Source organism: Brumimicrobium glaciale (assembly GCF_004152935.1).
GTDB classification, from domain to species: Bacteria; Bacteroidota; Bacteroidia; order Flavobacteriales_D; family Crocinitomicaceae; genus Brumimicrobium; species Brumimicrobium glaciale.
Window position 1 is genome coordinate 461,373 of the sequence record NZ_SETE01000003.1, and the last position, 57,671, is coordinate 519,043.

Here is a 57,671-nt window from a genome sequence, read left to right on the forward strand (position 1 = left end):
ATTCCATAGATTAGGATTTACCTTTGCTTGGTAGTTTCCTAATTCCTTTTGGAATAATTCTTTTATTTCGTCTTTATCGTTCAATATTATATTTTTTTAAAGTTTTTCGAAGTACAGATTTAGCACGTGAATATTGTGATTTAGAAGTACTTTCTGATATTTTTAATGCTTCAGCAATCTCTTTATGACTGTACCCTTCAATAGCAAACATGTTAAAAACAACACGGTAACCATCTGGTAATTGCTGAATAATTTCCATTAATATTTCAGCTTCTAATATTCCTATTGCATCACTTTTTTGAACAATCTCAAAATTTGAATCATCTAAATGTAAATCATTTATATTCTTCTTGTTTTTTCTTAATTGATCTAAAGCCGTGTTAACAATAATTCGTCTAATCCATCCTTCCAAAGAACCCTTATGCTCAAATCGATGAAGATTCTTGTATACCTTGATAAATCCATCTTGAAGAACATCTTCAGATCTTTCTTTATCCTTTATATATCGCATTGCAACCCCTAACATTAACGGGGAAAAACGATCAAATAACTCACGTTGAGCTTCACCGTTTCCAGAAACACATTTCTGTACAAGAGTTTCATCATCCATTTTTTTACTTCGAATTAAAGACTACAATATTACATAAAAGGTTGCAGCAAAAAATAAACCTGTTATTTTTGGGGAACTTAAAAAAAATAATGAAACACTACACATTTATATTATTGCTCTTTTTTATGATCACACATTTCTTTGGAAAAACACAAGAATTAAGTGAAGGCTATTGGAAAGGTGAACTTAAACTACAGGAAAATAACATTTTATCTTTTATTTTTACAGTAGACAAAAATCAAAGAATTACAATTCAAAATGCAGAAGAACGTATTTTATTGAAGGAATCTATCAAAGAAAATGACAGTCTTCAGTATTATTTTTCAAGTTTTCCTAACTATTTAATTTTTAAAATTAATTCTAAAAAACGAATATCTGGATTTTTTGTTAATCCTGATCGAAAAATAAATCAGGCTAGATTAGCATTTAATGCTAAATATTATGGAGACAATGAACCAACTTATTTAGGCAAAAATGATACTCTTTTAGATGCCAAATGGGAGGTTTATTTTAATTCAAATTCTGAAGATAAATTTCCTTCTATCGGAAAATTTAAGCAAGAAAAAAGTAAATTAACTGGAACTTTTTTAACAGAATCAGGCGATTTTAGATTCTTGAGTGGAAGCTTTAAAAAAAATAAATTAATACTTTTTAGCTTCGACGGTGCACATGTTTTCTTATTCACCGCAACATTAAAAAATGATACTTTAAAAGGTGAATTTTTCTCTGGAAGTCATTATCAAACAAATTGGATAGGATACAAGAATGAAGCCTTCGAATTAGAAAATCCTGATTCATTAACTTACATGGTAAAAGATACTTTTGCTTTTAATTTTAAAACTACAAATGATGATGAATATACTTACCCAAATGAAGCATTAAAAAATAAAGTAGTCATTATTCAAATTCTAGGTACTTGGTGTCCAAATTGTTTGGATGAAACAGTATTTTACAAAGAACTGTACAAAGAATACAATCATTTAGGATTAGAAATTATCGCAATTGCTTATGAAACTCCAGAATCATTTGATGGAAAAGTTAAACGCATCAATCGTTACATTGAAAATAAAGAAATTGAATATCCAATTTTAGTCGGTGGAAACGCATCTAAAAAAGAATGTTCTGAAGATTTTCACATGCTAAATGACATCACTTCTTTTCCAACTTCAATATTTATAAATAAAGAAGGCAAAGTAATTAAAATTCATACCGGATTTAATGGCCCTGGAACTGGAAAAATTTATACTGATTATAAAAAGAAAACTAAAAATTTGATTGAACGTTTGCTGAAAGAATAGGTTTTTAATTGATGATTTTATAAATAGATTACCAAGATAGATTGTTAATTACTATCAAGTTGAAAAGGTGAGTTCATCATCTTTGATCGAATTAATCAGTGATAGGATAACCTCTACATTTTAAAAATTATCTTTATAAATGCTCTGCCCTGCGTTGTACAGAGCTTGTCGAAGTAAGCTTTCTGTAGTATGCATAACGAAGTATTTGAAGTTTTCTTGCAAAGAATAAATAGGGTAAAATTCTGCTTATAAGAATTAACAATTTGATAAAATACTTATCGAAATGTTTTTCAGAAAGTTGATAAATAATTGAAGTACTACAAAAGCTGAAACCTCTAATTTCAAGCAAAGCTGACAAATAATTTACCTTCAATTTGCGATATCAAATAGAACAAGTACATAATTGTTAATTATCAATTATTAATTCCCTTCTCTTTCCCCTCAAAAATGTAACTAACACCCACTCTAAAAGAGTTAGCAATTAAACTTGCATTTATTGAATGAGCTGTTCTTGATGAAGTTATATTGTGATTTATAGAATAATTTATAGTGCCCATATTTGAATAAATCATCCATCTATTTTTAATAAAATAAGTCAATCCTGGAGAAATACCTATGCTTCCATTAAGACTTGTCGAATTACCGCTTGATTCTACACCTGCAAAACCTGTCTTAAATTTATCGAATCCATAACCTAAATTAACATTAGCACCCAGAGTGAAAAATAATTTATCTACAATAGAATAAAAACGAGTGACTCCAAAATTAAGACTGATTCCGTTACTTATTGATTCATTAAAACTTTGATTGCTTGATTCATTATAATCTTTTCTGTATGAATAGCCTAAGCCTCCGGATATTAGAAATTTTTCAGAAATAAATTTTCCTAAACTTGGTGCAATTGAAAAACTTAAACTTTGTCTTTTATTTAAACCAACTGGAGCATTAGTTAAGTTAAATCCTAATGATCCACCAAGAATATAATCACCTTGTGTAGGTTGAGCAAAAGAAGAAAATACTAAAGAAATTGAAAAAATAGTAGTTAATAGTATAGCTTTCATAATGTTATTTTAATGCAAGATTAAGCAAAAAAATGATTTCCTTGACTAAACTAAAAATTTAATCGTTAAACATTTATAATTAACACTTTATCTTTAAACCAAATTTATTTTATTTACCAATTTATCTTTATAAGAACCACCAATTGGAATCAATTTTTTATCATTTTCTAATTGAAGATTTGGATATTCGATCACTGAAATTTTATCTAAACGAACAATGAAAGAACGGTGAACACGAATAAAATCTGTGTCTCCTAATTTTCGATCAATATCCTTCATTGTGGAATGAATCGTATATCTTTTATCAAGCGTATTGATGACTACGTAATCTTTTAAAGCTTCAACAAAAAAGATATCCTTGGTATTGAGTTTTACTAATTTTGAATTTGATTTAACGAAAATAAAATCCTGTGTACTTTTATTTTCAACAATTGAATAGAGTAAATCACGCTCTTTTTCAACCTCCTTTTCTTTTTGATGTTTGTATAAAGCCATTTCAATAGAAGTATGTAAATCTATTTCTTTAAATGGTTTTATGATGTATCCATAAGGCTCCGTAATTTTTGCTTTCGCTAAAGTAGCCTCATCAGCATAAGCAGTTAGAAAGATAACAGGAATGCCATGTTCTCGCTTAATAACTTCGGCTGCTTCTATACCATTCATGTCTCCTTTAAGCATGATATCCATCAAAACAATACTCGGACGCTCTTCAGCGGCAAGCGTAATGGCTTTTTCTCCAGTTGCAGAAGCGCCAGAAATAATATATCCTAACCTTTTTAAACTATGTTGGATGTCTTTCGAAACTATCGACTCATCCTCAACGACTAAAACTTTAATTTTTGACATACTATTCTATTGTTTTTTTAAGACAGATTTAAATATACAAATTCTATTTTTATAAATATCAATTCAATGAATAATAAGTACTTTTTTTAATCTGTATATATATTCAAAACCTTTGTATAGCAGTTGATTGAAGGTTTATTAAGTGAATTAAAAAGAAGATAGGAATTTTTTCTTGATTTTCAAAACGAATATTTTTTTCTTAAAGAGTATATAATTAGAATAAAGAAAAATTTTTTAAAAATCTATTTACTATTATTATAGTACTGTTAATACGGTGCATTACTTTTTTGTGTTTTACTTGTTTACTAAGTTGTAAACATAATATCCATAGTTATACACATGATAAGTTTGTTTAATCTATTATTAAATAAGGATTTATAGACTTGTTAACAATACTGTTTATTCTAGTAAATTGTATAAATAGTTTTCATTTTCTAAAAATATTGACTCATTTCACGTGTTCATAATTAAATGTAAAAACTAACAACTTACTATTGTTTTTGTCGATTGTGTTTTGGTTTGGAATAATATTTAGATTTAACTAGTAAAAGTTGTTGAAAGTAGTTAACAAAGAATTATCATATTGTTAATAACTGTGTCGATAACTCCATTTTAAGAACCTAGCATAATCAAGGGGTAAAGAATTCTAAAAAAAGTCATTGTTAATAAGTAGCACCGATTGTTAATTACGTAATATTGTAAAAAACTCTTGATTATGACAAATTCTAAAATTATACCCATTGGAGCGGATCATGCTGGTTTTCAGCTGAAAGAAGCAATTATAAAGCATTTCACAGAACGTGGATACAAATTTAAGGATTATGGTGCATATTCCGAGGAAAGTATAGATTATCCTGATTATGGTCATCCAGTTGCTAATCATGTCCAAGAAAATGAAGGAACGTTAGGTATTGTTATTTGTGGAAGTGGAAACGGAATCAATATGACCGTGAACAAGCACCAAGGTATTAGAAGTGCATTAACATGGACAGAAGAATTGGCAGAATTAGCAAGACAACATAACGACGCAAATATAATAGCACTTCCAGCAAGATTCATCTCAGTGGAAAATGGAATTAAAATGGTAGAGAAATTTTTAACTACAGATTTTGAAGGCGGAAGGCATCAGAAGAGAGTGAATAAAATTGCTTGTGGTGGTTTCTAAAAACGATTTGTAAGAACGATTTGCAAATCGTTCTTACAAAAACGATACTTTTTTGGGATAGGTACGGACGATTTATTTTGGGATAGTAGGGACGATTTGCAAATCGTCCCTACACTAACTCTAAATCAACTTGTTTTTTCAACATATCAACTCCAATTACTTTAACCTTTACTTGGTCTCCGAAATTGAAAACGGATTCTTTTCTTCTTCCAACAATTTGAAAACTATCATTATCAAAACGATAACTATCATTTGGTAAAGACTGTATCGTAATCATTCCTTCACAGTAATTATCATTCATTCTTACAAACATTCCAAAATCAGCTAAACCAGAAATTGTTCCTTCAAATTCCTCACCTACTTTATCTTGTAGATATTTTGCTTGGAAGAATTTATTAGATTCTCTTTCCGAATCAATTGCTTTTCTTTCTTGTGCTGAAATATGCTCAGAAATTTCATTGAGTCTATTACCGTAGTTTTTCTGTTTGTTATCCAATTTATCTTGAAGCAAACGGTGAACAACTAAATCGGCATATCTTCTAATTGGCGAAGTGAAATGCGTGTAATAATCAAACGCCAATCCGTAGTGACCTATATTATTGGTTTGGTAAACGGCTTTTGCCATAGAACGAATTGCCATTGTTTGAATCAATCCATATTCTGGTGTATCTTTTATTTTTTCTAGTAAACCATTGATCTTTTGAGCTACATTTTCAACGTTTTCAAATTCTAAATCGTAATCAAATTTTTCAATGAAAACAGAGAATGTCTTTAACTTTTCCAATGATGGCTTATCGTGACAACGGTAAATGAATTGATTGTTTGAACCTTTATCTCCTGGTAATTTCCCAACAAAAAGTGCAACTCTTTTATTGGCCAAAAGCATGAATTCTTCAATTAACTTATTGGCATCTTTTGATACTTTTTTAACTACTCCATTCGGTGTTCCTTCATCATCAAAAACAAAACTAACCTCTTCAGATTCTATGGATAATGCGCCATGCTTCATTCTGTCCTTACGAATCGTTTTAGCAATCTTGTCCATCGCTAAAATTTCTTCTTTTAAAGTATCGCTTTTTCCTTCGATAACTTGTTGTGCATCTTCATAAGCAAAACGATAATCTGAATGAATAACAGTTTTTCCAAACCATTCCTTTAATACATTCCCTTTTTCGTCGAGTTCAAAAACAGCAGAAAAAGCGTATTTATCTTCATTAGGACGCAGTGAACAAGCAATATTTGACAATTGTTCAGGAAGCATTGGAATAACACGGTCTTCTAAATAAACAGAATTACCACGTTTTACCGCTTCCTCATCCATTGCAGTTCCTGGTTGCACGTATTGACTTACATCAGCAATGTGAACACCTACTTCAATATTTCCATTTTCTAAAACTTCATAAGATAAAGCATCATCAAAATCTTTGGCATCAAAAGGGTCAATTGTAAAAGTTAATTTTCCACGTAAATCTTTACGTTTCTTTACTTCTTCTGGATCCAATTCAATTCCAACTTTTTCTGCTTCTTCAATAACTTCTTGCGGAAATTTGATTTCAAATTCATTTTTGAATAAAATAGAATACATTTCTGCATCGTTATCTCCGGGTTGACCTATAACCTCAAGCACTTCACCATAAGGACTATCAACACCTTTTGGCCATGAAGTCATTTTTGCAATAACTTTTTGACCTGTTTTAGCGCCTTTAAGCTTTTCTAAAGGAATATAGAGATCAACATTGATTTTATTGTTGTCTAGAATTAAAAATGCAAATTTGGTTTTTACATCTAAAGTTCCAACAAATTGCGTAGTTTTTCTAGTGATAATTCGGGTAATTTTACCTTCTGTCTTATTCTTTTTCTGTCGTGTTACCTCTACTTCCACTTCATCTCCATGAAATGCTTTGTTGATGTTTTCAGGTGAAACATATATATCACCATCTCTATCTTTTATAATAATGTAAGCAGCTCCCCTAGTTGTTGAGTCAACAGTACCTACAAATTGATTTGTGAAATTATCATTAATAATGAAATAACCTTTTTGAAATTCATTAAGGAAACTTTCATTTTTTAAATCATTTAATATTGACAAAACTAGCTTACGCATGTTTTTATCCGTAATCTGTAGAATTGCACTTATTTCCTTTGTGTTATATTTTTGATCTGGTTGGCGTTCAAATATCTTTCGTATTGCTGACTCTAATCCTTTTTTTCTGATTTTTTTTCCTGACATGTATTGTATTTTACCTCAAATATAAATGAATTTAACGTTTATAAGTGACTTCTCTTATTATGTAAAAGTTAAGACTTAATTATAATTAGAACAATTGCATTCTTTTAGGGTTCTGTATAGTTGTGAATAATTCGTATTTTTGTTTAAAACCTTTTGAAAATGAATGAAAAAATAGAAAAATTATTAAACGACCAAATAGAAAAAGAATATTCTTCAAGTCAACTTTATTTATCGATGGCTTCTTGGTCTGAAAATCAAGGATTCAATGGAACTGCATCGTTTTTATATGCACACAGTGATGAAGAACGTGAACACATGTTGAAATTGGTAAAGTTTATCAATGAACGTGGTGGAAAAGCTGTTATTCCTGCAATCTATAAACCAGATGTAAGTTTTGATTCTATGGAATCTATCTTTAAATCTTTATTGCACCATGAAGTTTTAGTTACAGAAAGTATCAATAATATTGTTGATGCATGTTTAACTGAAAAAGATTATACAACACACAATTTTATTCAATGGTATGTTTCAGAGCAATTAGAAGAAGAAGCTTTGGCGCGTAATATTCTTGATAAATTAAACATGATTGGAACAGACAAAGGAGGTCTTTATTTATTTGATAGAGATATGCTAAGCTCTAGTGTTTCGGCAGCTACTCCAAACTAGTCATTGTTATTAGACGTCAAATACTGCATTATGCTATATTTTATAGTCTTCTTACTAAGACTTAAAATGTGCAGTTTTATACACTGACTAAATGAACAACAAATTACTTTTTAAATATTTTTTACTGTATGTGATTTTTTTGAGCCCTTATTTATCCCTTAGGGCTCAGGATCACATACAGTTTAAAAACTATACCATAAATGATGGTCTTTCTCAAAGTTCTGTTTCCTGTATAATACAAGATAAATTAGGCGCTTTATGGTTAGGAACGCAAGATGGAATTAATAGATTTAATGGAAAAGATTTTGAAGTTTTTTCAGGTGATAAGGGATATGATATTTCGAATGAATACATAAACACAAGTTTTACGGATAGAAATGGGAACATGTGGTTTGGTACCTATAATGGACTGACCAAATACAATCCGCGTTCAGTAAAATTTTCATCTTATCAAATTAAGGAATATCAAAGACTAGAAATTAATTCTATTACAGAAGATGCAAAAGGAAATATTTGGATAGGGACAGCATTTGGACGTATTTTTAATTTTGATACACAAACCAATAAATTTACACTTATTGATGATAACACTTTTAGTTCTAAAATTATTGATATTCGTTTTAAAAGGAATACCCTTATTTTTGTAAGTGAATTTGAAGGTGTTTTATTAACAGATACTCATTTTAAGAACAGAAAACTAGTTCAACCTAAAGCTAAAAACGAAAGTGAATTCACTATTAATGGATTTATAGAGTCACCAAATCATGAAATCGTTATTGCTACAAATGAAGGTGTTTTATTTTTAGATGATACCTACAGTTTTTTCTCTCCGTTAAACGAATTATTTTCTTCATTAAAAGATATTAATGTTGTAGATGCAATTTATCTTTCTAATGATAGAATACTTGTGGCTTCTGAAAATTCTGGTTTATTTCAAGTTAGAAAAAACAAAAATGACAGCATAAATGTAATCAATTATTCAGCTGATATTTTTCAAAAAGGAGCTATCGTATCAAACAAATTAACCAGTTTATTTAAAGATAATCAAGGGGTTATTTGGATAACTTCTCAAAGAGGATTAAGTAGTTTTAATCCAGAGTTCGTTGGTTTTAAAGGAGTTGGAATTTCTGTAGACTTAAATAAAGGACTGCCTTCACAGAATGTTTGGGGTTTTGCGGAATCAGCAAATCAAAAATACCTTTATATCGCTGCAGATCATGGAGTTTCCGCCTTTGATCGAACAAATCACAAATATTATCATTATTACAGAGGAGTTAATAACAACGAAAATTTAACCACATTAACAATCAAAGTTATTTCGGATAATGAACTTTTGGTTGGGTGTTTAGATGGACTTTTTATTCTTTCAATTGATAAAAACGATCCAAGTAAATATAGCTTTACTAAAATGAAGCATAGCTCAGATGTTCCACGTGAATTTGATATGAGTTATTCTATAGTTTCATATAAGAATGATCATCAGTTCTTGATTGGAACACGTGCAGGAGTTGCACTTTTTGATTATAAAAAACGAACGTTTAACTATTTGTTTAATGACGAAGAAAAGAAAAATACGATTGGTCCAGGTCCATGCAGGCTAATATTTAAGAAAGACAATAACTATTATGCTGCTCCATCTTCGGGTGGATTATTTTTAATTCAATCAAAAGACAATATACTTACAGCTTCTGTTCAGCATGAATTTTCATTATTAAACGCTATTACTAAGGATTATTTTTCAGACTTTTTTCAATCCAATGAAAATGAATTTTGGTTTGGAACTATGGGCGATGGACTTTTTAAAGTCAATTTATCTACAAAAGAAATTATTCAATTCAATAAGACGAAAGGTTTACCCAATAATGTAATTTATGGTATTGAAGCAATTGAGAAAAACCCAGAATACATTTGGCTTTCTACCAATAAAGGAGTGATTGCTTTGAACGTTAAAACAGAAGAATTTTATACGTTTTCTGAAAAAGATGGTTTAATGAGTAATGAATTAAACTCAGGCGCTAGTTTTGTTTCTAAAAATGGAGAAATATACTTTGGAGGAATTCAAGGTTTTAATTATGTGAAACCTTCTGAAGCCTTTCAAGTAAATAAAAACATTAGGGTTTATTTTTCTGGAATTGAATTAGAAAATGAAGCTCTTTTCCCTGAAGAAAATGGGATTCTAACACAAAGTATTGCTTTTACAGATCACATTAAAATTCCATACAATCAAAGAAGTTTAAAATTGCGCTTTTTTGCCAATGATTTGAGTAATCCTGATCGTATAGAATATAAGTACGTGATGTCTGGAGATGATGAGGTAGAAGAAGAATTAGGTGCTTCAAATGAATTGCGTTTTACAAGTATTGCTCCTGGCGTTTACCAACTTTATATTTATGCAAGAAGCACAAATGGGAGTTGGACAAAATATCCTGCAAAATTAACTATTGAAGTAGAAAGACCTTTCTGGTTGAAGTGGTGGTTTTTTACAATTATTATTGTTTTTGTTGGACTATTTGTTCTTTATAGAGTAAGAAAAAGTATAGATAAAGAACGAAGACAGCAGGTGCGATTAGAAATGAAAATTGCTGAACGCACACGTGAATTGCGTAAAATGAATGAACAAGTTTTACAACAAAAAGAGCGATTAGTTTTACAGACTGAGGAATTAGAAAGAGAAAAGGATAAATCTGAGCGTTTATTGAATAATATTTTGCCAAAGGAAACAGCAAGTCAATTGAAGAAAGATGGACGCTCTGCTGCAAGAGATTTTAGTAAGGTTTCAATCATGTTTACGGATTTTGTAGGCTTTTCCAAAATAGCCGAAAACATGGATGCTAAAGATTTAGTTTCTATTCTAGATAAGCATTTTAGAAAGTTTGATGACATTATTGAAAAAAACGATTTAGAGAAAATAAAGACCATTGGTGATGCTTACATGTGTGCCGGTGGAGTTCCTATCAGAAACAAAACCAATCCCATTAATACTACACTTGCTGCTGTTCAAATTAAGTATTACATGCTTGATTTTAAAGAACAACAAATAAAAGAAGGTAAACCTTATTGGAAGCTGCGTATTGGAATAAATACGGGTGCTGTTTCTGCAGGAGTAATTGGAACAAAGCGTTATGCTTATGATGTATGGGGAAATGCTGTAAATAGAGCGCAACGAATGGAGCAAGTGTGCGAACCTGAGAAAATAGCAGTTTCTGAGGATACTTTTGATCATATTGAGCCCTATTTTGAATGTAACAAAGTCGGAAAAATTGAAACCAAAAGTGGAGTAAAAATAATGATGTATGAAGTGATTTCCATTAAACCGGAATTATCAATCGATGGATTAGGAATAGAGCCCAATAAATCATTTCATAAGTTGGTTAATTTACATTTTTTCAGTAAAATTAATTACTACAAAGCCGAACGTTTTATCTTGGCTAAATTGAAAAAAGAATTAAGTCCAAAACTACATTATCATTCTTTCGATCACTCAAAAGATGTAACCCGTCAAGCTGAAAGAATTGCAATTGGAGAAGGAATTACGGATGAGGATTTATTTTTACTAAAATCTGCGGCCTCCTATCACGATGCTGGTTTCGTGGAACAATATGAAAGAAATGAACCTATTGGGGCAAGAATGGCAGCCGAAATTCTTCCAAAATTTGGGTACACCGAAGCACACATTGAAAGAATCAAAGAATTAATTTTTGTTACTCAAGTGCCGCATAAACCAAAAAACAATTTGGAAGAAATTATATGTGATGCAGATTTGGATTATTTAGGAAGAGAAGATTTCCACGAAATAGCAGACCGATTAAGAAAAGAATTGAGAGAGCACGGTAAAATAGACAGTGATAGAAAATGGGATCAAATGCAGGTTGCTTTCCTAACCAAGCACAGATACTTTACCAGAACATCAATTGAGACGCGTTTAGACAAGAAAAGAATGAACCTGGAAGATGTTAAGAAGAAGTTGTTGGAGGATAAGTATGTGGACTAGATTTTAATTCTACTATCGCGGTTTTTAGTTTCTGCTACCGCTAGTTTGCAACTCGTGGTAGTAGAAACTAAAACTCACAAACAAAAAAAGACCGCACAAGGCGGTCTTTATTATTTCAAATATATTCTAATCTTTAAGAAAACAATACACTACTTCCATAAGGAGTTTCGATAGGATTAACTACCAAAGTTGGAATTTGTGCGTCGTTTGTAATCATATATTGCTCGTAGTTTGATCCAAAAGCACCTAAATAGTTACTTTTATTTTGGTTCATGATTGCAATTAAATCAGCATCTTTTTCAATAGCTAATTTTACCACTTCTTTATCAAAACCACTACTCGGAGCTAATGTAGCTGTCATTTCAATACCTCTTTCTTCAAAGAAACGTTTCGAAAATAAGATATTAGCACTTACTTTATTCTTTAAGAATTCATCTGTTTCATTTGGTGTAATCACATGAACTCTTGATTTAAAGAATTTTGCCATTGATGCAACGATTGCTAATTTTTGTTTCGTCTCTTTGTGTAAATCGAGAGGAACAACTATATCGTCATAACCGTTTTCACCAACACTTTTTTGTTGTACAATTATAAAAGGTACAGTTGAGTGTGTGATTACTTTTAATGCATGTGATCCAGCAATGTGTTGCCATCCTGAAGCTCCGTGAGTTCCCATGAAAATTAATTCTGCATGATGTTCAGCAGCAAAATCTCCAATATCTTCAAAGATTGTTCCTACCCTAACTTTAGGAATAAGTTCAATATTTTTCGATGCGTGTTTGGCAGCAACTTCTTTTAGTTTTGCTTCAGCTTCGGGAATTTCTTTGTTTTTTGAAACAACATGTAGAATGTAAACTTTAGCACCAACAACTTTTGCTGTTGTAATTGCATGGTTTAGTGCACAATCTGCTACCTCTGAAAAATCGTGAGGAACGATAAAACTTTTGTCGGACATAATTAGTATATGGTTTTTATAGCTCTCAGCAAAAATAAGCAATTGTTTGCTATCACTAACATTAATTTAGTAGATCAATATAATTATTAATTCTGAAAAAGAACTAAAATCATTGTTTATTTAATAAAAAAAGCTCTTAACCTGTTAAGATTAAGAGCTTTTAATTCAAGAGGTCCCGAGCAGATTCGAACTGCTGTGGATGGTTTTGCAGACCACTACCTAACCGCTCGGTCACAGGACCATTTATTGGATTGCAAATATAAGAATATATTCTGATACTCTAGAAAGATTTCTAAGAAAATCATTGCACTCAATAAATGAATTATTTAAAAATATTATCCTTCAATAATTATCGCCACATCATCCACATCGCCGCCTATTGGCGGACAATGCTTTATGACTTTTACACTTGATTTTATTAAACCTTTAATTTCATTCTTTAATCTTTCACTAATTCGGAATCCAACATGCTCAATTAATTTTGATCGAATGGCCATCTCATCACGAACCACTTGATTAATTTTTACGTAATCAACTGTGTCTACTAATTCATCTGAAAGGAAAGAGGCCGAAAAATCTGTTGTTATTGAAACATTCACGGTGTAATGTCCACCAATTTTTTCTTCCTCCACCAAACATCCATGAAAAGCATAGAGTTTAATTCCGTTAACTTCAATAGTATGTTGCATTTATTCTTTCAATTTTACAATTGCTGGAATGTTATTTTCCATGCGTTTCAAAGTTTCTTTCTTACCTAATAAATCAGAAATTTCAAACATGCTTGGTCCCATTCCTTTTCCAGTAAGCACCAATCTAAACAATGGAAGAACTTTTCCAATGCCCATTTCTTTAGCTTCTAAAAATGCTTTAAATGAAGTTTCAATATTTGCAGCATTAAAATCAGAAATTGTTTCTAATTCTTTTGACCATTCATTCATTAATTCCTCAGCTTCATCTTTCCATTTTTTACTTACTGTTTTATCGTCAAATTCAGTAGGGTTGGCGAAAAGATAATGGCCTTCAGAGTAAATGTCTTCTACGAATGTTGCGCGCTCTTTCATCAAATAACAGGCTTGCTCAACATAAGTATCATCAAAATTTGAAATTGCATCTCCAACTTCTTCACGCAGCATTTTAGCTAAAGATTTTTCAGTCTCTGCACGTAAATATTGTTGTTGGAACCATTTTGTTTTATCTGCATCAAACTTTGCTCCTGCTTTACTTACTCTTTCCAATGAGAAAGCTTCAACCATTTCTTCCAGTGAAAAAATCTCTTGTGTAGTTCCTGGATTCCATCCTAAAAACGCCAACATGTTGATAAATGCGCCAGGTAAATATCCTTGTTCTCTATATCCTGAAAATTTCTCACCCTCTTTAGATAACCAATCAATTGGGAAAACTGGGAATCCTAAACGGTCACCATCTCGTTTAGATAGTTTACCATTTCCATCAGGACGCAATAATAACGGACAGTGTGCAAATTTTGGAGCTTCCCATTCAAATGCTTCATACAATAAAACATGCAATGGAGCTGACGGCAGCCATTCTTCACCACGTATAACATGCGTGATTTTCATTGTGTGATCATCCACAATATTCGCCAAGTGATAAGTTGGCATTCCGTCGCTTTTAAATAAAACTTTATCGTCAACGTTATTTGTGTTCACAACAACCCATCCTCTAATTTCATCTTCAAAACGCACATCAATATTACGTGGCATTTTAAAACGAATCACATAAGGATCTCCGTTGTCTAATCTTTTTTGAACTTCATCTTCTGGCAAAGTCAAAGAGTTTTGCATTGAAGATCGCGTTACAGAATTATATTGCCAGTTCGGCATTTTCATCTGAATGGCTTGCTTTCGCATTCTGTCTAAATCTTCTGATGTATCAAATGCATAATATGCTTTTCCAGACGCTATCAATTGATCAGCATATGGTTTATACATTGCTTGTCTTTCAGATTGTTTGTAAGGACCGTAATCTCCACCAACTCCTTGACCTTCATCAACATTGATTCCGCACCATTTTAATGCTTCAATAATATATTCCTCAGCACCTTCAACAAAACGTGCTTGATCTGTATCTTCTATTCTAAGGATAAATGTACCATTGTGCTTTTTAGCAAATAAATAATTATACAATGCAGTACGAACTCCCCCCATGTGTAGAGGTCCCGTTGGTGATGGCGCAAACCTTACGCGAACTGATTTATCTGACATAAATTCTAAATTTTTATGCAAAGATAATTGATTCCTCTGCGTTTAAGTCTTTTCGCTTTAAAAAAGTGGATTTTTTTGTTTTTTTGTTTTTTTTTGTAAATGTGCGTATTTATGGATTTGTTCTTTTAGAACGTATTTATTATAAACATAATCACACAATGAATAAATTCTTCTGCATTTCGTAGTTTTATGCCTAATATTACTTTCAAATCGATTATTATACAATACAATGGGAACTTTTGATGATTTAATTAGCCAAGTAGATGCGTTTATTCGCAAGTACTACAAGAATCTTATGATTAAAGGCTTGTTCCTTTTTCTTATCATTTTTCTAGCTACATTTTTATTGGTGAGCGGACTTGAATTCATTGGTAGGTTCAATTCCTTTATTCGTGCATTTTTGTTTTTCTCTTTCATCCTTTTAAATGGTTATGTGCTGATCAAATATTTTATTGTTCCTCTTTCGAAATTATTTTCATTCGGAAAACGCATCAGTAGATTCCAAGCAGCAAACATTATTGGTAATTTCTTCCCATCGGTAAATGACCGACTTTTAAATACTTTACAGTTACAAGAAACAACAGTTTCAAATCCAAAGAATATTGATTTTCTAAAAGCGAGTATTCAACAAAATTCAAAACAATTAAATACCTTGAGTTTTGCTTCTGCAATCGATTATTCTGCGAACAAGAAATTCTTGCGTTATTTTATTCCTGTTTTAACTACAGTAGTTTTGATAGGAATTATGGCACCCAATTTTTTTAGTGACAGCACGCAACGCATAATTCAATACAATCAAGTTTTTGAATTAGCTCCTGATTTCACTTTTGAATTGGACAATCAAAAACTAATCGTTGAGGAAGGAAGTTCAATTAAGGTTGAAGTAACATTAACTCCAAATCCCGGAAAAGCACTTCCAGATCGTGTTTATCTAGAAAGTGATGAAGGAACTTTTTTAATGGAGAAAACAGCAAATAATAAAGCGGCTTATACTTTAAGCAATCTGAATAATAATTTACCATTTCGATTCAAAGCGGCTAAAGCTGTTTCTAAAACGTTCACAGTTGATGTTGTTAAACGCACTTCATTAGGCCACTTAAAAGTGGATATTGATTATCCGAATTACTTGAATCGGGTTTCTGAAACAATTGAAAATCCTGGAGATTTAATTCTACCAGAAGGTTCGCAAATTACTTGGAATGGAATTACGAAGAACACAAAGTCTTTAACAATAGTTTCTTCTGATACCACAATTCAATATGAAGGAAAATCAGGATTTAGGTTTATTCAAAAGGCAAAGAAATCTTCTTCTCTATCGTTTATTTTAGAGAATAAAGAATTGGCGACTTTTGATTCAACTACATATAATATTGATGTTATAAAAGATGAATACCCATCTATATCTTTGACCAATAGAAATGATTCTGTTCAAAAAAACAAAATTTACTTTTCTGGAAATGTAAAAGATGATCATGGTCTTACGCGGGTTGTTTTTCATTATTCAATTCTAAAGAAAGATGGAAGTGAATTCAAAGAAGTTATTTCTGTTCCTGGAATTATTGGCAGCCAGTCTCCATTTTCTATGACTTTTAATATTGACCAATTACCATTGGAGTTAGAAGATAACGTGACTTATTATTTCACTGTTTATGATAACGATGGAGTTCATGGACCCAAAGCAACGAAGTCAAGTGTGTTCCAACACAAAACTCCTTCTTTAGATGAATTACAGGAACAACGCAAATCTGATAAAGACGACGCTAAAGAAGAATTAAAAGAATTGATTCGAGAAAGTCAAGAATTCAAGGAGCAGATTAATCGCTTGAAGAAGGAAATGGCAAACACTAAAAACTCATCTTGGCAACAGCAAAAGCAAGTGGAGAGTTTGCAAAAACAACAGGAGTCTTTGAAGAGTAAATTAGAGCAATTAAAAGACAAGATGAAATCTTCATTTGAAGAAAAGTCTAAGTTGAGTCCGATGGATGAGAAGCTCATGGAAAAGCAAAAAGAGATAGAGAATTTATTAGAATCTATAATGGATGATGAATTAAAGAAATTGCTTGAGGAGTTGGAAGAGATGATGAAGCAAAATGATTCTAAAGATCTCATGGAAAAAATGGAAGAGGGTGAAATGACTGCCGAAGAAATGGATAGGCAATTAGATCGAACTATGGAAATGTTGAAGACAATGGACGTTGAAGAACGTGTTGAAGATCTTCAAAAGTCATTAGAGGAATTAGCAAAAGACCAAGATAAATTAAAAGAAGATATTGAGGATGGAATGAATAAAGAGGACGCTGCTAAAAAACAAGAAGACCTCAATAAGAAGTTTTATGAAGTAAAGAAAGATTTGGAAGAAATGCTGAAAAAGAACGAGGAATTAGAACGTCCACTTTCTTTTGAAGATTTAGATAAGGTGGCGGAAGAGGTGGAAGAAGAAATGAAAGATGCAAAAGAAGACATCGAGAATGATAAGAAATCTTCTGCAGGAGAAAAGCAAAAGAAGGCCAGTGAAAAAATGGAGGAAATGGCTTCGCAAATGGCAGCACAAATGCAAGAGAGTCAAGAAGAGCAGCAAGAAGAAGATTTGGAGTCTTTAAGGGCTTTATTGGAGAATCTAATGCGTTTAAGTTTCGACCAAGAAGCGAACATGGAAGCATTTAAAAGTACAGATATCTATGATCCAATGTTTGTGGAGTTAGGAAAAAAACAACGCAGCATTATAGATAACCTTAAACCAGTAAAAGATAGTTTACGTGCTTTAGCAGATCGAATTCCTAAAATTGCTTCTTTCATTGAACAAGAATTGGGTGAGATAGAAAAGCAATACAAATATATTCCATCGCATATTGGTGAACGCGAAAAGCGTCAATTGGGAGTTAAACAACAATTCGCAATGACGAGTATTAACAACCTCGCTTTGTTTTTGAATGAAACTCTAGAAAGCGCACAACAAAGTCTGGCTAAAATGCAGGGAGATAAAAGTTGTGATAAACCAGGTCAGGGTAAACCGGGAAAAGGGAAGCCGGGTCAAGGTAAACCAGGAGACATGGAGAGCATGAAAGAGATGCTGAAAAAGCAACTGAAAGACATGAAGAAAGGTGCTAATTCTGGAGGGTCAAAACCGGGTAGTAAACCAGGTGGAATGCTTCCAATGAATTCTCAACAAGCTGCAAAAATGGCTGCGCAACAAAATGCAATGCAAAAGAAGCTTCAGGAGTTGCGTGAACAAATGAATAAAGATGGAAGTGGTGACGGAAATAAATTGAATGACTTACTTAAAGAGTTGGAAAAGCAAGAAGAAAAATTGATTAATAAAGAATGGACTACTGAATTGATTGATCGTCAGCAAGAGATATTAACACGTCTTCTTGAAAGCGAAAAAGCTATGCAGGAAAGAGGTTTGGATGAGCAGCGAGAAAGTAATTCAGGAAAAGATCAAAAAATTGGTAACCAAATTGAGTTTCTAGAGTATAAGAATCAGAAAGAAAAACAAATTGAATTACTAAGAACACTAGATCCATCATTTAGCAAGTACTACAAAGAGAAAGCGAATGCATACTTTTTGAATGTGAACTAATTTTTGGTTGTGGTGTTTGATATAAATTAATTGATGGAAGCAAGTTATAAAGAAATTGAATCTGTATCCTTTACGTCGGATATTAAAAATATTAGTGTTGCTGAATCACTAGTTGATGCTGTGTGTAAAAACAATAGTGTTCACGAAGATCATTATGGTAATATTTTAATTGCGGTCACAGAGGCTGTTAATAATGCTATTCAACACGGAAATTTAGAAGATCACAATAAGAAAGTTCTCATCTCTGTTAAACAGAATTCAGATGAACTTTGTTTTACTGTTAAAGATGCAGGTCAAGGTTTTGCTTTTGATAATCTACCCGATCCTACAGCTCCGGAAAATATCGAAAAAGAAAGTGGACGAGGAATTTTCCTTATGAAATCACTAGCTGACAAAGTCACGTTTGAAGAAAACGGTGCTAAAGTTATACTTACATTTGGTCGCATATAATGATAGATTTTCAAGTATTAGATGTTGACGCTCCTGACCTAAATCATGTAGATGATTGGTTTCAGAAAGTAGTAGAACAAGAAGAAAAAACCCTAGCTGAATTATTAATAGTTTTAGGAAACGATGAGTGGTTGCTAGATCAAAATATCCGTTTTCTTGAACACGATTTTTATACCGATATTATTACTTTTGATTATTGTGTTCATGATATAATAAGCGGTGATTTACTTATCTCCCTAGACCGAGTTGAAGAGAATGCGAAAGACTATAATGTTTCACGTGAAACAGAGTTGAATCGTGTTTTAGTCCACGGATTACTTCATTTGTGTGGTTATGGAGATAAAAGCCCAAAAGAAATCGAGATAATGCGAAAAAAAGAGGATTACTATCTATCACTGTTGTAATTTTGTTCCACGTGAAACAAGATAGTTATGCTGAAAGAATATGATGTTATTGTTGTAGGTGCTGGACATGCAGGTTGTGAAGCCGCAAATTCAGCTGGAAAACTGGGGGCTTCTACCCTAGTGGTTACAATGAATATGAATACGATTGCGCAAATGTCCTGCAATCCTGCCATGGGTGGAGTTGCAAAAGGACAAATTCTGCGTGAAATTGATGCCTTAGGCGGAGGTTCTGGAATTATTTCAGACAAAACCGCTATCCAATTCCGAATGTTAAACATGAGTAAAGGTCCTGCGATGTGGTCTCCACGTACGCAAAATGACCGTATGCGTTTTGCTGAGGAATGGAGGTTGATGTTAGAGCGAAATCTCAATGTCGATTTTTGGCAAGATATGGTTGTTGGGATCACTACTAAAGATGGTGTGGTTACTGGAGTTAAAACCCGAATGGGAATGGAGATTTCTGGTAAAACTGTCGTGCTTACAAGCGGTACTTTTATGAATGGAATGATTCATTTAGGTGAGAACAACTACGGAGGTGGTCGAGCAGGTGAAAGTGCTTCAACTGGGATTACGGAGGATTTAGTTAATCTAGGTTTTGAATCAGGAAGAATGAAAACAGGAACCCCTCCAAGGGTTGATGGTCGTTCTTTAGATTATTCCAAAATGGAAGTTCAAGCAGGTGATGAGGTGACGAGTAAATTTAGTTTTACAGATGAAACTCAACCTTTGGCCACTCAAAGACCTTGTCATGTTACTTACACAAATCAAGAAACACACGATATATTAAGAACAGGTTTTGATCGTTCACCAATGTTTAATGGTGCTATTAAATCTAAAGGCCCGAGATATTGTCCAAGTATAGAGGATAAGATTTCTCGTTTTGCGGAACGTGAAAGACATCAAATTTTCGTAGAACCAGAAGGATGGAATACTGTTGAAATTTATGTGAATGGATTCAGTACAAGTTTACCTGAGGAAGTTCAGTTGAAAGCTTTGAGAACAATTCCAGGTTTTGAAGAAGTGAAAATGTTTAGACCGGGTTATGCAATCGAATATGATTACTTCCCTCCTACGCAATTGAAACATACTTTAGAAACGAAATTGATCTGTGGATTATATTTTGCGGGTCAAATTAACGGTACGACAGGTTACGAAGAAGCAGCTTGTCAAGGTTTAATGGCGGGTATAAATGCGGCTAGAAAAGTACAAGGTAAAGAGAGTTTTATATTGAATCGTTCTGATGCGTATATTGCGGTTTTGATTGATGATTTAATCACAAAAGGTACAGACGAACCATACAGAATGTTTACTTCTCGTGCGGAATACCGTATTCTTTTACGTCAAGATAATGCTGATTTAAGACTATCACCAATTGCTCATGTCATCGGAATGATTTCGGATGAACGTATGGAATTGGTTAAACAAAAAATGGATGACGTTAAGGATTTGAAAAGAAAACTTTCAAAAATTGGTATTACGCCAGATGAAGCGAATCCTATTTTAGAGTCATTAAGCTCCTCTCCTATTAATCAACAAGTGAAATTGGCGCAACTGATTACACGTCCAAACTTAGGGATGGATCAAATGCTTGAGATGAGTGAACAATTAAGAGACTTCACAAGTGGTTTTAGTAAAGAAGTATTAGAGCAAGTTGAGATTCAATTGAAGTATGATGGTTACATTAGCCGTGAGCAAGATGTAGCCAATAAATTGAATAGATTGGAAGATGTAACTATTCCAGAAGGGATTGAATATGCCAAATTAAGCAGTTTAAGTGCAGAGGCGGTAAATAAATTATCCGATATTACACCGAATACTATTGGACAAGCTTCACGTATTAGCGGTATTTCACCAAGTGATGTGAATGTTTTATTAATTCATTTGGGACGATAGTTTCACGTGAAACATTTATAAATTAAGTATAGAATGAATACCATTAGAAATTGTCCTGTTTGCGAGGAGACTTATTTTAAAGATTTTCTTGAAGTAAAGGATCATATGATCACGCAGGAAAAGTTTAAAATTGTTGAATGTGATGCTTGTGGATTTCACTTCACTAATCCAATTCCAGAAGCTGATAAGATTGGTGAATATTATAAGTCTGAAAAATATATTTCGCACAGTTCAAACAAGAAAGGATTGATTAACTTTTTGTACAATACTGTTAGAAGTATAACGTTAAAAGAAAAAGTTAAATGGGTTCGTAATGTTACGGAAGGGAAATGCTTGTTGGATATTGGGTCCGGAACTGGACACTTTTTAAAAGCTGCAAATGATAATGGTTTTAATGGAATTGGGTTAGAGCCCGATGCTGATGCAAGAGATTTTGCACATAAAAACAACCATGTTAGAAGTAGTTCGCAAGAGGAACTTTACAATATTGAAGCAAAAAGTTTTGACGTGGTTACAATGTGGCATGTTTTAGAACATGTTTATGACTTAAGAAAAGACTTAAAACGCATTGAAGAGATTTTAAATAGCAACGGTAAATTATTTATCGCTGTTCCAAATATGAATTCTTACGATGCAAGATTTTATAAAAAAAATTGGGCATCTTATGATGTTCCTCGTCACCTCTACCATTTCAAACAAAACGATATTTCACGTTTACTTTTAGATTTTGGTTTCGATCTGAAAAAAGTAATTCCAATGCGTTATGATGCGTATTATATTTCTATGCTTTCCGAAAAATATAAAAATCGATTTATATTATTTGGAGTTTTCCGAGGACTAATTTCAAACATGAAAGCAAAAAAATATGGTTACTCTAGTCAAGTCTATGTTTTTGAAAAAAGAAACTAAAAACATGATTTCTATTAGAGTTTACTCTTCAGAATAAAAAATTTATTTTGTCCTGACATAAAAACGAGCTTGAGCTCGTTTTTTTTACGTTTTAAAGGTGTTTAAAGTGATTGTTTTTACTTCACGCATAGATTGTGTTGGAAAAAATCCGAAACAAGGATTAAGAGCGTGTGTTTTTGGTCGTTTTTCCTCTGTTTTGAGAAAAATGAGCTCAGATTTGTAAAATTTAGAAAATCACGAACATTCCACACAAATCAATTTGTATCTTTGAATATCAATTTTTAGTTTTTGAATTTATCGAAATAGAAAATTGAATTGAGTAAACCGAGTTTAAATATCTTCCAAATTAAAATACTTGATGTTAAGCCAACACGAATTAATTACCGACAAGCTAAGACAGTTTATAAATGAAAATGGAAAGTTTGAAGTTATTAAACGTTCTTATAGTTATTATCCGTCTTTGATTTCTAATAATGATAATGTATTGTTATTTGAATGTAGCGGATCACAAATTGAACCTTACGATGTACTTATTGATATTCGCAATTATTATAATATAAAGTCATCTTGCGATTGTCCTTATAATGGACCAGGGATTTGTAAACATCAAGTTGCCTCTTTTAGCAAATTGGTTGAATTAGTAGAGGATGAAGATGTTGATTTAAACAGAATAATAGAGAAGAAAACCTTCATCTCCCCTACTACGGCTATTCCACACGAAAATGGAATTATTGATGTTGACGAGCTCAACAAAATAGATTTTTCTAGTCGAACAAATTATTATAGCCCGTTAACTTTTATTTCGATCAACAAGAACCGAATAGAAGGCGTTTATCAAGATTACCGAAATGACTATCAGTTGTCAATGACTTTCAATAGGTCAAATGAACTGTTGGCCTTAAAATGTTCTTGTAAAAGCGCTACTAATTGTTCTCATAAAATGATTTTCTTAAAAGACTTCTTTAAGAAATTTGGTAAAGACTACTTTACAGAAAACTTTGAAGAACGCTTTAAGCAAAGGACCATGGAAGCGTCCAAATTTGATGGTCTACTTGACTTTGATGACATTTTTGAAATGGAAATTTCTACTAATGGAGTAAAAGTTACAGAGAAAATCAACAATATTGTTGGAACAGATGATTCATTATTTGGTCTTTTTAAAGAGAACAGAAAGAATTTTTATCTACCTGACAATGCCATAGATAATACCGGTTTTGGTGTGGCGATTGGACTAGAAGTAGCTAAGAATAGTATTTCAAATATATTTCCTTTTATTGGGAAGTTGGATAAATCGAAAACCAGATTAAATACAAAATTCAAGGTAATTACGGATTATAACTTTTCTGAATCTCTATCTCGTGTCGATAAAACATTGTATAAAGATTTGATTTTAAAAGGGATTCAGTTAGCTGAAGTATTTGGTAGTCAAAGATATAAAGATCATAGTTTAGAGAATGTAAAAAAGCAAATCAAGATATTTACATCTATTATAGAGAGTAATCCAGAACAAGTTATTTATCTTTATAAAGGGCATAAATCATTTGTGAAAAAACATACTACCGAGTTAACTATCAGTGAAGATGAAATAACTCCCGTGCTAAAAATCATAGATAAGAAGCCCTTTTATCAGCTTGATTTTAAGGTTAAAATAGATAATCATACTTATGGAGTAAGCTCTTCTAAAATATTAATTGCTCCATTTGGAATAGCTTTCAATGAGTCATTTTATCCATTTAAAAATTCTGAAGTAGCCTATTCTCTCTTGAAAGCTTTAGAAAAACCTCAAATGAATGTTGTTCATAAAGGAATAGATGAATTGATGAGCAACGTTATCGATCCATTATCGAGAGTATTTGAAATTGATTTTTCTGGAATTAAGCCTTCAAAAAATCAAGACGAAGCGGAAATCGAAAAACATGTTTATTTATCGGATGAAGATGGCGAATATGTGGTGCTTCAACCTTTGGTTCAGTATGGAGAAACCTTGGTATCTCCAGGCAGTAAAGAAAAAGTTTGGGAAGATAAAGATACTTTGACTTTTAAAGACAGAGATGAAGAAATAGAAAATGAATTTCTTGCAGATTTTAAAAAACTACACCCTCTTTTTGAAAGGCAATCGAACTATTTCTATTTAACTGTTGAGGATGCCTTAGAATCTATGTGGTTGATGGAGGTCCTCGATAAATTGAAGACTAAAAAAATTCGAATATTCGGATTAAATGATTTAAAATCAATTCGTTATAACTTAAATAAGCCTTCTTTTTCTATTGGCTTAAGCTCTGGAACTGATTGGTTTGACATGGATATTAAGATAGATTTTGGAGGTCAAACAGCAGATTTGAAACAGATTCAAAAATCTATTATCAAGCAAACGAATTACGTGGAACTAAAAGATGGTTCCATTGGGATTTTGCCTAAAGAATGGATAGAAAAATACAAGAAGTACTTTAAACTTGGGAACGTAAAAAAGGACAAGATTGAGATTTCGAACTTTCAATTTAACATCATTGATGAGTTGTATGAGGAAGAAACCAACACGCCGAAGTTTTTAGAGGAATTGTACGAGAAGAAAAAGCGTTTGTCGAATCTCAAAGAATTAAAAGCCATTCCTAAACCAAAAGGAATTAAAGCGACCCTACGTGATTATCAACACGAAGGATTAAATTGGTTGGTGTTTTTAGATGAAAATAAACTAGGTGGTTGTTTAGCGGATGATATGGGATTGGGGAAAACCCTACAAACGATTGCGTTTATGCAATACCTTAAAAATACTAATACCAAAGGCACTTCCCTACCCCATTTGGTGGTTGCTCCAACTTCGTTAATGTTTAATTGGCTTGCTGAATTGGAAAAATTTGCACCTAAATTGAAAGTACTGAGTTTTATTGGACCGAATAGACATGAATTGATTTCTGAAATTCCAAAACATGATGTTGTATTAACTACTTATGGTTCAATTATTAAAGACGTAGAATCACATATTAAAATTGAATATAATTATGTAATTCTTGATGAAAGTCAAGCAATTAAGAATCCGCAATCTCAAAGATTCAAAGCTGTTCGTTTATTAAAAAGTAAGAACAGATTGGCGCTTACTGGAACACCAATTGAAAACAATACTTTTGATTTATACAGTCAGTTTAGCTTTTTGAATCCAGGAATTTTTGGAAGTATTAAGCATTTTAAATCGACGTTCTCAGAAGCGATAGATAAAGATCAAGACGAATATACTTCGGATTTATTGGCCAGAATGATTAATCCTTTCCTCCTGCGCAGAACCAAAACGCAAGTAGCAAAAGAGCTTCCAACGAAAACAGAAGTTGTAATTTACTGTGAAATGGGGAAAGCACAACGAAAGGTTTATGATCACTTCAAGGAATATTTCAGACAGAAATTGCAAGAGCAAATTGCAGAGGACGGAATCAATAAATCTCAAATGTATATTCTTCAAGGATTAACCAAGTTGCGTCAGATTTGTAATTCAACAGCACTTGCCGATAAAGAAAAAGACTACGGAAATGAATCTGCAAAACTGGATGAACTCGTGCGTCATTTAACGGAGAAAGTAAATAACCACAAGATTTTGGTTTTTTCTCAGTTTGTGGGAATGTTACACCTCGTTAAGGAGCGATTAGAGCAAGAAGGAATCCTTTTCGAGTACTTGGATGGTAAAACACAAAACAGAGAGCAAAGGGTTAATAATTTCCAAAATAACGACAAGATTCGTGTATTTCTGATCAGTTTGAAAGCTGGAGGAACAGGATTAAACCTAACCGAAGCTGATTATGTATATTTAATTGATCCGTGGTGGAATCCTGCTGTTGAAAGTCAAGCAATAGACCGTTGTTATAGAATCGGTCAAGACAAAAAAGTAATGGCTTATCGAATGATTTGTAAAGACACGATTGAGGAGAAAATTGTTCAATTACAAGACAAAAAGAAAACGGTTGCCGCGGATGTTATTCGTGTGGATAAAGAGAAAAAATCTTTTAATAAAAGTGATGTGGAATTATTGTTTGGGATGTAGGGACGATTTGCAAACCGTCCCTACCACAATCCCAAGCCTTACCTATATACCAAAAGCCATCATTCATAATTATAATTTGTAACATAATGGGGGTAATTTTCATTAATTCTTGTAAAGGAATGGGGGTAATATTGGAGTTATCATGTAGAGAAATGGGGGTAAATAGATAAATAAGGAAAAAAATTCTTTATGGATCAGCGTAGAGACGATTTGGACTTCGACCTTGATCAGCCACCTTCGTTCGTACAACATCCAAAATAATCATGATTTTTAACATAATAGAGGTGATTTTCATCAATTCCTATTATTCAATAATTATCATTTTCAGAATGTTTAAATTGTGGAATGCTTTCTTTAATTTTAGGTTTAGAGTCCAAGAATGAATAGAAAAATGTCCTCTGAAAACAATGAGAAATCTTTTCTTAATAACATTCCTTTTTGCTTCCTTCTTCTTCTATTCAAATGAGGTAAAACTTGAGTTACCAAATTCTATTCAAAATACAGACACGCTTTCACTTCAAAAAGACACTTCAATTGTGATTTACCCAGATGTGGAAGCTGAATTTCTTGGAGGATCAAGTAGAATGATGAAATATTTTATTGAAAATTTAGAATATCACAAAATGGAAACCAGCAAAACATTACAATGAATTCTCTGAAGATAGAAGGAACATTAATTCACCTGATTTTTAAATATATATCTCAGAGATGTTTACTTATTCACGAAAAGATAAACTTAAATTCTTCTATTCGATATTTATTTTATAAGTTTATATCTGAAAAACAGTGATATAGATTAATAGTCTACAAATCATTTATCTAAACTATTACATTTGTATTAAGCTACTAACATTATTATAAACCAAAAACAACGAACAATGAAAGCAATTTTAAGTGTATTATTATTTATCCCTGTGATGCTTTTTTCACAAGTACCAATAACTGTTGCGAGTCAAGAAGGAGCTCAAAATAAGGGTGAAATTTTTGAAGAAGTGGATGTAGAAGCAAACTTTCCAGGAGGGGCTGCTGAAATGATGCAATATATCGCTCATAACGTAAAGTATCCAGAAATTTCAATGGAAAATGGAGAACAAGGTAAAGTATTCGTTGAGTTTGTTGTCAATAAAGACGGCTCTGTTAGCAATATTAAAATTTTAAGAGGCGTTTCTAAAGATATTGATGTGGAAGCTATGGGAGTAGTGAAAAATATGCCAAAATGGACGCCAGCAGAAATCGAAGGGAAGAAAGTAAGATCAATTGCTAGAATACCAATTAATTTTATCCTTACCGATTAAGATAAAATATTAAGCATAAAAAAAATCGAGCCTTGGCTCGATTTTTTTGTTTTGTATAGTTTTTAATTTTTAGGAAGCTAACTAGAAATACTTAATACTCCTTTTTAGGTTCCACCCAATCTCCATTTTCTTTAATCAACTGAATCAAAGCATCAACAGCTTCTGCTTCAGGAACATTTTTCTTAACAACGGTCTTCTCTTTGTACAAGTGAATTTTCCCCGGACGTGTCCCAACATATCCGTAATCTGCATCTGCCATTTCTCCTGGCCCATTTACAATACAGCCCATAATTCCAATCTTCAAACCTTTCAAATGAGAAGTGTGTTTTCTGATTTTAGCTGTTGTTTCTTGTAAATCAAATAGTGTTCTACCACATGAAGGACAAGAAATATATTCAGTTTTAGAAATACGTGTTCTCGTTGCTTGAAGTATTCCAAAACTCGTTGTATTTACCAATTGTGGAGATACTTTTTCTGTTGAATTTACCCATACTCCATCTCCGAATCCATCAATTAAAACACTTCCTATTTTAGCAGATTGCCACAATTGAAATGATTCTAAATCCTTCGTTTCAGTGGTATGTTTTAGAATTACAGGTAAATCGATATTGTGTAAAACCAATGTACGGTAAAAATTACGCATTACTTGTGTGTAATTTTCTGAAGGCGCTTCAATAACCAAAACCACATCATTTAAAAATTGAATCTTATCAATTTCCGCTGTGTTTTTAGGATCCCAATTCAAGAAATTTAATTTTTTATGTTTGAATCCGTTTATTGGAATTGATTTATATAAAGGATAGAAATGTTTCTTATTCGAATAGTTTTTCTCCCAATGTTCAGCATTCGCAACAACTCCTAACATTCCTGGAATTTCAAAATCTACAGTTTGATTACCAATAAAAACATAATCAGCGGCCAAGTCTTGCATTGTCCACTTATCTAATGTTTTAGAATAATTGTAACCAAATCCAAAGAAATTAGCTTCAGAAATTGATTCTTTTTCACTTAAATCTGCAAAGACAATCGGATGATTTTTCTCACCAATATTAGTGATTTCCATCGCTTCCCTTCTTTTGTAAACTAGAGGATCGTAAGGCAATTGAAGATCGTTTTTGAATTCTTCAACCCCATCTTCTTTATAATTTTGTGCTAGTTTTTCAGCCACAGGGATTTCCGCTTCAGGAGCTTCGGTTAAAGAAACACGAATAGTATCACCCAATCCGTCTTCCAACAAAGCACCAATTCCAACAGCAGATTTAATTCTACCATCTTCACCATCTCCAGCTTCTGTAACCCCTAAATGCAAAGGATAAATCTTCCCTTCGTCCAGCATTCTCGCCACCAAGAAGCGATAAGCTTGAACCATCACTAAGGTATTACTCGCTTTCATCGAAATTACAATTTCATGGAAATCATGTTTCTGACAAATATGAATAAACTCCATAGCTGATTCGACCATTCCTTCTGGCGTATCACCAAATCGACTTAGAATTCGATCAGAAAGGGAACCGTGATTCGTTCCAATACGCATTGCAGTTCCGTTTTTCTTGCATAAAAGAACCAAAGGCGTAAATTTCTCTTCGATTCTTAGCAATTCCTCACGGTAACTTGCATCTGTATAATCGATTTCTTCGAACTTCTTCTTATCAGCATAATTTCCAGGATTCACGCGTACTTTTTCTACGATTCCTGCAGCAATTTCCGCAGCATTTGGTGTAAAATGAATATCAGCAACCAAAGGAGTATCATATCCACGCTCCATTAATCCCTTCTTAATTTCAGCCAAATTATAAGCTTCTTTCTTCGAAGGTGCAGTCAATCGAACCAATTCACAACCCACATCAATCATGCGAATAGATTCCTCAATAGAACCTTCCGTGTCCATTGTGTCTCGGGTCGTCATGGATTGGATTCTAATCGGATGCTCTCCTCCTATTCCTAGTTTTCCTACAGTTACCTCATGTGTTTTTAATCGCGTACGATTAAATGGATCATTGCAATATTTCATTCTTGGTGCGTTTGACAAGCAAAAATAATACATCTCCGCTGCTATTGTAACAAATGGTGAAAAGAAATGTTGGCTTCGTCTGCGCTCCGCCAAAGAAAATGGCTCTACTCAGCCAACACGAAAGGCACTGCTCAGCCAACGAAAATGGCTACCATATTAATGAACAGGAAAATGTTTAGGGTTAATCTTAATATAATATAACTTCTTAAACGGTGACTGAGCGTAATCGAAGGCAGCATTCAAGAAGTAATATTTTGATTTGCTCAATTATTTGATTGCCTTAAATCTTGTTTTCACCTGATTCACAGATGAATGCCACTTTACTAAAACAAAAAAAACACCTCATGCCAAAAGGATATATGTACATATTAGAATGCTCCAATGGGAGTTATTATACCGGAAGTACAAAGTATTTGAAATTCAGAATTAAACAACACCAAAGTGGTGAAGGAGCAAATCATACCTCCAAATATTTGCCCGTCAAATTGGTTTATTTTGAGGAATTCGATCGAATAGATCACGCTTTTTACCGTGAAAAACAAGTTCAAGGATGGAGTCGGAAGAAGAAAGAGGGGCTGATATATGGTGATTTCGATAAATTACATATCGAGGCTGAGTGTAAAAACGATTCGCATTATAGGGGCTTCGACTACGCTCAGCCCTCTGAATAGAAATCCTCTCAGCCTTCTGAATAAATTTTCGCTTAGCCCCAAACAAAAAAGAGACCATCAATTAGTTTTGACAGTCTCTTTTTTAATTTTAATTGAATATTATTATTTAATAAACTTTCTACTCAGAATCATACCGTTTTCCCCTGTGATTTGAACGAAGTAAACTCCATTTTCTAAATCTGAAACATTTATTTTGGTGTCATTTAAAATCATATTATTTTGAGTATTCTTTATCATGATTTCTCCAAGACTATTAACAATCTTTACTTCAGTTATTTCTAAGTTATTCAAACTTTTGAAGTTGATGTTTTCAGTTGCTGGATTTGGATAAATTTCAAATGATTTACTTTCTTCTGATAACAGAGCTAAAGAACTGTTTGTGCTATAAAATCCATTAGAACCTGCTGGTTGTCCATCTACACTTATTTCTGTAATTGCAGCTACTGGATCTGGGTATCCAGCTAAATACCAAGTATAAGCGTCAACAACATAAGTAATTGTACCACCTTGATAAACATCGCTATATTCTTGGTGAAGAGCCACACGAATGACATCGTTATATGTTCCATTTGGTGTAATTACTGTACCGTAACCATCATACGTAACTTCATCTGTTCCCGCACGAGTAAAGTTCATCCCTGAGAAAAATGTAGCTTCAAATGTATTTGTTTCGCTGGCGTTGTAAGTTAAAGGGTAAAATAATATTTTACTTGGATCGGTGTATGTAATTATTGTACCACCTGCATCAATTCCCCATAAATACTTCCCTGTAGCATCCTCTTGATAGTAAGCTTCAGAATTAGCTTGTGAACTACCTGTGATAGTTGTGTTTGGAAAACTTGGATTAGCTGCTGTAATTGTGTTAACATTAGTTCCAGAGGAAGTGAAAGCACTAAAGTCCCAAGTAACGTTTGCTCCTCCAGGTCCTGGGTTTATGTATTGAGCAGTAGAACTTTCATAGCTCATTCCAATTTGATAATTTAAGTCACTGGAATTTAAAACTGGTTGGGCTAAAGTTGAAGCAGATATTAATACCCCAAATAAATTAAGTAAAGATTTTTTCATAATATAATAGTTTAAGTTAAAAGCATGAAAGTAACATAAATATATTAGTCTTTTGATCTACTTATCACTAAAACAACCCCTCAACCTTCTGAAAAAGAATTGTAATTGAAGTGTCTTTCTAAACTTAGTTCGTTCAGAAAATAATTATTTATGATGAAAACAACTCCTTTTATATCTGTATTTAATGATACTTTTCGTTTATGTTAATAATGATTCTGACAATAAATAGTTTTAAAGAAACTGGTCAATCGCTAATGCATCATATATTATTGATGGAAGTGCAATTCTACCTAATTTTAAAGCGTTGAATATTGGTAGCGCTGTGGGAGTCCAATTAAAATCGAGTTGACTTACCATTTTTTAGTTCGAGTTCTTAGTCTGAATAAGTTTAATTCGAAGTAGCTGTGCTCGAAATCAACTCCTTCAATTCGCAATAAATTCCTCCAAATATTAAATAAATTATTATTTTTAGTCTATGAAACCTCTGTATGTTAGACATTACTGTCCGTTTTTCAGGATAAATAATCAACTTATAAAGGATTTCTAAAGCTTTGATAAAGCGCTGGTAATTATCATAAATATTTAACTAAAATCAATTAAAATGAAGGAATTTAAGAAGTTTATCGCCAAAGGAAATGTGATTGATATGGCTGTGGGTTTGATCATGGCAACTTATTTTGGAGCAATTGTCAAATCACTAGTAAATGATATATTAATGCCACCAATTGGGAAATTATTAGGAGGTGTTGACTTTTCAAAATTAAAGTATGTAATTCAATCAGGAACTGCTGAGTCTGCAGAAGGAGCTGGTGATGGAATTGCAGAAGTAGCGATTACTTATGGTGCATTTATAAATACGATCATCACATTTTTAATCGTAGCATTCGCAATTTTTATGGTTGTGAAAATGTACAATAAAATGAAAGAAAGAATGGAGAAGAAAGAAGAGGTTGTTGCAGCTGCTCCAGAAGCTCTTTCGAAACAAGAAACGCTTTTAATTGAGATTAGAGATTTGTTGAAAAAACAATAAAACGAAAATATTTATAAGAAAAGCCTCGTTGATTCGGGGCTTTTTTGGCGCTTAGGATTAGATAAATGTCTGATTTTTATCTGGAGAAACTTTTTGCGGTGAATAAAATCTCTATTCGCCTTAAATATGCGGTGAATAAGTTATATATTTACTGCATTATGACAAAATATATTTACCAATATGATCAATGGCCTGATTTCACTTGGGATGAAAGGCAGATTAATTCAACCTTAGGAAAGGTAAGGCATTTGCAAGGAAAAATTTTCGGGCAAATGGATAATATTGGATTTACTTTGAAGGAAGAGGCTATTTTATCTAATCTAACAATAGACGTTCTTAAATCATCTGAAATAGAAGGAGAAAATTTAAACTATGATCAAGTTCGTTCATCCATTGCAAGAAGATTAGGAGTTAACTTTGCAGGAATGGTTCCTTCAGAAAGAGATGTAGATGGAGTCGTAGAGATGATATTGGATGCAACACAAAATTTCAAAAAACCATTAACCGAAGAAAGAATTTTTAGTTGGCATGCTTCATTATTCCCAACAGGCTGGAGTGGTATGCATAGAATTGAAGTCGGACGCTATCGAAAAGAAGAAATGCAAATTGTTTCTGGAGCAATGGGAAGAGAGAAAGTTCATTTTCAAGCACCTTCTCCTGAAGTTGTTAAATCAGAAATGGATGTTTTTCTAAAATGGTTTGAAGAAGATAATAGTTTAGACGCAGTATTAAAATCTGCAATTGCACATTTTTGGTTTATTATAATTCATCCTTTTGACGATGGGAATGGTCGAGTTGCTAGAGCAATATCTGATTTGTTATTAGCACGTTCTGAGGAAAGCGCTCAAAGATTTTACAGTCTTTCTAGCCAAATTCTGATTGAAAGAAAGGTGTATTATGAAGTTTTACAAAATGTTCAAAATAATAGTGGAGACATCACAGAATGGTTAGATTGGTTTTTAAATTGTCTCTTTCGTGCATTGAAATCTACCGAAGAAACCATTACAAGAACACTTGGAAAAGCTGGTTTTTGGGAAAAACATAAGGAAACAGAATTGAATAGCAGACAAAGATTGATGTTGAATAAATTATTGGATGGTTTTACGGGAAAACTAAAAACATCAAAATGGGCGAAAATCACTAAATGTTCTGTTGATACTGCTTTGAGAGATATCAAGGATTTGATGAATAAAGGAATTTTAAAGCAAGAGGAATCTGGAGGAAGAAGTACAAATTATGAAATGATTGAAGTATAATTATTAGTGTTTTAAATCAACCAACTGTCATTCAAAAAATGATTGATTTTCCTTAATTACCTCAAAATTCCCAATTCTTTCTATATTTCAATCTTATACTTGCGAAGTATTAAATTTACAATATGAAAATTCTAATCATTGAGGACGAGGGAGATTTACGCGAAACGATTAAAGAATCGCTGTTAAAAGAGAAATACATTGTGGAGACAGCTGCAGATTTTACTTCGGCTTTTGAAAAGATTTCTATTTATGATTACGATTGTATTTTATTGGATATTATGCTTCCAAATGGCAATGGATTAGATTTACTCGAAGAACTTAAAAAGAACGGGAAATCGGAAAATGTGATCATCATTTCGGCGAAAAATTCTTTAGATGACAAAGTAAAAGGTTTGGCTTTAGGAGCCGATGATTATTTGACAAAACCATTTCATCTAGCTGAACTTAATGCCAGAATAAATGCAGTATTGCGCAGAAAGAACTTCAAAGGAAAAGACTGTATTGAAGTTGAAAATGTTGTTTTAGATATCCAAGAAAGAACGCTAACAATCGATAATAGAAATATTCATTTGAACAAGAAGGAATTTGACATCTTGAACTACTTTTTGAGTAATAAAAACCGTTTAATTACCAAAACGGCTTTGGCTGAATATGTTTGGGGAGACCACATTGACCAAGCAGATAATTTTGATTTTATTTATTATCAAATCAAGAATCTAAGAAAGAAATTAGAGGAATCTAATGCGCAAATAATTATAGAAATGATTTATGGAATTGGATATAAATTAACTGAAAAATGAAACTTTTAAATCGGTCGTTAATTTATCTTTCTGCGGTGTTTTTTATCATCATCGGAGTTTGGTCAGTCATTTTTTATTTTAATCTAAAAGATGAAATTCGGGACAGTATAGATGACGGAATAGATAATAATCGATTGCTGATTTTAATAAAAGTACACAGTGATTCAACGCTTCTTACCCAAAATGAATTTGGAGGAAATAACTTTAAAATTCATCCTGTTTCAAAAGAAAAAGCGCTTGCATACAGAGATGTTTTTAAGGATACGATGATGTATCGACTTAATGAAAATGATTTAGAACCTGTTCGACTTTTGAATTCAGCATTTGAACACAATGACCAATATTACCGCATTACAGTAATTTCCTCTTTGGTGGAAGAAGATGATTTGATTGAAGACTCTTTTTGGAGTGTTGTTTCGTTATTTATTATACTGGTTGTCAGTATTATAATTGTAAATAATTTTGTTTTAAGAAAGATTTGGAATCCATTTTATGACATTCTGAATCAACTCAAAACCTACCGATTAGACAAAAATGAAAAGTCAATTGAAATCAACTCAAATATTAAAGAATTTATTCAACTGCAGGAAGCTGCCAACACATTAATTAACCGTTCAAAAGAAGCTTTTCTTTCCCAAAAGGAATTTACAGAAAATGCTTCTCATGAACTCCAAACTCCTATTGCTATTATCATAGGAAAATTAGAATTATTGCTGGAATCTAAAGATTTGAAAGACGAAGATGCAAATACAATTGCTAATGTAATTAACATTGCGGACAGATTAAAAAGATTGAATAATTCGCTTTTACTCCTCGCAAAAATTGAAAATAAACAGTTTTTAGAGGAAGAAACTATTTCACTAAATGAGACCGCTAAAAATCTCTTATCAAATTATGATGAATTATTAGCGTTCAAGCAAATTGAATATGAACTAGATGAAACCAAAGATTTAAAAGTAAAAATGAATCCAGCTTTAGCTGATATACTGCTTTCGAACTTGATTAAAAACGCAATATTCCACAATAAGAAGGATGGAAATATTAGATTAACCTTTACATCAGAAGAGTTTATTGTTTGTAACACAGGGAATCCATTCTCATTAAATCCTGATACTATTTTCAATCGTTTTGAGAAAGACCAAACTAAAAAAGACAGTACAGGTTTGGGTTTGTCGATCAGCATTGCGATTTGTAATTCATATAATCTGAAAATCAATTATGGATTTGCAGAAAATCAACATTGTTTTAAAATAAATTTCAATAATATTCTTGCTCAGGTTTAAATTCCAAATTGTTTCCAGAATCGTGCTTTAAGTTTGTAGTATAAAAATTAAAAACAAATAAAAATGAGAACAAGAGCAATTCAATTATTAGCAGTATTTATTATCGGGGCAGGAACAATTTTTGCCCAAGACATTCCAGAAAGTCAAGTACCTTCTGTTATTCTAAACAACTTTAAGAAACAGTTTTCTGAAGCTAGTGACATAGAGTGGGAGAAAAAAGGTGATCTGTACAATGTAGAATTTGAAATCGGATGGTTTACAGATTACGAAGCTTGGTATAACGCAGATGGAAAAATGACGCGTTACACACAAGAAATTACAGACAAAGATTTTCCAAAAGCAGTGAGCAATGCAATCAAAAAACAATACAGTGGTTACCGCATTGATGATGTGAAGAAAATCGTAGAAAACGGTGTAGAAACTTACAAAGTTGAGTTAGAGAAAGGTCATGAAGAAATCGATGTTTTGTTTTCAAAAGACGGGAAGGTAATTTCATTTTAATTGGTCATTGAAATAATTTAAATATTATGAAAAAGATACTAGGAACCATAGCCGTTGTCGCAGTATTAATAAGCTGTGAAAAAGAAAAAATCGTTCCGTCAACAGATTTACCGAGCGAGATTACAGATTATACAGCAACTCACTTTCCGAACAATTTGATTGTTCAAAGTATAGAAGATAAAGATGGTTTCACAAAGACCTATGACGTGTTACTTGAAGGAAGTTTTTCCCTTGAGTTTAATAGGAAAAAGGAAATCATTGATATCGATGGGGTTTCTGAACTTCCAAGTAGCGTTATTCCTACGAAAATCAACGACTATGTAGTTACTAATTATCCTGACAATGTAATTACAGATTGGGAATTAGATGACAAAAATCAACAAGTAGAATTGGATAATGAAGTTGGTTTAGTGTTTAATATGAATGGAGATTTCCTTAGAATCGAGAATTAAAATTCGATTTTACTACTATGAAAACGGTTTGGGGTAATTCCTAAACCGTTTTTTGTTTTAATGTACTTTTAGAATTAATAATTCATTTTTCTGTTAATTGAAACTTTACGATTAAAAGGTAATTTTCTTCTTAAATTTGAAAATTACAATGCATTTTTAATGAAAAGCATAAAAAACTCGTCAAAAGCTTCCAAAAAGAATGGATTTTCTAACAATCTACATTTTATCAATTCTATTTATCGCCACTTTGGTGCGTTCTACATTTGGATTTGGGGAATCTTTAATTGCTGTTCCTTTACTGGCTTTCTTAATTCCAGTTGAAGTAGCGGTTCCACTTTCTGTTCTGGTTTCTATATTCATTGCAGCTTTCGTGATGACACAAGACCGAAAAAAAGTTCACTTTTACAGTGCTCAATGGCTAATAATTTTTGCAGCTTTAGGAATTCCAATTGGTTTACTTCTGCTTATTTACGGAAATGAAATAGTTGTCAAATTTGGATTGGGAATTTTTATTATTCTATATTCGGTTTATTCTCTGTTGGCTAAAAACTCTTTTAAGTTAGAAACAGACAATAAACTTTGGTTATTCATATGTGGCTTTTTCTCAGGAATTCTTGGAGGTGCCTATGGTTTCAATGGACCACCAATTGTAATTTATGGTAATCTACGCAACTGGTCAGCCAAACAATTTAGAGCCACATTACAAGCATACTTTCTTCCCGCAGGACTCATTGGAATGTTAGGTTTTTGGTACAATGAACTTTGGACTTCAACAGTAACTTATTACTTTTTAATTGCGCTTCCGGTAATTATTCCAGCCATTTTAGTGGGTAGATTTATTAACCAACGATTAAAAGATGATACTTTTTTGAAATATATTTATGTTGGTTTACTTTGTGTCGGTGCGCTGTTGCTGGGACAGTCTATATTTTAATTTATCAAATAAACTTCAGTTGTTTTTCTAGAAAATAAAATCCTAGATCCTTAATTCTCTTCCACAAAAAGTTCTACCAAATTGATATTCTTAAAAAGTGAAACTTATATTTGTCAGATTAAGTTATTAAAGAGATTAAAAAGTAGAGCAGTAGCTTTCGTTTTTTATTAAACACGGTAACTTATGTAATTTTGTAGCGTATGCTTTTTAACACAATTGACTTTGTTATTTTCTTACCGATAGCAATCTTTTTGTATTATCTGATTCCTCAGAAATACAGGTGGATTATGCTGCTTACGGCAAGTTACTACTTCTACATGAGTTGGAAAGTGGAATACATTTTCCTTATCGCATTTTCCACATTGATTGATTATTCTACTGGTATTTTAATGGAAAAATCTTCCACTAAAAGAAAACGACGATTACTATTGATATTGAGTCTCACCACCAATCTTGGACTTTTATTTTTCTTTAAATATTTCAATTTTGCAGCAAATAATTTGAACGAATTTTTAGATCAATTTAGTGTAAAACAGAATGTTCCATTGATGAATTTTCTCTTGCCTGTAGGAATTTCATTTTATACTTTCCAAACATTAAGTTATTCAATTGACGTTTATTATGGACGTCAAAAAGCCGAAAAACATTTAGGATATTTTGCTTTGTATGTTTCGTTTTTTCCACAATTAGTCGCTGGACCAATTGAACGTTTTTCAAAATTAACACCGCAATTTAAAGTAAAACATGTCTTCACTTACGATAATTTGGCCAACGGATTAAGACTGATATTGTATGGATTATTCATCAAAATGGTGATTGCAGATAACTTAGCAATTCTTGTTGATGAGGTTTATTCTGCTCCGGAAAACTTCTCTTCTTTCGATATTTTTAAAGGATTGATGTTGTATTCCTTCCAAATTTATAGCGATTTCTATGGCTATTCAATAATTGCCATTGGAAGTGCACAATTGATGGGAATTAAACTGATGGATAATTTTAGAACACCCTATTTAGCCAAAAATATTTCTGAATTCTGGCAAAGGTGGCATATTTCACTTTCTACTTGGTTTAGAGATTATTTGTACTTCCCGTTAGGAGGAAATCGCGTATCAAAACAAAGGTGGATTTTCAATATTCTGATTGTTTTTGTGGTAAGTGGATTATGGCACGGAGCCAGCTGGACTTTCCTTATTTGGGGAGCATTATTTGGAATCGTTTATATGATTGAGCACTTTTTTAATAAGTCAATGAAAATTACCAAAGAGTTCAAACCTTATTCATTCGGACACTTTGCTTTAGCGCTTAAAACATTCATAATCGTTACCTTGATTTGGGTATTTTTCAGAAGTGATAGCTTCGAAAGTGCTATGAATATCTTTAAATTATTGTTTGAAAATATTGGAATGTCAGGAGCAGAATTAGTCATTCCAAATTTCTTAATTGTATTCTTTTCATTGTTTATCATCAGTGATTTACTTTTGTATAATAAACGCTTTGACAATTGGCTAGGAAATTTTCCTGCGATAGGAAGATGGACGGTTTATGGCGTTTTAATATTTGCAATTATCGTCTTTGCGGGAGTCGAAGATTTTCCATTCATCTATTTTCAATTTTAACAATTAAGATATGCTGAAAAAGATATTTATAAGATTGATTATCCTGGCAACCATGTTAGTTGTGTTTAATTTTATTTACGCCAAATGGTTTTATGAAAATGATCTTAAAAAACATGCTAAGATTATAAATTTAGTGAGCGTTATTCCTAATAACGCAGACATTATTTACATTGGAGAATCTTCAAACATTACTTATCGTGAAGATGATTTAGATAAAAGAGCCATTTCTGAATTTGTAGGTGATTTTTATCAAGAGTTAAAACTTTACGATATCACAAAACCTGCTAGTCATGCTGGAGTTTATAAAAAACTTTTAGAATTAATTCCGCAAGAAAATCATGTTGAGTCGATTGTTGTAACGCTAAACTTGAGATCTTTTAATGCACAATGGATTAATTCAGATTTAGAGGCTGCATTGCAGAAAAGCTTTGTTTTAATTCAATCGTATCCACCATTATTTAATCGTTTTATGTTGTCATTTAAGAATTATGACAATAGATCAGAGACTATGAGAAGTGACGATATTCACAAGAAATGGTCGAAAGATAAGTTCATAATGCCTGATAATTTTCAATTTAGAAATGTTATTGAATGGGATTACTGGATGGCAAATAATGATATGTACGACAAAGTGAAATCTGATTTGGCTTGTCATTACATTAAAACCTATGGATTTCAAATTGACTTTGAAAATAATCCTAGAATTAAAGATTTCAATGCTATTGTAACTTTGGCAAAAGAACGAAATTGGAACCTGGTATTTAATTTGTTGGCCGAGAATACGCAAAAAGCGGATGATTTAGTAGGAGAAGACTTGATTTTTATGATGAATCAAAATGCAGAGAAACTGATTAATTATTACGAAGACAAAGGAGTAACTGTCATAAATAATTTGAACAATGTGGATGATGAGCAATTCATTGATCAAGATTGGACAACGGAACATTATGCCGAAAAGGGACGAAAAATTGTAGCAAAAAACGTGGCAGAAGGATTGAAAAAATGGCACAGAAAAGATTTTAAATCAGTCGAATAAATTGAAGTTAAAATGAGTCAAGAACCACACAATTATTATCTAAAAAAGGAAGAGCCCAATAAGAGTTGTTTACTTGTATTGCGTGATATTATTCTGGAACAAGATGAAAATATTTCTGAATCTCTGAAATGGAACTCTCCATGTTTTAGCTATAAAAATAAGATGTTTTGCTTTCTGATGATTGATAAAAAACTAAAAGAACCTTACATTTTAATGGTTGAAGGAGCTCGTATAGATTTCCCAGAATTAGACCAAGGAACGCGCACCAGAATGAAGGTTTTGAATATTGATCCGAATACAGATTTGCCAATTGATTTGATTGAAAATATTTTACAAAGTGCTCTTGATTTGTATCGAAATGGAGTGATAAAGACGAAGAATTAATTGTAATACTTCTATATTCCAAACAAATGTCTTATATTTATGGACAAATGTCTTGTCATGATAATTAAGGAAAATAAAAATTCATCAAAAGATTTCAACGCTTTAGATAAAGCTATTCGATTATATGTTCGAAATATAAGTAAATCATCACGATTTGAATTCGATAGCGATAAGATTACCTATTTGAATTTCTTTGAGAATAAATTGCTTTTAGTTCATGCAATTAGACATGGCTTGCCTTATCAGTTATTCAATAGAATAAAGGAACTAACACCATTTTTAGAAGATGACTGGACAGAATACTTGAACATTTCCAAAAAGACATTACAAAGATACAGTAGCGATGAAAATCATTTTTTCAAGTCAATTCACACAGAGAAAATTATTGAAATAGCAGAAGTTACAATTTTCGGAAATAAGGTGTTTGATTCTACAGAGCAATTCTACCTCTGGTTAAAAACTCCTTCACATGCGCTTGGAAATCTGAAACCTTTAGAACTTTTAAAAGATTCTTACGGAAAAGAAATGGTGATGGCAGAATTAAATAGAATTGAACACGGAATTTTCGCCTAATGAAAGTTTATCGATTGTCAAAGCGAAAATATGCGAAAGAACTAAATGGAAAGGGTGCTGCGAAATATGGAAATCGCTGGAATTCAAAAGGAACTGAAATTATTTATACTGCAGATAGCAGAGCACTTGCAATGGCAGAAGTTGCCGTTCATTTGTCTCTTGCCACTTTACCAGGCGATTTTGTGATGATAGAAATTGACATTCCAGCAATAGTTAAAGTGAATATTTTAAAACTAGAAAAACTTAATAAAAATTGGAATAGCAACCCGCCGATGCTATCTACTCAAATTATTGGAGACCAATTTATTGACTCATCTAGTAGTTGTGTCTTAAAGGTTCCATCAGCTGTTGTGCAAGGAGATTATAATTACCTAATTAATCCTCATCATCCTGAATTCAATCAAATTAAAATAATCGATATAGTTAGTTTCCCTTTTGACAAGCGAATTTTTAAATAGTTTATTCGATTCAAATTTCTCAGATTATATTTTTCTCAATAAATATTCAAGCGATAAAACAGTAGACCTAAATCTACTAATTTTTATTGTGTTATTTAAAAAATTGATAATGAGTTGGTGATGTTCTAATATTTTGATAGCTTTGGTCTACAAAGAAGTTTAGATTTTTTGTATGAACCAACCAAATCAACTATGAAACAGTTACCTATTTATGTTTTAAGCCTATTTTTTATCCTCGCTTGCTCTTCGGAAAGAAAAGAGCTTTTTAAAGAGACGGATGCTTTTATAAAATCTTTAGAAGTTTTTAACGAAAGTTATGGTGTTATTGGAGGAGGTAATTACTCAATTACTACCACTGATGGAAGATATAAAATCACACCTTTTGGAAGATTAATTAAAATAAAAATCCAAGAAAATCCAAATCAAAAAAAATACGAAGAACTTAAAATTGATTTCGCAAACTACTATCAAAACGATGATAGAGTAAAAAAAATTTTTATTGAAAAAAACGGACCTTTATTGATTGACTGTGGGAGGTGAGAATTAAATGTAATATTCCAAATGACTAACAATTGCTCCCGATCAATAATTCACTTCAGTTTTTAATTCATTCAATTAAATCTCTCCAAAATCCCTCTCACGTTTACCTTTTACCAACTTGTCCGACCTCTGGCAGATTAACAATTAATCATTATTTTCCTATTCTAAAGAAAATTCCGATATTTAACGCCTACCAAGAAAGTACAGAAAAAAGGAATTATGGAAGACATCAATAAAAGATTAGAAGAAAAACGCGCTGAAGCAATGTTAGGTGGTGGTCAAAAACGAATTGACAGTCAACACAAGAAAGGGAAACTAACTGCTCGTGAGCGAATCACACTTTTGTTGGATGAAAAATCTTTTCAAGAAATGGGAATGTTTGTTGAACACCGCTCAAAGGATTTTGGATTAGACAAAGAAAAATATCCTGGAGATGGAGTGGTAACAGGTTACGGAACAATTCATGGTCGACCAATTTATGTATTTTCTCAAGATTTTACAGTTTTAGGAGGTTCACTCTCTGAAACGTATGCAGAGAAAATTTGTAAAATAATGGATTTGGCAATGAAGAGTCAAACACCAATTATTGGATTAAATGATTCTGGTGGAGCGAGAATTCAAGAAGGAGTAGTTTCATTGGCTGGTTACGCTGATATTTTCTATAGAAACACAAGAGCGTCTGGTGTAATTCCACAATTGAGTGTAATTATGGGACCTTGTGCAGGTGGAGCAGTTTATTCTCCAGCATTGACAGATTTCGTTTTCATGGTAGAAGACACTTCTTATATGTTTGTAACAGGACCAAACGTTGTGAAAACTGTAACACACGAAGAAGTAACTTCAGAAGATTTAGGTGGAGCAAAAGCCCATGCTGAAAAATATGGAGTAAACCACTTTACAAGTCCAAACGATGTAACGGTTTTAAAGGAAGTACGTGATTTAATGACGTATTTACCGCAAAACTGGCAATCATTGGCGCCACACAAAAAGAATTTTGAGTTCAACGGGAAAAAAATTGAAACAATCGGTTCAATTTTACCAGAGAACAACAATATGCCTTACGATATTCGTGAGGTGATAGAACACGTGATTGATGATGAATCTTTCCGTGAAGTACACAAAGATTTCGCAACTAATATCGTTGTAGGTTTCGCCCGAGTTGAAGGAAGAACAATTGGTGTAGTTGCCAATCAACCGATTTCTTTAGCCGGAGTTTTAGACATCGACTCATCAAGAAAAGGAGCAAGATTTGTTCGTTTCTGTGATGCTTTTAATATTCCATTATTGACATTTGAAGATGTACCTGGATTCTTACCAGGAACAGACCAAGAATGGAATGGAATTATCGCTCACGGAGCAAAATTGTTGTACGCATTTAGTGAAGCTACTGTGCCAAGAGTAACTGTTATCACACGTAAAGCTTACGGAGGAGCATTTGATGTAATGAATTCTAAGAACATTGGAGCTGATTTTAACTTTGCATGGCCAACAGCAGAAATTGCAGTAATGGGAGCAAAAGGTGCAGCAGAAATTATCTTTAGAAGAGAAATTGCCGCAGCAGCAGATCCAGTTGCAAAATTGGCAGAAAAAGAAGCAGAATATGCTGAAATGTTCGCTAATCCTTACAGAGCAGCTGAACGTGGATTTATTGATGATGTAATCAAACCTTCAGAAACAAGAAATCGCGTTGCCAATGCATTCAAAATTTTAGAAAATAAAAAAGAGGAATTGCCGAATAAAAAGCATGGGAATATACCAATGTAAATATTTTCCACATTCTGTAGAGGCGCAATGCATTGCGCCTCCACATAATGTGGAAATAACACCAGATAAAACCACCAACCGAAAAGATTTTATTACTTTAATGCTCCATTAAAGTATATAAAAATGAGTGAATTCAAATCGAAACTACCGCATATTGGAACCAGTGTTTTTAGTGTGATGTCGAAAATGGCAGCACAATACAACGCTATAAATTTATCACAAGGTTTTCCAAATTTCCCTGTGGCACCAGAACTCGTTAAAAATTACGAGGAAGTCATCAAAGGAGATCATCATCAATACCTGCCAATGGCTGGTTCGCCAAGATTATTGGTCGAAATTAGTCAGAAAATTTCTACGCATTACGGTCGAAATGTTAATCCAGAGGAAGAACTTTTGGTAACTGCTGGAGCAACGCAAGCTATATTTACAGCAATTCAAGCTACAATTCACCGTGGAGATGAAGCCATCGTTTTGGATCCTTCTTATGATTGTTATGCGCCTTCTGTGGAATTAGCAGGAGGAAAACCAATTCATATTAATATGGAAGCTGACTTTTCTGTGGATTGGAATAAAGTGGAAGATGCTATTTCAGCAGCTACAAAATTATTGATTATAAATAATCCGCATAATCCTGGAGGAACAGTATTTTCCGAAGAAGACATGTTAGCGATAGAACAAATCATGCAACGCAATCCACATATTTATTTAATGTCAGATGAGGTGTATGAGTTTATTCATTTTGAACAAAAGCACATCTCTGTCAATACCCGTAAAGCTATTCGTGATCGTTCGTTTATCGTTTCTTCATTTGGAAAAACGTTTCACGTAACAGGATGGAAAATTGGTTATCTCGTGGCTCCAAAATACTTAATGGACGAAGTAAAGAAGATTCACCAATATGTTGTTTTTTGTGTGAACAGCACAGCTCAAATGACTTTAGCCAATTATTTACCACAAGCAGATTTATCTCAATTGGGTGAGTTTTATCAAAAAAAACGTGATTTCTTCCGTGGATTGATGAAAAATAGCCGATTTGAACTCTTGGATTGCCAAGGAACGTATTTTCAGGTGGCACGTTACAGTGAAATTAGTAAATTAGGCGATGTTGACTTTGCTACAGAAATGACCCAAAAACATGGAGTTGCAGTAATTCCAGTTTCTGGATTTAACAAAGACCAACACGACGATCATTTGATTCGTTTTTGTTTCGCAAAAGATGAAGAAACAATCATTAAAGCAACAGAAAAATTATGCAAGATTTAAAAGTAAGTTTGATACAATGTGACCAAGTTTGGGAAGATAAGAAAGCCAACTTAGCACATTTTGAAACCATGTTGAAAGAAGTGCAATTACCTACAGATATTGTGGTGTTTCCTGAAATGTTCCAAACTGCATTTACGATGAATGCTGCAGAAATGGCGGAATCTATCAACGGTGAAAGTGTTCAATGGTTAAAGAAAATGGCAGCCAAATACGAATGTGCAATGGTGGCTTCTTTGATTATTCAAGATGGAAATGAGTTTAACAATCGCATGGTATTTATCCAAGCGGATGGTTCAATGCAACAATACAATAAACGCAAGTTGTTTGGGTTAGCGAAAGAAGACAAAACTTTCACGCCAGGAAAAGAAAACACGATTTTCGAATACAAAGGCTGGAAGATATTCTTGCAAGTTTGTTATGACCTTCGTTTTCCAGAAATAGCAAGAAATTCGGTTAAAAATGACATTTATGAATATGATTTACTCATAAATGTAGCCAATTGGCCAGAAAAACGCAATTTACATTGGAGTACTTTATTGCAAGCCAGAGCAATCGAAAACCAAGTGTATGTGATCGGCGTAAATAGAGTAGGAGAAGACAGTAATGGATTAACTTATTCTGGTGATTCATGTATCATAGCTCCTTCTGGAATGATTGTCAGCTCGGTTTCTTATGATGAACATGTCGTAAATGAAGAATTGGAACATGAAACATTGAAAGAAGTGAGGAAAGTGATGCCATTTCTGAAGGATAGGTGAGGTCACCTGCGGTGAAAGAAGAATTACGCAGAGTTGCGCGGAGGAGCGGAGGTTCGCAGAGAAAAAAAAAAAGAGGAAAAGTTTGAGTTAAGTCCTCCCCCTTTATCCCCCTCCAAAAGGTGGAGGTGCACAAATTAGCCGTTTTCTTTAGAGTATATAATAGCTTTTGCTAATAAATATTTAGGACGAATTTATTTAATCCTTAAAAGACACTTGCAATAAAACCTTAGTAAATGATTATGTGTTTTTCCTTTTACTAAAAGGAAGTTGATTGCGTCTCCCCCTTTGGAGGAGGCAGGGGGAGGAAATCTAAAGAATCGTTTTAAAAGATGATACAATTAAACCAATTAAAAAAAGCAAGATAAATAACAATGATCCGTTATAATAACAGAAAATCCAACAAATGAAACTGTATTCAAATAAACAAAAATGGAAAATTGCGCTTTTATTCCTCGCAATTTTATTGGTTGGAGCTTCATTGTTTGCTTCCAATAAAATTGTTAATGAAGTAGCAAAACGTGAGCGCGAACGTGTAACACAATGGGCTGATGCAATTAAAAAACGTGCTGAACTCGTGCGTTTAACCAATAATTCTTTTGAGGAATTGCGGAAGAAGGAACTCAGTGAAATGCAATTATGGATTGATGCAACGAAAGAAATTTCGCGTAAAACTTCATTGGACAGTCAGCAATCTTATGATTTTCCGCTAAAAATAATTAACAGAAATGATGATATTCCTGTGATTGTTTTGGATCAAGAAGATGAAGTTTCAACTTATATCAATATTGAACTCACAAAAGAGGAATTACAAAATGTTTTTCCTGAAAAAGATAGCCTTGAAATTGTACATTTATTCGCAGATTCTTTGGTTAAATTAGCCTACAGTTGGGAACAATTCAATCCATCATTCACAATTGAGATCTACGATGATTTATTCATGTCCTATTTCTATAATGACTCTCGAAATATATTGCGCTTAGAGGAAGAAAGAGATTTGCTTTTTAAAGCTTTTAATAAAGAATTAATTGAGAATGCCGAATTAGTTCCTGTTGTGTTAACAGATAATTTAAAACAAAAAGTTATCGCTTCAAATCTTTTGAAAGATGATCTCGATAGTTTACAATTGACGCAGCGATTGAAAGAATTATCGAATGCCAATGATCCTATTGAAATTCGCTTTTCTGAAAACGAAGTGAGTTATGTGTTTTATGCAACAAGTCCAGAATTAGTTCAACTACAGTATTTTCCATACATTCAATTTGTAATTATCGGTCTCTTTATTTTAATTGGATACATTATTTTTAGCACATTCAGAAAAGCCGAACAAAACAAAGTTTGGGCGGGAATGGCGAAGGAAACTGCGCACCAATTGGGAACACCAATATCGTCTTTAATGGCTTGGGTTCAATTGTTAGAAGGCATGGACAATATGGAAGAAATTGCCAAAGAGATGAATAAAGATGTGGAACGACTGACACAAGTTACAGATCGCTTTTCAAAAATTGGCGCAAGTACACAATTGAAACATGAAGATATTGTTCACACAACGACGCATTTCTTAGAATACTTAAGAACTCGTTTTCCTAAAAAAGTTGAACTGAATTTCACTACTTCTGACGATGAAATTGTCACTCCACATAATGCCGCACTTTTTGAATGGGTGATTGAAAATATATGCAAAAACGCAATAGATGCAATGGATGGAATAGGTAAAATTGACATCGATATTTCAAGAAATAATGGTCAAATCATCATGGACATAGCCGATAATGGAAAAGGAATGACACCGGCACAACAACGCCAAGTTTTCCAACCAGGATTCACCACCAAAAAGCGAGGTTGGGGATTAGGTTTGCCATTAGCAAAGAGAATTATTCACGAATACCACAAAGGAAGATTAAAGATAATTTATTCGGAAATTGGCAAAGGAACTACGTTTAGGATTATTTTAACGCCTTAAATGATATCATATTTAACGTATAATTTCATTGAAAACTATATTAAGACAATACTATTTAAATGGATAATCCATACATATATTTCATAATCGGTTACGGGGTAAGCTTTATATTTTGGTTAGGTCACAAATTTTTACTAAAAAAGTGGATTTTGATAAGTGCCATATTAATCAGTTTGTTCTTGGCTTTTATTGCATTTAAATATCAGGGAATAGAGTCTCTTCAAATGAAAGGCGGATATGCAGCAAACCATTTCTTTTCTCCTGCTTTGTTTCTCATTATTTACTTTTTATCCAGATACTTATTCAAACTCATTTATAAATATGAGCCAATTATAACGTCATATTGGTCAACAAGTTGGGGTCAAGGATATCACCGGAAATTACACGTGGGGGATTCATTGTTTACAGTTATTACATTAGTCCTTCCAATTCTAATTCCAATGCTTATTTGATTAAAAAAGAATCATGAAAAATTTAGAAAACATACATCCTGGAGAGATATTAAAAGAGGAATTTCTACTTCCCTTGGAATAACAGCCTATAAGCTAGTAAAAGAAACTTTCATGCCTCAAACAAGAATTAGCGAAATTCTGAAAGGGCGAAGAAGGATTACTGCAGATACAGCTTTGAGACTTTCGAAATATTTTGGAACTACACCGAAATTTTGGCTTGGATTACAGGACGATTTTGATTTAGAAATAGAACAACTGGAATTACAGAATCAACTTGAAAAAATCAAACCAATAACAGAAAATGCAGCTTAATGCATGTACGGTGATTTATCATTGCAGTGTACTGACGATTTGTAAATCGTCCCTACTGTAATGCCTTTATAGCCGTATTGATTTCATTATCATTCTTATTAAAAATATAATAAGCACCCAATTCCAACCATCTTTGACGCGCAATTTCAGCTTTAACACTCGTTTTTATACGCTCCAATGATAACTGATATTCTCTTTCATTAAAAGCAATATCATGTTTGTCAGCAGCATACTTTTTGAAATCATTTAAGATTTTCTCAGTTAATTTAAATTCACGATCAAAAGCCTGAACATTTCTATATTTAGTTAAGTCATTGAAACGCGCATAATGATACGAAAACTCATTGAAGACATTCGCATATTGCAATCTTCTGTAGTACATTGAACTTCCTGTTGTGTCTAATGGAACAAAGATATCTGGCATAATTCCACCACCACCATAAACGATTTTTCCTTTTGGAGTGGTATATTTAAGTGAATCCGCCAATAAAGAACTGTCTAACTCATATAATTCACCATTTTCGTAGCGATTCAATTCATCCATCATGTAATCCTCATAGTTTTCCATGTATGGTTTCTGAATACTTCTCCCTGTTGGTGTATAATAACGTGAAACTGTTAAACGCAAATTACTTCCGTCTTTTAATTGAATATCTTGTTGAACCAATCCTTTTCCAAATGAACGACGGCCAATTATTGTTCCTCGGTCATTGTCTTGAATTGCACCCGCCACAATTTCACTTGCAGAAGCTGAACTACTGTTAATTAAAACAGCCATATCAACGTGTCCTAAAAATGGTTTACTTTCAGAATAAATAATTCTCTCTGGATTATTCTTCCCTTTCGTTGAAACAATGGGAGTTCCTTTTTCAAGAATTGCATCTAAAATAGAAACAGCACTTCCTAAAACTCCACCACCATTGTAACGTAAGTCAAAAACCATTTTTTTCATGCCTTGGCCTTTTAAAGCAATTGCAGCAACATAAAACTCGTTCGCTGATTGCATACTGAATTGACCTAAACGAATATATCCAATGTCATCGGTCAACATATAGGAAGCGCTAATAGATTCAATAGGGACAGCGCCACGAATGACTTTTTTATTTAGTTTTTCTCCTTTGCGCAGAATAGTAATATTTACCGGTGTTCCTTCTTCGCCTTTCAACAATTCTCTCACATGTTCATTAGATAATCCAACATTCGCAATGTCTTCACCATCTACGTTAATAATCTGATCAAATTTCTGAATTCCAACTTTAAAAGCAGGAGATTGATCTATCACATTTACAACGCTCAAAGTATCATCATAAATAGTAAAACGTATTCCTACACCACCAAATTTACCCTGAATACTTTCACTCATTGCCGCTAAATCTTCTGCCGCGATATAATTTGAATGTGGATCTAATCCATGTAATAAATCAGAAATAGTTTTCTCAAACAACTGCTTTTTATCAATCGTATCAACATATTCCCTATCCAATACTTGAATAATATCAGCCAATTTTTGTTCGTATTTTCCTTCAATTGAAGAAGAAGAACTAGAAGTTTTTCCATCCGTCAAGAATATTCCTAAAAATATTCCTACTGCAACAAGTAAACTTCCTATTAAAGGATATAATGCTTTATTTGAGCTATTCATTCTCGATATTTGTTATTTGCTCGATATTAATTCCAGCTGTTTTTAAAAAATGTACACCAGAATCATCTTTGTAATGATTGATGTAAACAACACGCGTTATTCCTGCTTGCAAAATCATTTTACTACAATCCTTGCAAGGTGACATTGTTAAGTATAACGTTGCACCTTTCGCATTATTGGTCGACTTCGCTACTTTTAAAATAGCATTTGCTTCTGCATGAAGCACATACCAATGCGTTTTGTTCTCCTCGTTTTCGCAACAATTATCAAAACCAGATGGAGTTCCGTTGTATCCATCCGAAATAATCATATCATCTTTAACAATCAAAGCGCCCACTTGTTTACGCGCACAATGCGAGAGCTGAGCCCAAGTCTTTGCCATGCGTAAATACGCTTTATCATATCGAAGTTGCTTTGCTTTATTCATGTTCCTTAATTATGCTGACAAAAATAGGGTTAATTTTATTTTGAGCGTCAATTGTACGATAAGTGTTTAGAGAATTGGGGAACTGGGTTTAGAATTTGTGTTTTTTTGAGGCTATTTGAGTCGATTTATTAACTTTTAGCTTTGAAGATAGAGGTGTGTTTTTTTTGGCTCCCGCATTTCTATCGAGAACCCTGATGATTCAATTTTAAAAGGTGTGATTCTTTTTTTGGGCATTACCCTGACTTTCTTTTCCGTAAACTCCAAAGAATATCAGGGTCGGGCTTTCCGCTGTATCTTTTTATTAAAGCGAGTTTTCAACTCGTTGTAATAAAAAGGATGCCGCTGCTATCCTTAATGCGGTCGATGGGTTGATTGTATTAGTTGCAAAATAAACAATTATAGATTGCATGAATGTTTGAGATAAGAGTTGTTGGATTGTCTTGAAAATAAACGAAGTATTTGGAATTAATTATTAGCTTTGGATTTGAGCTAATTGTTGTATTTCTTGCGGAAAACTGAACATCAAATAGCTTAGAATACTTTTGTTAACTATATTTGGCTGGTTAGTCACAATCGATGAAATGATCTATTAATTTAATTTGTTTAAAAAAAACGTGTGAATTCTTCAAAACATCAAATACTTAATAAGTCAGAAGACACCGTTGAATTACCTCAAGGATGGATTTGGACTACAATTGGTGAAATTGGTATTATTCAAAGTGGAGGTACTCCTTCAACCAGAAACAAAGAGTTTTGGGGAGGTGAGATTGCATGGATAACACCTGCCGATTTATCTGGCTACAATGACAAATTCATTTCAAGAGGGAAGAGAAATATTACACAAGTGGGTTTAGATTATTCTTCTGCAAAATTATTACCCGCTGGGAGTATTTGTTTCTCCTCTCGTGCTCCTATTGGTTATACGGTAATTACTAAAAATGAACTAGCAACTAATCAAGGATTTAAGAACCTGATTCCAACAAAATCATTAAACAGTGAGTATGTATATTACTATTTTAAAACCCTAAAATCAAAAGCTGAAAAAGTAGCAAGTGGAACAACATTTCTTGAGTTATCAGCCTCTAAGTTTTCTCAATTACCATTTCCGTTACCTCCCCTAAAAGAACAAGCTAGAATAGTTTCAAAAATAGAAACAATCTTCACTGAACTTGATCAATCAGAAAAAGGATTGCGAAAAGCAAAGCAGCAATTGGAACTCTACAGACAAGTTATATTAAAAAAATCTGTTACTAATTCAGATGTTAAGGAGTCTAAATTAGGTGATTATATTTCTAAAATTGGTATTAACATTAAACCAGATAAGAAATCAAAATATAACTTTATAAGTTTAAGTTCTATAAATCCTAATAGTTTGAAATTACACCAAATATATGAGTATAATAACTTTTCAAGTTCTGGAATTCGCTTTAGTAAAGGAGATATTCTTTATTCAAGAATGCGGCCAAATCTAAATAAAGTTTATAAAGCTGAATTTGAAGGTGTATGTTCAGGTGAATTTTTTGTGCTTAAATGCTCGGACTCATTAAATACTGATTTTTTGAAATACTTATTGCATTCTGATGATTTTGTTGAATATGCAACCAATAAAGCAAAAGGCGATAGACCACGGCTATCATATGATGATTTCAGTTTATATAAAACTAGCTTAATACCAATAAGTGAGCAAGAAAAAATTGTCCAAGATATTGATTCAAAATTTTCTTTAATAGATAATCTTGAAAGCACAATCAACAAGAGTATTCAAGTTATTGAATTAACTAGAAACTCTATTTTAAAGCAAGCCTTTGAAGGTAGATTGGTATTACAAGACCCCACATATGAACCTGCCAGTAGACTCCTAAAGCAAATAAAAATTGAAAAGGAAAAATATTTAACTAAACAGGTAGAGTTCAAAAAAAATAGACCTAAAAAAATAATTAAAATGAGGAAATCATTAAGTATCGAGGAAGTTCTTAAATCTTCTGACAAACCAATATTAGCTAAAATAGTTTGGCAAGAAAGTAAACATAATGAGGATATTGTAGAGTTCTATGCTCAATTAAAAGAGTTAGGCGAAAAAGTAGTCGAAACTAGAAAAGGATTAAACTCATTGTTAAGTTTGAAAAAATGAGGATTGACAAAGTATATATAGAAGATTTCAAGAATCTTAAAAAGTTCTGTATTGATCTGGATGAAAATCAAATGAACACAGTACTACTTGGTCAAAATGCTACTGGAAAATCAAATTTTATTGAAGCTCTTGTTAAGATTTTTAAATTTCTTGACTTATCCAACTCGAGTACAAGAAGATTTCCAGAATTCAAATATTGGATTAGATATCAATGTCATGGTAAAACTATTACAATTGAGCACCTTGAAGTTAAAAACTATATAATTAATATTGAAGGAGAAACAAAAAGTCCCTCCTTAAAATATTTTTTTAGCGATGAAGGAAAGAAAAAATATCTTCCCAAATATATTTTTACCTACTATTCGGGTACTAGCAATCGTTTAGATGAAATTTTCTGGGAGCACCAACGAAATTTTTATAAAGAAATAATAAAAAAGGATTTTGACACCAGGCGGTTAGATAGCTTACGAAGACTTTTTTATGTAAAGCCTATTCATAGTTTTTTCGTGTTAATGGCATTTTTTTCGTTACAACGAATGGAAAAGAAATCTAAAGTATTTTTAAAGGATATACTAGGTATAGAAGACCTTGACTCTATTCTGTTTGTTCTCAAAGAAGCAAAATGGGATAATGAAAAAGGCGACCCTAAATTTTGGGGAGCTGAAGGTTTAGTTAAAGACTTTTTGGATGCTGTTTGGGATTATTCATATTCACCAATTTATCACAAAGCAACAGTTTACCCTGATTTTAGAAGTAAAGGCGTGAAAGAGAATCATCTCTATTTATATCTAAAGGATAAGGAGTCACTTAAAAATTTTGCAAGCAAGTACTTTGACATTATTAATCAGAAACCCAATAATACATCTTTATTTAAAGCACTTGAAAGCTGCTATATTTCAGATATGCTAAAAGAAGCAAAAGTGGTCGTCAAAAAAAAGAAAGATGGTAAGGTAACATTTAAAGAGCTCAGTGAAGGTGAACAACAATTACTGACAGTTATTGGATTATTGATTTTTACTAGGGAAGATGAATCATTAGTGCTTTTAGATGAGCCAGATACGCACCTAAATCCAGTATGGAAATATGATTATTTACATTATCTAAAAACACTTGTTAAATCTAAGAACAAACTTGAATCTGGTGAAGAAATTGATGAATTAGAAGAGGACAAAACAACACAAATAATAATAAATACACATGACCCTTTGGTAATTGGAAGCATGGTTAAATCCCAAGTACGTTTGTTTGGCAAGGAAATAGAAACTCAACATCTCAATGCAGGAAAATCAAAAGGTAAATTTGAAGAATTAAAACAGCAAGCTTTAAATTTTGCTATTGAGCCAGATATTGACCCGCAGGGATTAGGGGTTGCTGGAATATTAACAAGCGAATTGTTTGGCCTACCTAGTATTCTTGATAAAACCACTCAAATAAAACTAAACAGAAAAAGATATTTGCAAGGGAAATTGATGAGAAATGAATTATTTGGCAGTGAGCAAGATGAATATTCTGATTTAAAATCAGAAATGGAAAAACTTGGATTTTATGAAGAATCCGAAGATTACTGGTTTAAACAATATTTGAAAGAAATGTCAAAAGTTGAATCATTTCAAAATATTCAATTTTCAAAAGAAGAGAAAAGTAATTTAAATAAAAGAAGCCAGGAAATCGCAAAGAAAATCGCAAAGCAAAAAAAGGAAGAAAGAAAATGAGGCTTATATCTATTAGTGATTTAAAGGAAACTTTTGATAGGATTAAGGGTACAGGCTCTTTTTCTAATTGGGAAAAGAATGCCAAGATTCACCTTGAAGCAATAGAAGGGAGAAACAAAAAAGAACGCGCTGCGTATTGGCATAAAAACAATATTTGGACAGAATTATATGCAGCGTTTTCCGAGTTATCAGGTGATAAATGTTGGTACACGGAATCAAAAGAAAATTCTGGAGAATGGCAATTTGACCATTTCAGACCTAAAGGTAAGTCTATTGATGAAGATGGCAAAGAAATATTAAAAGAAGGTTATTGGTGGATGTCTTACGATTGGAGAAATTTTCGATTATCAGGTTCTTTGTCTAACCTCTTAAGAAAAGGTCGATTTGAAGAGGGTGAAGAAACTCATGGAAAAGGAAATTATTTTCCTTTGAAAGATAGGTCGAAAGTAGCGAAGGAGAAAGACATCAAATGTAGAGGTGAAAAACCTCTCCTACTTGACCCTATTAATGCTAGAGATGTTAATCTCCTTTCGTTTGATAAAGATGGAATGCCTTATGAAACATATAATTCAGATGATAATTCACTTAACCATTTAAGGGCTGCTCTCTCGATAAAATGTTATGGACTGCTACATAAACCCTTAGTTAGAGGTCGGGCGCGTGTATGGAATACATGCATTGAAATTGTAGAAGATGCCCAAAATGACTTATTTGTATATAAGGATAATGATGAAAAAATTGATGAGATATTTGAAGAATGTTTTAATAAATTAGCTAATCTGGCCAATAAAAAAATGCCACATTCAATAGTAGTATTTAACTATATAAAAGATAAAAAATCAGAAGAAAGCTTTGAATGGCTAGAGGATGCATTGATAGCAATTGTATAAATTATGGCAACAAATATATTAGTAGCAAAAATATGGTCGTTTTGCGACACTTTAAGAGATGATGGTCTTGGATATGGTGATTATTTAGAACAATTAACTTATTTGTTATTTCTTAAAATGGCAGATGAGAATAAAGAACAATACAGTATTCCGAAAGGATGTGATTGGCAATTTCTAAAATCAACCAACCAAATTGTTGAAACTTATGAAGAAGTTCTGAAAACACTTTCTAAATCAGGAGGTATGCTCAATAAAATATTTGCTGGGGCATTAAATAAGATACATGATTCAGTTAAGCTAAAGAAACTTATAAAGCTAATAGATGAAGAAGATTGGACTTCTAAAGAATTTGATGTTAAGGGAGAAATATATGAGTCCCTATTACAAAAAAATGCAGAAAACAGTGGCGCAGGACAGTATTTTACTCCAAGGTCTGTAATTACCACTATGGTTGAATGTATCCAACCGAAACCTAAAGAGACCATTTCCGATCCTTCGTGTGGAACGGGTGGTTTTTTCTTAGGAGCATTGAATTATCTAAATAAAAAAAAGTTATCCAAATCTGATGCTGATTTCCTGAAATTTAAAACATTTCATGGTTGGGAAATTGAAAAATCAACTGCCCGTTTGTGTCTCATGAATCTATTTTTACATGGAGTTGGTGATTTAAAAGAAACACCTGAAATAGAAGTTACAGACAGTTTAAAACGATGTGAAAAAGGAGAAGTTGAAGATTTTGAAAAAGTTAATATTATTTTAGCAAACCCTCCTTTTGGCGTAAGTAGTAGTGATATTCCAACTATTGATTTAAAGCAGTCAAAAAAGGACGGATACTTTTTGAGAAAAGATTTTTGGGTAACAACCAGTAACAAACAATTAGCCTTTTTGCAACATATTGTAACAATGCTAAAAGATGATGGGCGTGCAGCTGTTGTCTTACCTGATAATGTATTATTTGAAGGAGGTGCAGGAGAAACTATTCGAAAAAAACTTCTTGAAGAGACTAGCTTACATACAATTTTAAGGCTACCTACTGGAATATTTTATGCACAAGGTGTAAAAGCAAATGTTCTATTTTTTGATAAAGGAAATGCTACAAAAGAAATCTGGTATTATGATTATAGAACCAACATAAGACATACGCCTAAGAGGAATCCTCTTCAATTAGAACATCTTTCGGATTTTATCGAATGCTTTTCTGCTGGAAATAAGAAAAAAAGGAAAGAAACATGGAGTCCTGAAAATGAAATTGGTCGTTGGAGGAAATATACTTACAAAGAGTTAATAGCAAGAGATAAAACCAACTTAGATATATTTTGGTTAAGAGACGATAGTTTAATTGATTTAGATAATCTTCCAGAGCCAGAAATTTTACTTGACGAGATAATTGAAAATATTGAAAGCGCATTAGTTAGTTTCAAATCAATAAAGGAGAATTTAGAATGATGCCAGTCCAAGGCAACTATGCTCATTATAATTTTGTTCAAATGTCGACTACCCAGCTACCGCGAGCTTTTTTGCTTGTGGACTGGTTATAAAACAGAAGTCTAAAAAAAACCTATAAGATAATCGAGAATAGAAAATGTATTTCGTAGTTTTTTAATTAGCAAGAATTTGAAATATGAAAGCTGCAGATATAAATAAAACTTTGATAGACAACTATTTTTCGTTATTGGAAAATTTAAGTTCTGATAATAAATTGGAAATTATAGCTCGACTTTCAAAATCATTAAAAAGTTCAAAAAAGGCCAAAAAGGAAGTTTCACTTAATTCTTTGTATGGTTCTTGGGTTTCAGACAAATCAGCTGACGAAATCACTACTGAGTTGAAAGATGCAAAAAACTTTAATCGTGAAAGAGAGAGTCTGTAAAAAAATTACATAAAGGTTCGGTAATTCGGAAATATCGAATAATGATTCAAAGCTATCATTACAAAAATAAATAATTATGCTTCGTATCACAATAATAAGTATTAGGCTGACTTTATTACTGCGAAAAGTTCAAAATTCGTTATACTGACTACTGCATGAATTGAATTCACCACAGATAAAAAATCCGTGAAAATCCGTGTTGCTTGCATCCGCGTCATCCGCGTGCCATTACAGCGCAACTACCCCGTAAACTTATACCCAACCCCGCGAATACTATG

The 57,671-nt window shown here is 32.6% G+C and carries 49 protein-coding genes, 1 tRNA gene and 1 pseudogene (2 of these 51 cut by a window edge); 36 read left to right on the forward strand and 15 right to left on the reverse strand.

The window, feature by feature from the left end; genetic code table 11:
• Positions 1-84, reverse strand: partial view of a T9SS type B sorting domain-containing protein gene (locus ERX46_RS09135; RefSeq protein ID WP_130093554.1) — the 5' portion only. It extends 1,032 nt beyond the left edge of the window; the window shows 84 of its 1,116 coding nt (coding positions 1-84); the start codon lies at positions 82-84; its stop codon lies beyond the left edge, outside the window.
• Positions 74-610, reverse strand: a complete 537-nt coding sequence (locus ERX46_RS09140) for an RNA polymerase sigma factor (protein ID WP_130093555.1) — start codon at positions 608-610, stop codon at positions 74-76. Before ERX46_RS09140 ends, ERX46_RS09135 begins: the two co-directional genes overlap by 11 nt.
• 89 nt (positions 611-699) lie before the next feature.
• Between ERX46_RS09140 and ERX46_RS09145 the strand changes: the two genes are divergently transcribed.
• Positions 700-1,908 (forward strand): TlpA disulfide reductase family protein, encoded by a 1,209-nt coding sequence (locus ERX46_RS09145; RefSeq protein ID WP_130093556.1) that lies wholly within the window; start codon positions 700-702, stop codon positions 1,906-1,908.
• A gap of 413 nt (positions 1,909-2,321) precedes the next feature.
• Here ERX46_RS09145 and ERX46_RS09150 read toward each other — a convergent pair whose 3' ends face one another.
• On the reverse strand, positions 2,322-2,969 hold the full coding sequence (locus tag ERX46_RS09150; RefSeq protein ID WP_130093557.1) for a porin family protein: 648 nt from the start codon (positions 2,967-2,969) through the stop codon (positions 2,322-2,324).
• A gap of 93 nt (positions 2,970-3,062) precedes the next feature.
• Complete coding sequence (locus ERX46_RS09155; RefSeq protein ID WP_130093558.1) at positions 3,063-3,815, reverse strand: response regulator; 753 nt, start codon at positions 3,813-3,815, stop codon at positions 3,063-3,065.
• A gap of 715 nt (positions 3,816-4,530) precedes the next feature.
• Here ERX46_RS09155 and rpiB point away from each other — a divergent pair.
• The gene (rpiB, locus tag ERX46_RS09160; RefSeq protein ID WP_130093559.1) at positions 4,531-4,980 is read left to right on the forward strand and encodes a ribose 5-phosphate isomerase B; all 450 of its coding nucleotides are present in this window, start codon (positions 4,531-4,533) and stop codon (positions 4,978-4,980) included.
• 109 nt (positions 4,981-5,089) lie between these two features.
• Here the strand turns inward: rpiB and rnr are convergent, their stop codons facing one another.
• On the reverse strand, positions 5,090-7,210 hold the full coding sequence (rnr, locus tag ERX46_RS09165; protein WP_130093560.1) for a ribonuclease R: 2,121 nt from the start codon (positions 7,208-7,210) through the stop codon (positions 5,090-5,092).
• A gap of 159 nt (positions 7,211-7,369) precedes the next feature.
• On the opposite strand from rnr, the gene ERX46_RS09170 reads away from it, so the two are divergent.
• Together ERX46_RS09170 and ERX46_RS09175 are read left to right on the forward strand one after the other, a co-directional pair.
• Complete coding sequence (locus ERX46_RS09170; protein WP_130093561.1) at positions 7,370-7,876, forward strand: ferritin; 507 nt, start codon at positions 7,370-7,372, stop codon at positions 7,874-7,876.
• A gap of 91 nt (positions 7,877-7,967) precedes the next feature.
• Complete coding sequence (locus ERX46_RS09175; protein WP_130093562.1) at positions 7,968-11,867, forward strand: adenylate/guanylate cyclase domain-containing protein; 3,900 nt, start codon at positions 7,968-7,970, stop codon at positions 11,865-11,867.
• A 133-nt stretch (positions 11,868-12,000) separates the two neighbouring features.
• Here ERX46_RS09175 and ERX46_RS09180 read toward each other — a convergent pair whose 3' ends face one another.
• From ERX46_RS09180 to gltX, 4 genes are all read right to left on the reverse strand, one after another.
• Positions 12,001-12,822, reverse strand: a complete 822-nt coding sequence (locus tag ERX46_RS09180) for a universal stress protein (protein ID WP_130093563.1) — start codon at positions 12,820-12,822, stop codon at positions 12,001-12,003.
• 170 nt (positions 12,823-12,992) lie between these two features.
• A tRNA-Cys gene (locus tag ERX46_RS09185) sits at positions 12,993-13,063 on the reverse strand.
• Positions 13,064-13,157: 94 nt separating this feature from the next.
• Positions 13,158-13,511, reverse strand: a complete 354-nt coding sequence (folB, locus tag ERX46_RS09190; protein ID WP_130093564.1) for a dihydroneopterin aldolase — start codon at positions 13,509-13,511, stop codon at positions 13,158-13,160.
• Complete coding sequence (gene gltX, locus ERX46_RS09195; RefSeq protein ID WP_130093565.1) at positions 13,512-15,044, reverse strand: glutamate--tRNA ligase; 1,533 nt, start codon at positions 15,042-15,044, stop codon at positions 13,512-13,514. It abuts the gene before it with no gap.
• 229 nt (positions 15,045-15,273) lie between these two features.
• On the opposite strand from gltX, the gene ERX46_RS09200 reads away from it, so the two are divergent.
• The 8 genes from ERX46_RS09200 to ERX46_RS09235 all read left to right on the forward strand — a co-directional run bounded on the left by ERX46_RS09200 (position 15,274) and on the right by ERX46_RS09235 (position 27,602).
• Complete coding sequence (locus ERX46_RS09200) at positions 15,274-18,624, forward strand: hypothetical protein (RefSeq protein ID WP_130093566.1); 3,351 nt, start codon at positions 15,274-15,276, stop codon at positions 18,622-18,624.
• A 33-nt stretch (positions 18,625-18,657) separates the two neighbouring features.
• Positions 18,658-19,074 (forward strand): ATP-binding protein, encoded by a 417-nt coding sequence (locus ERX46_RS09205; RefSeq protein WP_130093567.1) that lies wholly within the window; start codon positions 18,658-18,660, stop codon positions 19,072-19,074.
• Positions 19,074-19,478, forward strand: a complete 405-nt coding sequence (gene ybeY, locus ERX46_RS09210) for an rRNA maturation RNase YbeY (protein ID WP_130093568.1) — start codon at positions 19,074-19,076, stop codon at positions 19,476-19,478. The genes ERX46_RS09205 and ybeY overlap by 1 nt, the downstream gene beginning before the upstream one ends.
• Positions 19,479-19,505: 27 nt before the next feature.
• The gene (gene mnmG / locus ERX46_RS09215; RefSeq protein ID WP_130093569.1) at positions 19,506-21,371 is read left to right on the forward strand and encodes a tRNA uridine-5-carboxymethylaminomethyl(34) synthesis enzyme MnmG; all 1,866 of its coding nucleotides are present in this window, start codon (positions 19,506-19,508) and stop codon (positions 21,369-21,371) included.
• A 33-nt stretch (positions 21,372-21,404) separates the two neighbouring features.
• A complete protein-coding gene (locus ERX46_RS09220) occupies positions 21,405-22,280 on the forward strand; it encodes a class I SAM-dependent methyltransferase (protein WP_130093570.1) in 876 nt (291 codons plus the stop codon).
• A 358-nt stretch (positions 22,281-22,638) separates the two neighbouring features.
• Positions 22,639-26,307 carry a DEAD/DEAH box helicase gene (locus ERX46_RS09225; RefSeq protein WP_130093571.1) on the forward strand — a complete coding sequence of 1,223 codons (3,669 nt, stop codon included), beginning with the start codon at positions 22,639-22,641 and terminating at the stop codon, positions 26,305-26,307.
• A gap of 407 nt (positions 26,308-26,714) precedes the next feature.
• Positions 26,715-26,957, forward strand: coding sequence for a hypothetical protein (locus ERX46_RS09230; RefSeq protein ID WP_130093572.1), 243 nt, complete (start codon positions 26,715-26,717; stop codon positions 26,955-26,957).
• 228 nt (positions 26,958-27,185) lie between these two features.
• Positions 27,186-27,602, forward strand: a complete 417-nt coding sequence (locus ERX46_RS09235) for an energy transducer TonB (protein WP_130093573.1) — start codon at positions 27,186-27,188, stop codon at positions 27,600-27,602.
• A 91-nt stretch (positions 27,603-27,693) separates the two neighbouring features.
• Here the strand turns inward: ERX46_RS09235 and ispG are convergent, their stop codons facing one another.
• Positions 27,694-29,613, reverse strand: coding sequence for a (E)-4-hydroxy-3-methylbut-2-enyl-diphosphate synthase (gene ispG, locus ERX46_RS09240; RefSeq protein ID WP_242494559.1), 1,920 nt, complete (start codon positions 29,611-29,613; stop codon positions 27,694-27,696).
• Between the two features lie 344 nt (positions 29,614-29,957).
• Here ispG and ERX46_RS09245 point away from each other — a divergent pair, with 344 nt between their 5' ends.
• Positions 29,958-30,284: a GIY-YIG nuclease family protein gene (locus tag ERX46_RS09245; RefSeq protein WP_130093575.1), complete on the forward strand. Its 327-nt coding sequence runs from the start codon at positions 29,958-29,960 to the stop codon at positions 30,282-30,284.
• Between the two features lie 102 nt (positions 30,285-30,386).
• On the opposite strand, the gene ERX46_RS09250 is transcribed toward ERX46_RS09245, so the two are convergent.
• Together ERX46_RS09250 and ERX46_RS17775 are read right to left on the reverse strand one after the other, a co-directional pair.
• Positions 30,387-31,349, reverse strand: a complete 963-nt coding sequence (locus ERX46_RS09250) for a T9SS type A sorting domain-containing protein (protein ID WP_130093576.1) — start codon at positions 31,347-31,349, stop codon at positions 30,387-30,389.
• A gap of 231 nt (positions 31,350-31,580) precedes the next feature.
• Complete coding sequence (locus tag ERX46_RS17775; RefSeq protein WP_262708086.1) at positions 31,581-31,706, reverse strand: hypothetical protein; 126 nt, start codon at positions 31,704-31,706, stop codon at positions 31,581-31,583.
• Positions 31,707-31,950: 244 nt separating this feature from the next.
• Here ERX46_RS17775 and mscL point away from each other — a divergent pair, with 244 nt between their 5' ends.
• From mscL to ERX46_RS09340, 18 genes and pseudogenes are all read left to right on the forward strand, one after another.
• On the forward strand, positions 31,951-32,379 hold the full coding sequence (mscL, locus tag ERX46_RS09255) for a large-conductance mechanosensitive channel protein MscL (protein ID WP_130093577.1): 429 nt from the start codon (positions 31,951-31,953) through the stop codon (positions 32,377-32,379).
• A gap of 158 nt (positions 32,380-32,537) precedes the next feature.
• On the forward strand, positions 32,538-33,635 hold the full coding sequence (locus ERX46_RS09260) for a Fic family protein (RefSeq protein WP_130093578.1): 1,098 nt from the start codon (positions 32,538-32,540) through the stop codon (positions 33,633-33,635).
• A gap of 122 nt (positions 33,636-33,757) precedes the next feature.
• Positions 33,758-34,435: a response regulator transcription factor gene (locus tag ERX46_RS09265; protein WP_130093579.1), complete on the forward strand. Its 678-nt coding sequence runs from the start codon at positions 33,758-33,760 to the stop codon at positions 34,433-34,435.
• The gene (locus ERX46_RS09270; protein WP_130093580.1) at positions 34,432-35,718 is read left to right on the forward strand and encodes a sensor histidine kinase; all 1,287 of its coding nucleotides are present in this window, start codon (positions 34,432-34,434) and stop codon (positions 35,716-35,718) included. Before ERX46_RS09265 ends, ERX46_RS09270 begins: the two co-directional genes overlap by 4 nt.
• A 63-nt stretch (positions 35,719-35,781) precedes the next feature.
• On the forward strand, positions 35,782-36,219 hold the full coding sequence (locus ERX46_RS09275; protein WP_130093581.1) for a PepSY-like domain-containing protein: 438 nt from the start codon (positions 35,782-35,784) through the stop codon (positions 36,217-36,219).
• A 26-nt stretch (positions 36,220-36,245) separates the two neighbouring features.
• Positions 36,246-36,671: a PepSY-like domain-containing protein gene (locus tag ERX46_RS09280; RefSeq protein WP_130093582.1), complete on the forward strand. Its 426-nt coding sequence runs from the start codon at positions 36,246-36,248 to the stop codon at positions 36,669-36,671.
• 199 nt (positions 36,672-36,870) lie between these two features.
• Entirely contained in the window at positions 36,871-37,605 is a 735-nt protein-coding gene (locus ERX46_RS09285; protein ID WP_130093583.1) for a sulfite exporter TauE/SafE family protein, read from the forward strand.
• 200 nt (positions 37,606-37,805) lie between these two features.
• Positions 37,806-39,221, forward strand: coding sequence for an MBOAT family O-acyltransferase (locus ERX46_RS09290; RefSeq protein WP_130093584.1), 1,416 nt, complete (start codon positions 37,806-37,808; stop codon positions 39,219-39,221).
• Between the two features lie 10 nt (positions 39,222-39,231).
• Positions 39,232-40,257, forward strand: a complete 1,026-nt coding sequence (locus ERX46_RS09295; RefSeq protein ID WP_130093585.1) for a hypothetical protein — start codon at positions 39,232-39,234, stop codon at positions 40,255-40,257.
• A 12-nt stretch (positions 40,258-40,269) separates the two neighbouring features.
• The gene (locus ERX46_RS09300) at positions 40,270-40,641 is read left to right on the forward strand and encodes a DUF1801 domain-containing protein (protein WP_130093586.1); all 372 of its coding nucleotides are present in this window, start codon (positions 40,270-40,272) and stop codon (positions 40,639-40,641) included.
• Between the two features lie 57 nt (positions 40,642-40,698).
• Positions 40,699-41,214 carry a type II RES/Xre toxin-antitoxin system antitoxin gene (parS, locus tag ERX46_RS09305; RefSeq protein WP_130093587.1) on the forward strand — a complete coding sequence of 172 codons (516 nt, stop codon included), beginning with the start codon at positions 40,699-40,701 and terminating at the stop codon, positions 41,212-41,214.
• A 14-nt stretch (positions 41,215-41,228) separates the two neighbouring features.
• Positions 41,229-41,672 (forward strand): RES family NAD+ phosphorylase, encoded by a 444-nt coding sequence (locus tag ERX46_RS09310; RefSeq protein ID WP_317127188.1) that lies wholly within the window; start codon positions 41,229-41,231, stop codon positions 41,670-41,672.
• 192 nt (positions 41,673-41,864) lie between these two features.
• Entirely contained in the window at positions 41,865-42,212 is a 348-nt protein-coding gene (locus tag ERX46_RS09315) for a hypothetical protein (RefSeq protein WP_130093589.1), read from the forward strand.
• 219 nt (positions 42,213-42,431) lie between these two features.
• Positions 42,432-43,976 carry an acyl-CoA carboxylase subunit beta gene (locus ERX46_RS09320; RefSeq protein WP_130093590.1) on the forward strand — a complete coding sequence of 515 codons (1,545 nt, stop codon included), beginning with the start codon at positions 42,432-42,434 and terminating at the stop codon, positions 43,974-43,976.
• 123 nt (positions 43,977-44,099) lie between these two features.
• Positions 44,100-45,239, forward strand: a complete 1,140-nt coding sequence (locus ERX46_RS09325; protein ID WP_130093591.1) for a methionine aminotransferase — start codon at positions 44,100-44,102, stop codon at positions 45,237-45,239.
• Entirely contained in the window at positions 45,227-45,997 is a 771-nt protein-coding gene (locus tag ERX46_RS09330) for a nitrilase-related carbon-nitrogen hydrolase (protein WP_130093592.1), read from the forward strand. The genes ERX46_RS09325 and ERX46_RS09330 overlap by 13 nt, the downstream gene beginning before the upstream one ends.
• A 403-nt stretch (positions 45,998-46,400) precedes the next feature.
• The gene (locus tag ERX46_RS09335; RefSeq protein WP_130093593.1) at positions 46,401-47,957 is read left to right on the forward strand and encodes a sensor histidine kinase; all 1,557 of its coding nucleotides are present in this window, start codon (positions 46,401-46,403) and stop codon (positions 47,955-47,957) included.
• A gap of 465 nt (positions 47,958-48,422) precedes the next feature.
• Positions 48,423-48,721, forward strand: a pseudogene (locus tag ERX46_RS09340) (HigA family addiction module antitoxin).
• A 52-nt stretch (positions 48,722-48,773) separates the two neighbouring features.
• Here ERX46_RS09340 and ERX46_RS09345 read toward each other — a convergent pair.
• Positions 48,774-50,363: a S41 family peptidase gene (locus tag ERX46_RS09345; protein WP_130093594.1), complete on the reverse strand. Its 1,590-nt coding sequence runs from the start codon at positions 50,361-50,363 to the stop codon at positions 48,774-48,776.
• Positions 50,356-50,790 carry a deoxycytidylate deaminase gene (locus ERX46_RS09350; protein ID WP_130093595.1) on the reverse strand — a complete coding sequence of 145 codons (435 nt, stop codon included), beginning with the start codon at positions 50,788-50,790 and terminating at the stop codon, positions 50,356-50,358. Before ERX46_RS09350 ends, ERX46_RS09345 begins: the two co-directional genes overlap by 8 nt.
• 616 nt (positions 50,791-51,406) lie before the next feature.
• Here ERX46_RS09350 and ERX46_RS17505 point away from each other — a divergent pair.
• From ERX46_RS17505 to ERX46_RS09375, 5 genes are all read left to right on the forward strand, one after another.
• On the forward strand, positions 51,407-52,921 hold the full coding sequence (locus ERX46_RS17505) for a restriction endonuclease subunit S (RefSeq protein ID WP_165366199.1): 1,515 nt from the start codon (positions 51,407-51,409) through the stop codon (positions 52,919-52,921).
• The gene (locus tag ERX46_RS09360) at positions 52,918-54,633 is read left to right on the forward strand and encodes an AAA family ATPase (RefSeq protein ID WP_130093596.1); all 1,716 of its coding nucleotides are present in this window, start codon (positions 52,918-52,920) and stop codon (positions 54,631-54,633) included. Before ERX46_RS17505 ends, ERX46_RS09360 begins: the two co-directional genes overlap by 4 nt.
• Complete coding sequence (locus ERX46_RS09365) at positions 54,630-55,523, forward strand: HNH endonuclease family protein (RefSeq protein ID WP_130093597.1); 894 nt, start codon at positions 54,630-54,632, stop codon at positions 55,521-55,523. Before ERX46_RS09360 ends, ERX46_RS09365 begins: the two co-directional genes overlap by 4 nt.
• A 3-nt stretch (positions 55,524-55,526) precedes the next feature.
• Complete coding sequence (locus tag ERX46_RS09370; RefSeq protein WP_130093598.1) at positions 55,527-56,969, forward strand: type I restriction-modification system subunit M; 1,443 nt, start codon at positions 55,527-55,529, stop codon at positions 56,967-56,969.
• 175 nt (positions 56,970-57,144) lie between these two features.
• Positions 57,145-57,393, forward strand: coding sequence for a hypothetical protein (locus ERX46_RS09375; RefSeq protein WP_130093599.1), 249 nt, complete (start codon positions 57,145-57,147; stop codon positions 57,391-57,393).
• A 239-nt stretch (positions 57,394-57,632) separates the two neighbouring features.
• Here ERX46_RS09375 and ERX46_RS09380 read toward each other — a convergent pair whose 3' ends face one another.
• A protein-coding gene (locus ERX46_RS09380; RefSeq protein ID WP_130093600.1) for a response regulator transcription factor crosses the window boundary here: on the reverse strand, positions 57,633-57,671 show its 3' portion. It continues 657 nt past the right edge of the window; the window shows 39 of its 696 coding nt (coding positions 658-696); the start codon falls outside the window, past its right edge — the gene reads right to left on this strand; the stop codon is at positions 57,633-57,635.

Coding starts and splice junctions, on each gene's coding strand:
- ERX46_RS09245 (WP_130093575.1), top strand. CDS start 29,958: ATGCCAAAAGGATATATGTACATATTAGAATGCTCCAATGGGAGTTAT.
- ERX46_RS09375 (WP_130093599.1), top strand. CDS start 57,145: ATGAAAGCTGCAGATATAAATAAAACTTTGATAGACAACTATTTTTCG.
- ERX46_RS09365 (WP_130093597.1), top strand. CDS start 54,630: ATGAGGCTTATATCTATTAGTGATTTAAAGGAAACTTTTGATAGGATT.
- ERX46_RS09360 (WP_130093596.1), top strand. CDS start 52,918: ATGAGGATTGACAAAGTATATATAGAAGATTTCAAGAATCTTAAAAAG.
- ERX46_RS09155 (WP_130093558.1), bottom strand. CDS start 3,815: ATGTCAAAAATTAAAGTTTTAGTCGTTGAGGATGAGTCGATAGTTTCG.
- ERX46_RS09150 (WP_130093557.1), bottom strand. CDS start 2,969: ATGAAAGCTATACTATTAACTACTATTTTTTCAATTTCTTTAGTATTT.
- ERX46_RS09200 (WP_130093566.1), top strand. CDS start 15,274: ATGGGAACTTTTGATGATTTAATTAGCCAAGTAGATGCGTTTATTCGC.
- ERX46_RS09180 (WP_130093563.1), bottom strand. CDS start 12,822: ATGTCCGACAAAAGTTTTATCGTTCCTCACGATTTTTCAGAGGTAGCA.
- ERX46_RS09220 (WP_130093570.1), top strand. CDS start 21,405: ATGAATACCATTAGAAATTGTCCTGTTTGCGAGGAGACTTATTTTAAA.
- folB (WP_130093564.1), bottom strand. CDS start 13,511: ATGCAACATACTATTGAAGTTAACGGAATTAAACTCTATGCTTTTCAT.
- ERX46_RS09325 (WP_130093591.1), top strand. CDS start 44,100: ATGAGTGAATTCAAATCGAAACTACCGCATATTGGAACCAGTGTTTTT.
- ERX46_RS09175 (WP_130093562.1), top strand. CDS start 7,968: ATGAACAACAAATTACTTTTTAAATATTTTTTACTGTATGTGATTTTT.
- ERX46_RS09265 (WP_130093579.1), top strand. CDS start 33,758: ATGAAAATTCTAATCATTGAGGACGAGGGAGATTTACGCGAAACGATT.
- ERX46_RS09275 (WP_130093581.1), top strand. CDS start 35,782: ATGAGAACAAGAGCAATTCAATTATTAGCAGTATTTATTATCGGGGCA.
- ERX46_RS09330 (WP_130093592.1), top strand. CDS start 45,227: ATGCAAGATTTAAAAGTAAGTTTGATACAATGTGACCAAGTTTGGGAA.
- ybeY (WP_130093568.1), top strand. CDS start 19,074: ATGATAGATTTTCAAGTATTAGATGTTGACGCTCCTGACCTAAATCAT.
- ERX46_RS09280 (WP_130093582.1), top strand. CDS start 36,246: ATGAAAAAGATACTAGGAACCATAGCCGTTGTCGCAGTATTAATAAGC.
- ERX46_RS09285 (WP_130093583.1), top strand. CDS start 36,871: ATGGATTTTCTAACAATCTACATTTTATCAATTCTATTTATCGCCACT.
- gltX (WP_130093565.1), bottom strand. CDS start 15,044: ATGTCAGATAAATCAGTTCGCGTAAGGTTTGCGCCATCACCAACGGGA.
- ERX46_RS09205 (WP_130093567.1), top strand. CDS start 18,658: ATGGAAGCAAGTTATAAAGAAATTGAATCTGTATCCTTTACGTCGGAT.
- ERX46_RS09315 (WP_130093589.1), top strand. CDS start 41,865: ATGAAACAGTTACCTATTTATGTTTTAAGCCTATTTTTTATCCTCGCT.
- ERX46_RS09335 (WP_130093593.1), top strand. CDS start 46,401: ATGAAACTGTATTCAAATAAACAAAAATGGAAAATTGCGCTTTTATTC.
- ERX46_RS09260 (WP_130093578.1), top strand. CDS start 32,538: ATGACAAAATATATTTACCAATATGATCAATGGCCTGATTTCACTTGG.
- ERX46_RS09230 (WP_130093572.1), top strand. CDS start 26,715: ATGAGAAATCTTTTCTTAATAACATTCCTTTTTGCTTCCTTCTTCTTC.
- ERX46_RS09300 (WP_130093586.1), top strand. CDS start 40,270: ATGAGTCAAGAACCACACAATTATTATCTAAAAAAGGAAGAGCCCAAT.
- ERX46_RS09290 (WP_130093584.1), top strand. CDS start 37,806: ATGCTTTTTAACACAATTGACTTTGTTATTTTCTTACCGATAGCAATC.
- ERX46_RS09350 (WP_130093595.1), bottom strand. CDS start 50,790: ATGAATAAAGCAAAGCAACTTCGATATGATAAAGCGTATTTACGCATG.
- rnr (WP_130093560.1), bottom strand. CDS start 7,210: ATGTCAGGAAAAAAAATCAGAAAAAAAGGATTAGAGTCAGCAATACGA.
- ERX46_RS09235 (WP_130093573.1), top strand. CDS start 27,186: ATGAAAGCAATTTTAAGTGTATTATTATTTATCCCTGTGATGCTTTTT.
- ERX46_RS09270 (WP_130093580.1), top strand. CDS start 34,432: ATGAAACTTTTAAATCGGTCGTTAATTTATCTTTCTGCGGTGTTTTTT.
- ERX46_RS09320 (WP_130093590.1), top strand. CDS start 42,432: ATGGAAGACATCAATAAAAGATTAGAAGAAAAACGCGCTGAAGCAATG.
- ERX46_RS09370 (WP_130093598.1), top strand. CDS start 55,527: ATGGCAACAAATATATTAGTAGCAAAAATATGGTCGTTTTGCGACACT.
- parS (WP_130093587.1), top strand. CDS start 40,699: ATGATAATTAAGGAAAATAAAAATTCATCAAAAGATTTCAACGCTTTA.
- ERX46_RS09295 (WP_130093585.1), top strand. CDS start 39,232: ATGCTGAAAAAGATATTTATAAGATTGATTATCCTGGCAACCATGTTA.
- ispG (WP_242494559.1), bottom strand. CDS start 29,613: ATGAAATATTGCAATGATCCATTTAATCGTACGCGATTAAAAACACAT.
- ERX46_RS09225 (WP_130093571.1), top strand. CDS start 22,639: ATGTTAAGCCAACACGAATTAATTACCGACAAGCTAAGACAGTTTATA.
- mscL (WP_130093577.1), top strand. CDS start 31,951: ATGAAGGAATTTAAGAAGTTTATCGCCAAAGGAAATGTGATTGATATG.
- ERX46_RS09140 (WP_130093555.1), bottom strand. CDS start 610: ATGGATGATGAAACTCTTGTACAGAAATGTGTTTCTGGAAACGGTGAA.
- rpiB (WP_130093559.1), top strand. CDS start 4,531: ATGACAAATTCTAAAATTATACCCATTGGAGCGGATCATGCTGGTTTT.
- ERX46_RS09345 (WP_130093594.1), bottom strand. CDS start 50,363: ATGAATAGCTCAAATAAAGCATTATATCCTTTAATAGGAAGTTTACTT.
- ERX46_RS09170 (WP_130093561.1), top strand. CDS start 7,370: ATGAATGAAAAAATAGAAAAATTATTAAACGACCAAATAGAAAAAGAA.
- ERX46_RS17775 (WP_262708086.1), bottom strand. CDS start 31,706: ATGGTAAGTCAACTCGATTTTAATTGGACTCCCACAGCGCTACCAATA.
- ERX46_RS09145 (WP_130093556.1), top strand. CDS start 700: ATGAAACACTACACATTTATATTATTGCTCTTTTTTATGATCACACAT.
- mnmG (WP_130093569.1), top strand. CDS start 19,506: ATGCTGAAAGAATATGATGTTATTGTTGTAGGTGCTGGACATGCAGGT.
- ERX46_RS09250 (WP_130093576.1), bottom strand. CDS start 31,349: ATGAAAAAATCTTTACTTAATTTATTTGGGGTATTAATATCTGCTTCA.